This window comes from Bacillus cihuensis, from assembly GCF_000504145.1.
GTDB classification, from domain to species: domain Bacteria; phylum Bacillota; class Bacilli; order Bacillales; family DSM-1321; genus Peribacillus; species Peribacillus huizhouensis.
The window spans coordinates 1,008-58,678 of sequence record NZ_KI632496.1; the positions used below are offsets into that span (position 1 = coordinate 1,008).

Below are 57,671 nucleotides of genomic sequence, written 5' to 3' on the forward strand. Positions count from 1 at the left end.
TTATAAAAAATTATTTGTTGGTTAGTTATATATTCTCCTTGTCAGGGAAGTATATGATTACCACCTATTTTTTTGTCAAAAAGCAAGATTATTGGGCTATAGCCAAGCGGTAAGGCAACGGATTTTGATTCCGTCATGCGAAGGTTCGAATCCTTCTAGCCCAGCCATTTATATAGCATTGTATATAAATTTAAACAAATAAATATAGATTTTCTCAGTATGTCATATTCGAGCCATTAGCTCAGTTGGTAGAGCATCTGACTTTTAATCAGAGGGTCGCAGGTTCGAATCCTGCATGGCTCATTTTAATTGCGGAAGTAGTTCAGTGGTAGAATACAACCTTGCCAAGGTTGGGGTCGCGGGTTCGAATCCCGTCTTCCGCTCTAAAAACTAAAATTTTATATTAAGGGGCCTTAGCTCAGCTGGGAGAGCGCCTGCCTTGCACGCAGGAGGTCAGCGGTTCGATCCCGCTAGGCTCCACCACCTAATTTACATATCACTACATTTACGTCTTAAGCCATATAGCTTAAGACTTTTTTATTTTCTAAAAAACATTGTAAAATTAATTATCCGGCATTAATAGGAAGTAAAATCTCCACTGATTGAACTATTATTTTAAGCAAATCACTTACTTTGTCTCTCTTGATCCAGATTATTTAATTACATTCATTCTTCAATTTTAATCAAAAAATCAGGAATAAGTGCATGGGCACATAGCTTGTATAACCTTAATGAAAGCATCTAAACTAATAACTCGGTGGCCATATTATCCATTTATTTATATCTGGAGATTTAGACGAATAAGTTTTAGATAACCTCTAGACATCAATTACAAGTGTACATCCTTTATATTTCTATTAATGGAATTAATTAAACACATTTTGTTAAAGTTTGTTAAAATAATAGTAATGTTTTAGGGAACCTTTTAGCTTGCGATTCGTATACGTATCGTATAGCCGCATGAGCGGGGGTAAATAAATGGAGTTAATTGTTAAGCAGAGGATACATCAAGTATTAAAAGGCGATCAAAATGCTTTCGGTGAAGTTGTTGAGCTATATAAAGATAAAGTCTTCCAACTTTGCTTTCGAATGTTAGGCAATCGTCACGAAGCTGAAGACATGGCTCAAGAAGCCTTTGTGAGGGCATATGTAAATATACATCGATTTAATATTCAAATGAAGTTCTCGACCTGGATTTACAGGATTGCAACAAATTTATGCATAGATCGGATACGAAAGAAGAAACCTGATTATTTTTTAGATGCGGAAGTTGCGGGTACTGATGGCCTGGACATGTATTCTCAAATTGCAGCTGAAGTTGCATTACCAGAAGAACAGTTAGAATCGCTAGAGCTGCAAGAAACGATTCAAGCTGAAATTCTCAAATTGCCAGAAAAGTATCGATCCGTGATTGTATTGAAGTATATCGAAGAATTATCCTTAAAGGAAATCAGTGAGATCTTAGATTTGCCAATTGGTACGGTAAAAACGAGAATACATAGAGGTCGAGAGGCATTAAGAAAACAAATGCGCCATTTATAAAAGAAGGTGAAGAAAGAATGAAATGTCCTGATGAAGTTTATGAATATATGCACAATTATTTAGATGAAGAAATAAGTGCTGAAGACGAAGAATCTTTGAGAAAACATTTACAGGACTGTGAAGAGTGTCGCACATATTTTCATGAAATGAAGAAAGCAGTAGCGCTAGTACAAAGTACGTCGCATATTAAAGCTCCTGACAATTTTACAGAACGAGTAAAGGCGAGTCTTCCTAAAGAAAAGAAAAATATTAGTGCCAAGCGATGGATGAGGAATCATCCATTGTTAACAGCAGCTTCATTATTTATTATTTTAATGGCAGGATCACTGTTCTCAACATGGAATCAGGATGAAACTTTCTCAGTATCAAAACAAAATAATTTAGTAGTAGACAATGAAACCGTCATTGTACCTGCTGGCGAAGTTGTTAACGGGGATGTAGTCGTCAAAAACGGGGACATTCGTATTGAAGGAGAAGTCAAGGGCAATGTAACAGTTATAAATGGTAAGCAATACATGGCTTCGGCAGGTAATGTTACCGGTCAAATTTACGTAATTGATCAAATGTTTGAATGGCTTTGGTTTAACATAAAAGATACAGGAGAAGCTTTATTTCAGTTGGATGGGGACTAACCAAAAAACAAAAATATGAAGCCCTATTTTTATTGAACTGCCCCGTAAATGTTAGGTGACTAACATTTACGGGGTGTTTTTTTATGGCTAAATACACAGCTGGAGATAAATTAAATGCGGTTTAACGATATTTAAACGGACATGAAAGTTATCGAGAGAAATTGCAGTTTCTTTTCATATAGACCAAATGACTATTTCCAATTGGGTTAAACAATTAGAACCATAATGGTTCAGAAGGATTTATCAAATCCTATACAAGTTATTCTCAACAGTTTAAACTGGATATACTTAATTTTATGAACGAAAAGGGCATGTCCTCTTATGATGTAGTTGCTATTTTTAATATTCCATCTCCTCGATTAGTACGTGGAGAAAGAAATTTGAAAATGGTGGACCGGATGCCCTACTACCAAAGAAAAAGGGGAGTCCCACCGTGAAAAAATAAACAAAGAAAATCGAATCGCAAACACCTGTACCAGTTGAAAGTGCAGTTGAAGCACTACAAGCAAGAATCGCGCATTTAGAAATGGGGAATGCCTATCTAGAAAAGTTGAACGCTTTAGTTCAAATGCAGGAAAAATTACAAAAAAAATCAAAGTGCAAGTAATTTTTGAACTAAAGAATCAGTATAGTATCGTGGATTTAGTTGAAGTCGCTTCCATTCCACGTAGCATGTATTATTATTGAAATACGGTTAATTCAAGCTGATAAATATGTGAAAGTAAAAGTAGCTATCAAAGACATTTATAATGAACATAAAGGCCGTTATGGCTATCGTCGTATGGCTAAAGAGCTACGTAAAAGAGGTTTCCGACATGATCCGAAAACGATAAATTGTTTAGGAATGAAATTGGATTAAAGTGTATGGTAAGTATGAAAAGAATCGCTCTTATAAAGGAGATGCGGGTAAAATCGCCCCAAATTTATTACAATGTAATTTCAACGCAGTGAAAATGAATCAAAAATGGGTAACAGATGTAACTGAATTCCACTTATTTGGGGAGAAACGTTATTTATCACCAGTATTAGATTTATGTAATGGCGAAAATATTGCATATACCGTAATGCGTGGTCCTGTTTACCAACTTAATGGTGATATGTTAGAGCAAGCTTTTACACGCCTTCACCCAGGAGTTGAAATTTTTTCTTCACTCGGAAAGGATGGCATTATCAGATGAAGAAGTATCAAAAATCATTAGAGCAACACAATATTACGCAAAGTATGTCACTGATAATGCGGTCATGGAAAATTTCTTTGGCTTATTAAAATCTGAGCTACTTTATCTGCAAGAGTTTGAAAGTATGGAGCATTTCGAACAAGGGTTGGATGGACTATATCTAATATTACAATCACAAACGAATGAAGGAAAAATTAAAAGACCTAAGTCCGGTAGAATACCGAACTCAGGTCTTGGATGTTGCATAAAATTTTATGTCTAACAGCATTGGGTCAGTTCATTGTATGCAGGGCTTTTTGGCTATGATTTGTATTCAGGAAAATGGCTCAATTAGAACGTATACATTCTTTAGAAGTATTAGAAAATACATGGTATACTAAGTTAGTTACGATGAATGGTTTTAGAGTATCACCGACTGGAGGAAGTAACATGTCATTATCCAACTTTACTTTCCTGGATTATTTCATAAATATTATCGATATTGTCCTTGTATGGTTTGTCATATATAAATTATTAGTTGTTATTAAAGGAACAAAGGCAATTCAACTGCTTAAAGGGATATTTGTCATTGTTGTCGTACACAGTTTAAGTAATTTGCTTGGATTTAATACGCTTGGATGGCTTATGGAGCAAGTCATGGACTGGGGAGTTCTTGCTACCATTATTATTTTTCAACCTGAATTAAGGCGAGCACTTGAGCAGCTGGGCAGAGGGAAATTTTTTTCAAGGAGTATTGTTCAAGAGCAAGAAGAGCAGGACCGTTTAGTAGAGGAAATTGTAAAGGCTACCTCCTACATGGCAAAGCGAAGAATTGGAGCATTGATTTCGATTGAAAAGGATACAGGTTTAACTGACTACATCGAGACAGGCATACCATTAGGATCACATATTTCGTCTGAGTTATTAATTAATGTCTTCATCCCTAATACTCCATTACATGACGGTGCAGTCATACTAAAGGAAAATCAGTTGGCAGCTGCAGCCTGTTATTTGCCGCTATCAGAAAGTCCTTTCATATCAAAGGAACTTGGAACAAGGCATAGGGCGGCAATTGGAATAAGTGAGGTAACAGACTGTATCACAGTGATTGTATCCGAGGAAACCGGTGGAATCTCCATAACAAAAAATGGAGAGCTTTATCGTGAGCTCAGTCTAGAGACATTCAAGGAAATGTTGACAAAGGAGCTTGTTGATGACACGAAGGCAACTTCCTCAGGACGATGGAATTTGAGGGGGAAGAAAAATGGATAAATTCATGAACAGCATATGGTTCACTCGAATTATTGCGTTTGCAATCGCTGCTCTTTTATTTATTTCTGTTAACTTTGTGCCTAATTCGAAACTAGGAAAAGCAGATACATCTACCCCTGGGGAAAATGATACTGAAATAATTAAGGATGTACCGGTAGAAGTATACTATGATCAAAAAAATCTTGTTGTTACTGGAGCACCGGAAACTGTTGATATTACATTAACAGGTGTTAAGCCTGTATTGATGTCTGCAAAAAGTAAACGGGATTTTAAAGTATACATTGACCTTTCAGATCCAGACATAACAATGGGCGATAAAAAAGTGCCAATTAAGATCATGGATTTAAGTGAAAAGTTGAAAGCCAAAATCGATCCTGGATATGTAACTGTGAACGTCCAAGAACGGGTGACAGAAGAGTTTTCAGTAGAACCAGACTATAATCGAGCAAATCTAAAAGATGGCTATACGACAGAGTCTTTAGTTATTAAACCACAAACTGTGAAGATTACAGGGGCAAAGGACACGATTAATCAGATTGCTTATGTGAAAGCAATGCTCGAGTTAAATAAAGATGTAAAAGATACTGTCAATGGACAAGCGACCGTTCGCGCACTGGATCGAGACTTGAATAAGTTAAATGTGATCATTGAGCCTGCTAGTGTACGCTTTACGTTAAAGGTAAATATTTCTTCCAAAACTGTTCCAATTATACTTGTTCAAACTGGTAATGTAAGAAACGATCTTAAGATAAAAAGTGTTACTGCTGATCAGAAGGAAGTTGTACTTTATGGTAAAGCATCAGTGTTGCAAAATATAAAAGAAGTGAAGGTACCCGTTGATGTATCAAATATCGTCGGTGACAAAGAACTTGACTTGCCGATTACTGTCCCCGATAATGTTCAAAGGATTTCTAGAGAAATGGTGAAAGTGAGAATTCAGACAGATCCTGTTGTAAAAGAGGAAAGCCCGCCGAGCAATCAAGAAATGGAACAGCCAAAAGATCAAGAAACTTCTGTACAAATGAAGACGAAGACCATTTCTAATCTTAAAATTCAAGCGATTGGATTGCCAGCTGAGAAGCAATTGGAATTTTTATCACCAACAGATGGTGTTACAAGTATCCTTATAAAAGGACCTGAAGATGAATTGAAAAAGGTGAATGAGTCCAATCTACAGCTTTCGATTAAAGCAGCGGATTTGGAAGAAGGTGAGCATAATTTAGATATTCAAGTCAATGCTCCATCTTCAATAACCTGGGAACTGCAAAACAAACAGGCATCAATATCGATATCGAGTATAAAAAAAGACGAGACATAATGTGATGTATTCCTCTTAGGAATCATTTGAAGAAGGAGCGAATTGTAATGGGAAAATATTTTGGAACGGATGGGGTTAGAGGAGTTGCGAATAGTGAATTAACACCTGAAATGGCATTTAAACTAGGTCGATTTGGAGGATATGTTTTAACTAAGAATACGGAGCGACCTAAAGTATTGATCGGCCGTGATACTCGTATTTCTGGTCATATGCTTGAAGGAGCCTTGGTAGCAGGACTATTATCCATTGGAGCCGAAGTTATGCGTCTTGGAGTTATTTCAACACCAGGTGTTTCTTACTTGACGAAAGCCTTAAGTGCAGAAGCGGGTGTAATGATTTCTGCTTCCCACAATCCGGTAGCTGATAACGGAATTAAATTTTTTGGACCAGATGGTTTTAAACTTTCAGATGATCAAGAGCAAGAGATAGAGGATTTAATTGATTTAGAAACAGATCATCTACCACGTCCTGTAGGTGGAGATTTGGGACATGTAAATGATTACTTTGAAGGCGGTCAGAAATACCTTCAATATTTGAAACAAACGGTTGATGAAGATTTCACAGGGATTCACGTAGCCTTGGATTGCGCACATGGTGCAACCTCTTCACTTGCTGCTCATTTATTTGCCGATTTAGATGCGGATATTTCTACAATGGGTGCTTCACCGAATGGATTAAATATAAATGACGGCGTTGGGTCTACTCATCCAGAAGCCCTTTCGCAATTTTTACTAGAAAAGGGTGCAGACATTGGATTAGCATTTGATGGCGATGGAGACCGTCTGATTGCCATTGATGAAAAAGGAAATATTGTTGACGGCGACCAAATTATGTATATTTGTGCGAAATACTTGCATGAAGAAAATCGATTAAAACACGGTACGGTTGTTTCAACGGTAATGAGTAATCTAGGTTTCTATAAAAAGTTAGATGAAATTGGTATTAAAAGTGTTCAAACCGCTGTTGGCGATCGTTATGTAGTGGAAGAAATGAAGAAAAGCGGCTATAACTTAGGCGGAGAACAGTCTGGCCATATTATTTTCTTAGACTACAATACAACAGGGGATGGCTTGTTGACTGGTGTGCAGCTTGTTAGTATTCTCCAAATGACAAAAAAGCCATTATCTGTGCTTGCTACTGAAATGAAGAAATATCCGCAAACACTAGTAAATGTCCGTGTCACTGATAAGCATGGTGTGACGGAAAACGCTAAAGTTCAGGAGATTATTTCTGAAGTAGAAGCAGAAATGAATGGGAACGGAAGGATTCTGGTCCGCCCATCTGGAACAGAACCATTGGTCCGTGTAATGGCGGAAGCTCCTGATGCCACACAATGTAATCAGTATGTAGACCGCATTGTAGCAGTTGTGAAAGCGGAGATGGGGCTTAAAGAATAAAACAAGTATGCATAAGAGGAACGTTTATTTCTCTTATGCATATTTTTATAAAAGCAAGAGTTTAACAATATGATTGACGGATCCTAATGTTTAGGTTATGATTATCCTGTTTTTACAAGAATGGGGAAATAACCATGGAAGGAGGATTGTGTCAGTACGAACATAAGCGCCAGGACTAAGCTCGGACGATATGGCTTAGTTGACGAGGTGGAGGTTTATCGATATTTCGGCGGATGCCTCCCGGCTAAATGTGTATAGCCGCAAGAATTTCGATTTTAAAACAGCAGGGCAACTTGCTGCACAAAGGATCGGAAATGCACATAAAAAATATTAGAGACAAGGGGGCAAGCATGCCCCCCAGCATTCTTGTTCCCTTGCTGATTTCTGGAGGAACAAATTATGTGCGGAATTGTTGGATATATTGGTAATCAAGATGCAAAGGAAATTTTATTAAAAGGCTTAGAAAAACTTGAATATAGAGGCTATGATTCTGCTGGGATTGCACTCAAAAATAAATCAAGTGTGCAAGTCTTTAAGGAAAAAGGACGGATTGCAGATCTTCGTGGAGTTGTAGATGTAACGGTAGCTGCAAATACAGGGATTGGCCATACACGCTGGGCAACCCATGGTGTACCGAACCATGAGAATGCTCACCCACATCAAAGTACTTCAGGACGATTGACATTGGTTCATAATGGAGTGATCGAAAACTATGCAATCCTAAAACGCGACTATTTGGCTGGAGTAGCGTTTAACAGCGATACTGACACAGAAGTTATCGTTCAGCTCATTGAGAAGTTCGTTAATGAAGGACAGGATGTTGAAGCTGCCTTTATTTCAACCCTTAAGCTTTTAAAAGGATCTTATGCACTTGCATTACTAGATAACCAAAATGACGACACGATTTTCGTTGCAAAAAATAAAAGCCCGTTGCTTATTGGTGTAGGTGATGATTTTAATGTTGTTGCTTCTGATGCTATGGCGATGATTCAAGTAACCGATCAATATGTAGAATTGATGGATAAAGAGGTAGTCATCGTAACAAAGGAAAATATCACAATTAAGAACTTGGAAGGTCTAGAAATGACTCGTTCCCCTTACACGGCAGAACTGGATGCAAGTGATATTGAAAAAGGCACGTATCCTCACTATATGTTGAAAGAAATTGATGAGCAGCCTGCTGTTATGCGTAAAATCATTCAAGCTTATCAGAATGAAGAAGGCAAGCTTACCATTGATTACAATATTGCTGAAGCAGTGAGTGAAGCAGACCGTGTTTATATCGTTGCGTGCGGAACAAGTTATCATGCAGGCTTAATTGGACAACAATTCATAGAAAAAATGGCGAAGATTCCAGTTGAGGTCCATGTTGCTTCTGAATTTGTCTACAATATGCCATTGCTTTCAGAAAAACCGCTATTTATCTTTATCTCACAGAGCGGTGAAACAGCTGATAGTCGTGCCGTACTCGTAGCTATTAAAGAACTTGGACATAAGGCCCTCACGATTACAAACGTTCCTGGCTCGACATTGTCACGTGAAGCTGATTACACATTGCTATTACATGCAGGTCCTGAAATTGCTGTTGCTTCAACGAAAGCTTATACTGCACAAATTGCTGTACTGGCCATTTTAGCTAATGTAACGGCTAAATTCCGTAACCAGCCGGTTGAATTTGATCTTGTAAAAGAACTTGGGATTATCGGAACAGCCATGGAAGCACTTTGTGACTCGAAAGAAGAATTTGAAGCAATCGCTCGTGAATATTTGTCTGTTACACGCAATGCATTTTTTATCGGGCGTTCATTAGATTATTATGTTGGCCTTGAGGGGTCACTGAAACTTAAAGAAATTTCATATATCCAAGCAGAAGGATTTGCAGGCGGCGAATTAAAGCACGGAACCATCGCCTTAATTGAAGATGGAACACCGATTATTGCGCTTGCCACTCAAGAGAGTGTCAATTTGAGCATCCGCGGCAACGTCAAAGAGGTCGTAGCCCGTGGAGCAAATCCATGCATTATTTCAATGAAAGGCTTGGAAGAAGCAGAAGATCGCTTTGTCATCCCTGCTGTTCATGAATTATTAACACCTCTTGTCTCTGTTATACCGCTCCAACTCATTGCCTACTACGCAGCGCTTCACCGCGAATGTGACGTAGATAAACCACGTAACTTAGCGAAAAGCGTTACAGTGGAGTAAGTTTAGGAATATAAGTTAATGTGATTGTGGATGTTAAATAAAGTTATACCGTTTGTACAAAAGTTGCACGGCTACACCCCGTTGGATATGATTATCTAAAGGGGTGTTTTTTATGTCTAAAAGAATGAGAACATCTAAAGTTGATAAGAGGATTAAAGAAGGCCGAGGAATAGGAAATGGTGTGCAGTGACAATAAAGTCGTTCAATATCATCGATCAAACCGATTATTAGGTAATTGCAGCACAATGAGGTTAGTTTACAAACCGATTGTGCATATAGAAAAAGTTAAACCTAAATAATAGTCTGCGGACTTTATCGAAATTGAAGAAGAAGTAAAAAACTATTGCTGAACAAAAGGAAATTTTTAAGGTGCCTAAGTATCCTGTCAAAGATACGGATGTCATTCGAGGTAATTGAGTGACACCAGAAAATATTCAAATGGTTAAAGACTTGGATAAGGCGCTGGCTTATAAACAATTGATTTCCTATGGCGGACTGTTGAAAGAAAGCCATAAGGCATTAAATTTAGAAAATGTGAAGATGGCGATTTAATTCATATTGATGATGATACGGATGAGGTTGCGAATGGTGTAATGGCATGAAAAATTACATCCTATAAAAATAAATTTTATTTGAGGAGAGAACGACATGGAAGTTTTGGCAGAATACGTAGCTCAGATTGATGACCTACAACATCGGGACCGAACGGAAGAAGTTTTGGCTTGGGTAACTAGGCAATTTCCAAATTTAAAGCCCAAAATTGCGTGGAATCAGCCTATGTTTACCGATCATGGCACATTTATTATTGGTTTTAGCATAGCTAAAAAACATTTGGCTGTTGCCCCTGAAAGTGCAGGGATTAATCATTTTTCTGATGAAATTGTGCAGGCTGGCTATGATCACACCAAGCAGTTGGTACGTATCCCGTGGGATAGTCCGGTTGATTTCTCATTACTTGAAAAAATGATCGAGTTTAATATTTTGGATAAGGCAGACTGTTCAACTTTTTGGCGGAAATAAACATATGGATTATTAAGGATGAACTGAACCCCGAATAGGTCCACTAAATGCTGTTAGATTCATTCAAGATAATCCTCACCCTATCGTAGTTGATGATGAATTTGAGGATTTCGAAGAATATGAATCAAGTGAATCAAAGGATTTCTAACAAATCGAGTAGGGGGGAGTGATTTACTCCCGACCTCTCACACCACCGTATGTACGGTTACGTATGCGGCGGTTCCATTTATGTCTGACGTAGTTGTGAATATCTCACACAGGGACTTTTCAACCCTTGTATCTTCTAGTAGGAATTTGTGAGGGTTCTTTGGAGATTTGGACTTTTGGCTATTCTCCAATATTTCTTACGAGAATTACCCCATTCATAGGCCTTTTATAAGCTATTAGAAGTCAACCAAATTGACATCCAATAGCGGATTTCGTATAGTAAGTGGCGAAGATTATGATTGGAGTGAATCGTTTGACTTCAAACTCTGAATTACAAAATTTAGATCTTATAGATTTATTAAGTGAGCGTCATAGTTTGGTCCGAAGAATTTCAGAGAAAGCCTGGAATGATAAAAGTGAGATTTATATTTCAAATTCTGAATGGTATATCATGGCTAGGGTTTATAAAAAGCGACCGACCATTTCGTATGTTACAAAAAATGTAGAAATTTCTCGCCAGGCGATACATAAGTTTATCAAAAATCTTTCTGCAAAAGGATTAGTTGAAATCCTAAATCTGGAAAACAATAAGAAAGAGAAGTGTATCCAGTTAACGGCATTAGGAGAAGAGTGCTACGAAAAAAACGCCGCCCTTAAAGCCCAGCTTGAAAATAAAATTGCAGAAAAAATAGGTAGTGAGCAAGTAACTATTCTTAAAGATCTATTAAAGTTAGATTGGGGAATTTAACAGAGGAAGATAAATGCTGTATTCGTCAAAAATATGGATGTATGTTCTTTAGAACAGTAGACTTTTTTAGAGCTGGATTATATCAAAGTGGAAGTTAAATAGAATAGAAAACAATGGTCCTATAGAATATTTCATTTCAATAGGGCCATTCTATTTTAAAGAATAAAAGATTCTTCCTATTTAATTCCCTTTATCAACCTTATTACCTTTACACTTATTTCTTCAAAAGTAGTGTTCAATGAAATAGCTAATTCTTTAAATAGTATATTTTGTGTAGTGTCCAAAAGTTTACGATCTTGTTCATAAAATTTTCTTTCCTCAAGTTCAACCTCAATTTTTTTTCGCATCAGCGTATTTACAACTTTAGCAATTTCTTTTCGATCACCTGTATTTACTAGATCGAAATATATATCGTGACGAATGTTAGGTTTGTCAATCCATTTTATCCCAGTGTTTTTAAAAGATTCAAGTATTTCATCGGCGTCCTCTTGATGGATTAGTTCAAGCATGACTACCTTATCATTATTAATAGGGGTACTTATTGTTAATTGATGATTATTCTCTATAGGATGTAATACGTAATAAGGTCTTGTAATACCTGAAACTGTTTTTTCGCAAATATCATCAATTTTACAAATGCCATGTGCGGAATAGATGATTAAATCTCCAATATTGAACATTTGTTCCTCCTAGTGTTTATTGTCAACTAAGTTGATAATAGCTCAGTGAAAAAATATTGTCAATTTAGTTGACGTTAATAAAAAATTTTTGATATATTAAACAGACCGGTTGGTATGTGGGGGTGTGCTACGGAAATGGATACAAAATCGCTGATAATCAAAATCGCGACAAATCTTTTTCAGCAGAAAGGATATATAGGTGTAGGAGTAAACGAAATCTTAAAAGCCTGTACTATTACAAAAGGTGCGCACTATCATCATTTTCCGAATGGAAAAGAAGAATTACTCATCGCTTGAAGAACATAGATGAAGCGATTACTACAGATACCGAGGTAATTTTCAACCGATATCTAACCACTCAAGAAGCCACAAAGAAGATGATTGAGAAATTAGTAGCCAACTTTGAGCGAGAAGGTACGATTACTAGTTATACATTTAGCAGCATCGTTAGCGGCGGCACTAAGTGAACCAGTCCTAAATGCTTGTTCGGACCTTTACACAAAGATTCAAGGGATTTATTCGAACAAATTAGTAGCGGATGGGTTTTCGATAGAAACGGCTAATTCAATTGCTTTAATGATGACGGCTTCTATCGAGGGTGGAATCATGCTTTGTTTAACCAATAAAACAAGTGAACCACTAAAAATTATTTCTCAGGGATTACCAAATTTATTAAAGGAGTTTTAATAAGTGAATACACAAGCCAAAACACTTCCGACAACGCAACAACAGATCAAAACAGGCCCGATCATGGCTGCTCTTTTAGTGGCAGGGTTTGTTGGACTTTTTAGTGAAACGGCATTAAACATTGCCTTTACAGAATTAAGTAAAATATTCAGTGCCGATCCCACAACGATTCAGTGGCTAGCAACAGGTTATTTCTTAACATTAGGTATTTTAATACCAGTAACAGGTATTTTGATGCAAAAATTTACAACAAGACAAATGTTTATGACTGCTATATTGTTAGCCCTTATCGGTGCGATTTTAGCAGCAGTAGCACCAACATTTAGTGTTTTATTGGTGGCACGTATTATTCAAGCAGCAGGATTAGCCATTACTTTACCTTTAACGCAAAATGTTATTTTTACCATCTTCCCTCCAAATAAACGTGGTGGCGCTATGGGGCTCATGGGATTAGTTATGTTAGCCGGCCCAGCACTAGGTCCAACAGTAGCAGGACTTATTTTAGATACATTAACATGGCATTGGATTTTCTGGGTTACAGTACCTTTCTTACTGTTTTCACTTATTTTCGGACAAATATATTTAACGAATGTGAATGAAGTACGTAAGGTTTCGATTGACACACTATCTGTTATACTTTCGACGATTGCATTCGGTGGTATTGTATACGGATTTAGTGTATCTGGTGTTCACGGTTGGACAAGTGCAACGGTTTTAGGAACAATTATCATTGGATTGATAGCACTCATTCTTTTTGCGATTCGCCAAACAAAAATGGAGACTCCTACGATGAATCTAAGGGCATTTAAAACTCCACTCTTTGTTCTTGGTGTCATAATGAGTTTTATTACTTTTTTTAATATGATGTCAATGCTGGTCATTTTACCAATGTATATGCAAATGGCTTTATTAATGGCTGCTTTTACAACAGGTCTTATCCTTCTACCAGGTAGCTTACTTAACTGTATATTAGCTCCATCCATTGGTAAATTATTTGACAAATATGGCCCGAAAGCAGTGATTACACCTGGAACGATTTTAGTAGCAATTGGTTATGTATTATATTCACAATTTAGTACAGAAACGGATACATGGATGATTGTGGTAACTCATATTGTTATGATGTTAGGTATAGGGGCAGTGCTTGCTTCAGTTCAAACAAACACGCTAAATTCGCTTCCTAAACGATACTATCCAGATGGAATTGCGATCACTCAAACAATCCAACAAGTAGCTGGCGCTATTGGTATTGCAGTATTGGTATCGGTTTTCTCAGCAAAACAGGGGAGTTACTTAGCAACAACTGCGAATGACTTGCCACAAGCAGCGGCTGTGGGATCATCACTAGTTTTTACAATCGGTTTAATATTAGCTGTGATTAATGTTGTACTGTCTTTCTTCCTAAAAAAGCCCCAGCATTAATCTAAAGACAAAATCTTACATGAATACAACGGATCCTTTATACAAGGTGTAGAATTCCCATTGAATAGAGCTCAAATCATGTTAGAAGGAGATTATGACATATGGCAAATCATTATAAAAGTATTGTAGTAGCTGTAGACGGTTCAAAAGAAGCTGAATACGCATTTCGTAAATCAATCGATGTTGCAAAGCGTAACAAAGGTTCCATATTAAACATCGTAAATGTTGTCGATACTCGGTCATTCGAGACTTATGAACGTGCAAGTGTTGAAAGTGCACAGCATCGATCAGAGGAACTTTTAAATGGCTACAAGGCACAAGCTGAGGCTGAAGATGTTGAAAACGTAAAAGTAGTAATCGAACACGGTTCTCCAAGAATGATCATCACGAAAGAGCTTGCTAGCTTAGTCGAGGCGGATTTAATTATCTGTGGTGCTACGGGGCTGAATGCTGTTGAACGTTTCTTAATTGGTTCTGTATCTGAAGCAATCGTACGTTCAGCTAAATGTGACGTTTTAGTTATCCGTACACCTGAGTGATAGTATGGTCCTTAATTGAATGATTCGGTTATCCAAACATCAAAGAGCGTGTATGATTTTTATAGCAACTAATCTAGAAATGTAACAAATCTACATCCTTTACGAAATGTCAATGAACGATTCGATAATCACTACTATGATATCGGGGGCGATGTTTACATTTTCTCCTACTGAAACAAAGTCAGAGAGAGAAGCAAAAAGAGGACAAGGACGAGGATGGAATGAGGTTAATTTCTCCTCCAGAGCTTACGGATTTCATTGAAACGTCAACAACCATTCAAGACGTTTCAAGGGTTAGGGCTCTGGACGTTTATGACGGAATGGCAAAGTTGGCAATTAAAAAGGTTTGTGAACCGAGAGCAATTGGAAAGATTATTAAATGTGTTGCTGACTTCAACAACGGAATGATCGATATGGATTATGTCTAAAATATACTTTGTCACCATTTGCTTCTTTCTCGGTTTCATTGTGTCATTGTTTGGAATGTATTTCGTTGTTTCATTTGTAGAGGGAGTCATAAAACATGTTATTTATAAGAGGAAAAAACGACGTTGACTAATCAATCTTTTTGTGAAAATGAATCTTTTTAACAAATGGTAAAAACGCATTTTGATAAAATTTTGTTCAAAATGCGTTTTTTCAATTCTATATAGAATTAGCGTTTTCAATATACTTTTCATTAAAACTTTATTCCAAAGCTACAACTTTTTTGAATTCTTTGTACAATATAGATTCTTCAAAGATAATATCGAAAAGTATAATGACTTTTTACAGATTCTCCGATCTCTACTTCAATTGTAGGTCCTGGATAGCTGCTTTCATAGCCCCATACAGTTGTATCATTTAATTCACTATGTAGTGATTGCTTAAATTCCGTCATATTTACTTCATAATAAGTATAAAACTGATCTTTCCATCGAGGTTTTAAAATAGGGGAAATGGGGAGCTCATCTACAAACTTAGAGAGAATCCTACTTCCGCTCCTTAATAACCTGCTGATTAGAATTACCCTCTTTCTAAAGGGTAAAAATAGTACAAGCCCTTTATTCCAGATGTAGGATTTCTAATTTTAAAAAGGATTTCTTATGTTTCAATACCGATAACACTGATTATGCAAAATAGGCAGAAATAGATCAATCAAACTTTACAACAGGTCAAACGATACAAGTTGGTGGTGGTTGGTACACAGTAATAAATGTATTATCACGCATTATAGATGTAATGGAGACATACAAAACGTGCAACAACTATTCTATGTTGTTCTCGCGTTTCTTTCTAATTTCTACATATAAAGTTGCTTTAGGCATCTTCAATTGCTTTTCTAATAACGATGTGACAAGCTGTTATGGACAAGATACTATAACAAGCAAAACAATTTGTTGAGTGCAAAGAACTACAAAGAAAAAACGAGGCATTGTATGGAAAATCGAAATAAAAGGTAGGGAAGGAATTATCGGACTAACAGGTTTAACGTATGGACTCCTAAACATAAGAGAGCCGAGATAGAGGGGACATTATATGATTAGCTGAAGAACTAGGCGGCGAGCACCCGTATCATCCTATTATAGGGGAATTTATATTTACAAAAAGTAATACCTTTTAAAGCATAGAGTTGTTTAAGTTACGTCTATTAGCCTATAATTAAAAGTTCGTAATTGCTTTTCTTACGAAGGTGTAAAAAGGAAATGAAAATAATTCCTATCTATTAGAAGGAACAATTCACGAATGGAGGAAATGAAATAATGTTTGATTTACCAAATTGCCCAAAATGTAATTCTGAATACACGTACGAAGATGGAAGTCTTTTTGTTTGTCCTGAATGTAGTCATGAGTGGACTTTAGAAGTAGAAACTGATAACAGTGAAGATGAAAAGATAATTAAAGATGCAAATGGCAACGTCTTAAATGATGGTGACACTGTAACAGTAATCAAAGATCTTAAAGTAAAAGGAAGTTCATTGGTTGTAAAAATAGGAACAAAAGTAAAAAATATACGTTTAGTTGATGGGGATCATGATATTGATTGCAAAATTGATGGTTTTGGAGAAATGAAATTAAAATCTGAATTTGTTAAAAAAGTTTAAAAGTAACAAGCCGAAATAGTTTCTATACTAATAGGCGTGTTATTGAACACTTCCACTATAAAAACCTCGTTTCTCATTATAGTCACCACATAACATCTAAATAATTGATAATAGGAATGTCCATTAAGCTAGTTTTTAATGGACATTTATTTTTTTTAAAGACTTAAATATGGAATTACCTGTATATAAATACTTCCATCTTCTTTTATTATGTATGGGGCAATTCATTTTTGCTTTTCTGTTATCTGCCTATCTTTGGATGTATCATGACTTACTGTAAAGTTTAAAGTTATAACACCAATAATAATGAGAAGTATTGAAACAACTTTTAGCAGACTAAAGCTTTCATTAAAGAAAAATACGCCGATGAAGGTGATAATCAAGATACCAATACCAGACCAAATTGCATATGCGACTGACACTTCAATGGTCTTTAGTGCTAACGTTAAAAAACTAAGACTACCAATGTAAAAGAAAGCTAATAATATACTTGGCGTTAATTTAGTGAATCCTTCAGACAATTTCATACTGATTGTGCCTGCTACTTCAAGAAAGATGGCTAGGCATAAATAAACCCAAGACAAATTCATTCCTCCTTATTAAGTGTAAATTCGCTCTAGTGTCTGTATTGTGATATTTGAATTATACATGAAAGAAGTACATAACAGTTATCAATAACTACCTGTTGGTTATAAATGTATAAAAATATGTGGGGTGACCGAAGCTGAAAATTTACATACAATAAAAAATTGTTCCACGAGAAACAATTTTTTATTGAAAGGCTCTATTAAACTTTCCTGTTGATTTCCGTTTCAGCCGTTTGCTTTCCGCAGGAGTTTCACGCCTACCGCTCTAATCAACATAGTGCCAAAATCAAAAAGGAGCGTTAACGTAACCTATTGAAAAAAGCCACAACCTTTTGCCCGTCATTCAAATATCTCATTCCATCAGATTTGCTACATTATTTTTTAAAAAAAATGGGTAAGGAGTGCGAATAGTGAGGCCTTATTACTTCAAACATTTGAGTTTCTTTCAAGTCCCTAGACATGATCAGGCAAAGAAATATGGTTACGAAACTCAGGTGAAATGATAGTAATAATTGTTTGTTTTCGACAAAAGAAGCATATGGTAAACTTGAAATATCATAATTTACCAATTTGGATATTTTGGTGAAATCCAGTGAAAGCATGGGCTATGGGGATTTTATTTCTCTTAAGAACGTTTAAGGACATGATGTGGAATGGTAAACGGAACTTGGTTGCCAAAATCTGTAGCGTCTCATGCAAAGCCTACTATGGAAAGGCGATACTTTGTATGGGGTGAACGCTTATCTAATATCGCCCAAGTTTAGTTTATATCATTTCTAATAGTTGGTTTTGCACCTTATTTTCATTCATACAAAAAATAAGGAGCTGGCAGATATGAAATTTGTAGATGCGACCACTATTTTGCCTGAAAAGCTGAATATAGAAATTCAAAAGTATGTTCAAAGAGAATCCATTTATATACCTAAACCAGAAACGACCTATCAAAAATGGGGAACATCTTTTATCTGGTAAGCTAGCTTCTTAGTAATTTTCTACATTGAAAAAAGTAAGCTGAACTTTTAAAGTAAAAAGGGGAATTAGCTGTTATGTTGGGTGTGCAATTTAAGGTTATAAATGAATAGAATGAAATAGGCTCTCTAATATGACGGCTTCGTGGCAGATTTGCCTGTAATATAATAGAGTAACTGGAGTGGTGAAAATGGAACCTTTTATTAAAAGTGATCAGTATAATTTCATTAAAGCGCAATTACAGATTTTAATTAATGGCCACGCGACTGTTAATGACAATGATGTACTTCTTGCATTAAAGTCAATCGTTAAAGAAAAAGTGTTACATTTGTTTAGAGACTTAAGTGAAGAGCAAAGACGGGTACTAGATCCGATCAGTACTATAAAAGATAACGATAAAGCTGAAGAGTTTCTATCACAAGTAAAACCATTTGTCATTCCATTTAAAGAAGTAACAGACAAAACGATTAAAAAATTATTTCCAAAAGCAAAGAAGTTAAAAGTACCAGTACTCGAGAGCATGGATCTAAGAGAGATTTCATATTTAGGATGGAATGATAAGGGGTCTAATAAAAAATACATCGTAGCTCTTCGCGATCATAAACTGGTTGGCTTACAAGGTACATTTAAAAGTATAAATAAAAAAGGCATTTGTTCACTGTGTAATCATCACGAAGAAATAGGAATGTTTCTTTCGGAAGCAAAAGGATTAGCAATTGGCACATTTATTAAAAGAGGGAACTATATATGTGAAAATAGTCAGAAATGTAATCAGAATATCATCACATTAGATAAATTAAATGACTTTATTGAGCGAATTACTCGCTAATATGGTTAGAACAGTCAAAAACCAGTTTCCCTTGTGGATAACTGGTTTTTGACGATTTTTGCAGATGTTTAATCAATAAATGAGAAGGATTGCTAGGTTTATTTGTTTGTCTGATCTTTATGCTCTGAATAGAAAAACTCAACCGGATGAAGCCAATTGACTCGCGCCAGTCGAGCAGCTTCTACTTTATTTTTCTCTTCAAAAGCACTCAAAATTGCTTCATGTTCTTCGATTGAACGTTTCGTAAAAATAATCGATGAATGATAATAAAGTCGAAAAACATGTGACTGAAGCGTGGAAACTAAACTTGAAATATACTCATTGTGCGCGTTTTCTACAATGATATTGTGGAATTGTTCATCCAACTTTAAGGCATTGTCAGAGTCGCCATTTTTAATAGACTGAGCAAATCTTGTATTTATATCACGTAGCAAATGAATCGTTTCTTGATTGATGACAGATGTTGCAAGTTCTGCTGCCAAAGCTTGTAACACTGCTAATGGAGGCAAAATTTTTGAAACATCTTCTTTTTTTAAGGCGGTGACTTGCGTGCCGACTCCGGGATACATTTCGACGAAACCTTGGACGGTTAACAATTGCAAAGCTTCCCTAATAGGAGTTCTACTTACACCTAATGCTTGTGCAAGGTCGGCATCATTCAGTTTTTCTCCTGGAATTAAAGTACCATCAATAATCCATTCCTGTATTTGATTAAATGCACGCTTTTTTGCAGATACACGAGGTTTTATTGAGAAATTAGTAGGTATGGGCATCGTATGACCACCTTTTAATATTGTTGATAATATGATAATGGAATAATGTTGAAGTTGACTCGTGAATTATAGCTAATTTTGAATGCAGGCTGTACATGATTGTAGTATATAAAAAAGAATAGCTAAATTCAATGCATTACCAAAGAACTGAAAATTGCAAATTCTTTGAAATATATTGCGTAAGTATAATTTGTGTGGTATCTTTCGTATATTAAAAAAATAATTTACTTGCTACGAAGGGAGTTTAATATGACTAATAAAATATCATTTTCATTTTTAGTGGCTGTAGGATTTATGTTATTTGCTTTATTCTTTGGGGCTGGGAATCTTATTTTCCCTGTCATGCTCGGTCAATCATCGGGTGTGAATTTTTGGTCAGCTAATGCTGGGTTTGTCGTAACAGGAGTCGGCCTTCCGTTACTAGGCGTTCTGGCATTTGGGATATCGGGTAAAAGTGATTTACAATCATTAGCGAGTCGGGTACATCCAATTTTCGGACTTGTTTTCACGATGGCTCTTTACTTATCCATTGGTCCATTATTCGCGATACCAAGAACGGGTAGTGTTTCATACGAAATCGCCTTGAAACCTTACTTACCTGAAAATGCTGGCTTTTTACCATTACTGATTTTTACAATTTTATTCTTTGGGATAACTTGTTTTTTTTCACTCAATTCGTCGAAAATTGTCGATATAGTAGGAAAAATCTTGACACCTATTTTATTAATTGTTATTGCAATCTTAATTATATTTGGAATCGCTAATCCGATTGGAGAATTCCAAGCTCCAATCGAAGCTTATACAGAGCATGCATTCTTTAAAGGTTTCCAAGAGGGATATTTAACAATGGACACTCTTGCGGCGTTTGTTTTTGGTATCATTATTATTAATGCTATTAAGGAAAAAGGTGTAACATCTAAGAAGCAAACGATGATCGTTTGTACACAAGCTGCATTAATTGCTTCAGCGCTTTTGGCTATTATTTATACTTCTCTTACGTATATTGGGGCATCAAGTGTAGATGGGATTGGACATTTAGAAAATGGTGGAGCCGTTCTGACAGCTGTTTCTACTCACTACTTCGGATCATTCGGAGGTCCAATACTAGGAATAATCGTATTAGGAGCATGTTTAACAACGAGTATCGGACTTATTACGGCATGTTCATCTTACTTCCATAAGTTATTTCCAAACATTTCTTACAAAATGTTCGCCGTTGTATTGTCTATTTTTAGTACGATTTTTGCTAATGTTGGTTTAATGAAGTTAATTAGTATATCTGTTCCTGTTCTTTCAGCGATTTATCCATTAGCAATCGCGTTAATCTTTTTAACTTTCTTACATTCATTCTTTAAAGGAAGACAAGAAGTTTATTTAGGCACGATGCTAATGACTTTTATTATTAGTTTATTCGATGGATTAAAAGCTGCAGGAGTGGAAATTAAAGTAATTAATGAGCTATTTACTGCTATTCTACCAGGCTATGAAGTAGGACTTGGCTGGATCAGTACTGCTATTATCGGCGGAGTATTAGGATATGTTATCAGTTTGTTAAGAAAAAAAATTAATCCTTACTCAGCTCAATTAGATTGATAGGGAAACTAGAAAAAGGAATTGCCAATCTAGATGATTCGCATGACGACCTAATCATTGTCTAATTCGTAAACAAAGGTTATCCCAATAGGGTAAAGACCTCACACTCTATACATCGTTTATCGTGTCACTTACGCGTGATTTAAACGATTTATAGTAGATGTGGGGTCTTTTGACTTTTTTGGTTTTGCAATATTCACTTTAACCCGTATTAAATGGCAGCAAAATCTTTTGGATGTTTCACATAATAAATCCAGATTCTAGAATGGATTATATACCATACAATTTAGTATGGGTTATTTTTGTGGGCAAAAATGACTCCGTTCGTTTCATTGTTTTATACATCCTAACAGAGTGAACTTTCGGGGATCGTTACAGTTACGGCATTTCAGCTATCGAATTCAATGTTTTTCTTTCCTATGGAACCAGTCCTTTTATTCTAGTGACTCTGCTACTCTGGAGGAGTCAGTAAAGTAGCAATTTCCTAGTTTCATCCATACTTGCTTCTTTGATTTAACCTTTACTAAACGTAAACAGTTGCTTATACTATTAATAATTAAAGTACATACGTTTATGAAACATAGTGAAAAAAAGTATACTATAATATATTTATGAGGTGGAGCAAATGCCAAACCTAGAGGATAAATTTTTTAATTGTGAAAAAGAACTGACTCTTTCTGTTATTGGTGGTAAATGGAAAATGTTGATATTGTGGCATTTAGGGAAAGAGGGCACTAAACGCTTTGGTGAACTGAAGGCGCTAATGCCAGGAATTACGCAACGAATGTTAGTGAATCAATTGCGTGAACTAGAGGATCATTTGATTATTCATCGCGAGGTCTATCCTGTTGTTCCTCCAAAAGTAGAATATTCTCTAACTGAGCATGGACGAAGCTTAATGCCGATTCTAGATTCTATGTATGAATGGGGTAAATATTATATAGAAAATGTGTTGGAAACGGGACCTGGAAAAGATAAGTCGATTGAATAGGCATAAGATTATCTCACTAAAACGTCCACGGTCGGCAAATTTATAGAAATGCTTTCAGTGGTTTTATGAAAATTCCTCCTCTTTTAAAAACACCTTATGCAAATGAAAACATACCTTAATATATAATAATACCGCCCGCATTTGTGGGCGGTATTATGTATGTCTAAGAACTAATTCATCTTGATTTACTTTTTAAACTAAATAATTCAGAAAGGTTGAGAAACAATAGAACAAAAGTTCATAGTAATCTTTAGCAGGAATGTGGATATTATTAGCGAATGTAGGTAATGTTGATAGATGGAAATTGCTAATTGGAGGCGAAGAGATGTTTAGTACAATTGAGGATTTCTTGACAAATTGGAAGCATGAAAGTGGATCTACACAAAAAATATTGAATGCGTTAACAGATGAATCATTAGCACAGGAAGTATCGCCTGAAGATCGCACACTTGGAAGGATTGCCTGGCATATCGTAACGACGCTTGATGAAATGATTGGACGTACAGGGCTTGTTTTTAATGCGGCTCGGCATGATGCGCCAGTACCGAAAACGGCGAGTGAAATAACTGAGGCATATCGCACATCAAGCGAAGAGATGGTCGCTTCGATTCGCGAACAATGGAATGACGAAACATTGAACGAAGAGAGAGAAATGTACGGGGAAATGTGGTCCATTAACACGGTGCTTGGATTATTAATTGGTCATCAAGCACATCATCGTGGCCAAATGACTGTACTCATGCGTCAGGCAGGTTTAACTGTTCCTGGTGTATACGGGCCGGCAAGGGAAGAGTGGGCAGCTTTTGGTGGACAAGCACCTGAAGTATAATCGTGTAAACAGAAATTGATTCTTAAAATTGGCTGTTATTAAATATAGCACGTAAAGAACACGTATGGGTTAGCGATGAAAAACCGCTTTTCATACGTGTTTTTATGTGGTGAAATCTAAATTGGATGAGGAATCTAGTGTTGTAACTGAGCGTAAATTGAAATAGGTATTTGGCTTTCCATTTAAATTTTACTAGATTAGTCTGCTCCACCGCCGCTGTCACCGCCACTATCACCATAATAACTTTCACTTGACGAGCTTCCAGTGGAGGGGGAAGATTTCGACCATTTCCATGTACTTTCCGAGTATCTGACTGGCTCTTCATCGTGATAGACCAGGTAAGTGAGGGGCAAGGTTTGAGCATATTCTAGCTCTGGTATTACTAAGCTTGCTATTTTCTGTTTAGGATGCTTGACTTGTAATAAAAGAATACGCGTCATTATTTTTTCAAGTTCGGATTCCGATAGATTAGTAGGCATGCCATCTCTATTGATTGCTTTTCTGAAAACCTGTCATTTCCACTTCAGGCGATGCCTCCTCGGCGCTGTGCGCCTGTGGGGTCTCCTTTTGACTCGCTTTTCTAAGCAGGAGTCTCACGCCTTCCGCTCCAGTCAACATATTGCCAAAATCAACAATGAGCTTTAACATCGCCCTTCTTTTTAAGCATAACTCTTGAAAAACCCCACCACCTATGGCAAAGTAATAAGGTAATGAAGCATAAAACGAATTAAATAATGAAACATGTAGGGGTACCAGTGTTGCTGGTTGAGACCGTATCCAATAGATACATACCCTTGGAACCTGATCTGGTTAAAACCAGCGTAGGGAACATATTTAAACAGGACTTATTTGTTATGATATGCACCCTAGGTATAAACCTACGGTGCTTTTTTGCGTAGCGCTATTCCTTAAACGTTTACATATCTTCCTCCTTGTTTCTTCGTTTTCTGCTTTGTAAAGACATATTTAAAGGAGGAATTGTGATGAAGAAATGGCTTGTATTACTATGTACGGTACTGATTCTTGCTGCTTGCGGGAATAGTCAGGACAATGGTTCAAAGGGAAATAATCAGGAGAAATTAAAGAAAGTCACTCTTGTTTTAGATTGGACGCCGAATACAAATCATACTGGTTTGTATGTCGCGAAGGAAAATGGGTATTTTGAAGAAGAGGGGTTGGATGTTGAAATCATAATGCCAGGTGAAGCGGGTGCTGACCAGCTTGTTGCTGCGGGGAAAGCAGACTTCGGAATAGGCTACCAGGAAGCTTTGACAGAAGCACGTGTGCAAGGAGTGCCATTAGTCTCTCTTGCTGCCATTATCCAACATAATACGTCTGGATTTGCTTCTCCAGTTGATAAAAAAATTACTTCACCGAAAGATTATGAAGGAAAGACGTATGGCGGTTGGGGAGCACCTGTAGAGAAGGCGGTACTTTCTTCTTTGATGAAACAGGAAAGTGGAGATGTGGAAAAAGTCGATTTTGTAAATATGGGAGATACGGACTTTTTTACAGCGGTGAAACGAGATATTGATTTTGCATGGATATACTATGGTTGGACAGGTATAGAAGCCGAGTTGCGTGGCGAGAAATTGAATATGCAATATGTGACAGACTACTCGAAAAAGCTAGATTACTATACACCCGTGCTCACAACTAGTGAGAATTTGATAAAAGAAGATCCCAAAACGGTTCGTTCTTTTGTAGCAGCAGTGTCCAAAGGATATCAATATGCGATTGAACATCCAGAAAAAGCAGCTGATATTTTAATTAAAGAAGTTCCTGATCTAGACTCGGAATTAGTAAAAGCTAGTCAAAAATGGTTATCACCCAAATATCAAGATGACGCTTCGAAATGGGGCGTTCAAGATCAAAAGGTTTGGGAAGACTATGCAAATTGGATGTATGAGAACGGTTTGCTTGAAAGTAAACTAGAGGCGAAGCGAGCGTTTACCAATGAATTTTTACCGAATTAAGGAGGAGAGCAACATGAGTGACTCATTAGTAAGCATTCAAATTATCCCGAAAACGAAAAATGGCGAAGATGTTATTCCTTACGTCGATGAAGCGATCGCTATTATTCATAACTCGGGTATTAAATATGAAGTGCACCCGCTTGAAACAACGATGGAAGGTAATTTGACAGAGATCTTTTCGGTTATCGAGAAAATGAATCAACGAATGATTGAGATTGGTAGCAGTAATGTGATATCCCAAGTGAAAATCCTTTATCAACCGAGCGGTGCATCTATGGAGAAACTGACAGAGAAATATCGCCCATGAACATTTGGCATAAGGGATGGCGACCAGTTTTGGTCCTCATCCTTTTGTTCGTCGTTTGGGAAGTGTCCTGTCGTCTTTTCGAAATACCGAGGTGGCTCCTACCTTCTCCCTCACAGATCGTATTAGAAGGTGCTGAAGGATGGTCGAATTATTATCACCACTTAACAGCGACAATCGGACTTACAATCTTGGGATTTTTAATTGGAGCAAGTGTAGGTATTGCAGTTGCTGTTGGGCTACATCTACTTCCTAGGCTCAGAGAAGCGGTTTATCCAATCATCATTCTCTCACAAAACGTTCCGATCATTGTGTTGGCTCCATTGCTCGTTATTTGGTTCGGCTTTGGTATCTTACCTAAGATCATTGTCATTACGCTTGTTTGTTTTTTTCCGATCACAGTGGCTACTTTGGATGGATTTAAGCAGACGAGCTCAGAGCTTTCGCATTATATGAAAATGGCAGGAGCTTCGAAGGGACAAATCTTTTGGAAGCTGGAATGGCCTTATGCGCTACCGTCTATCTTCTCAGGTTTGAAGATATCTGCTACATACAGTGTGATGGGGGCTGTTATTTCCGAATGGCTCGGGGCTAAAGAAGGAATAGGTGTCTATATGACCTTAGCATCGTCATCCTTTCGAACGGATCGCGTCTTTGTTGCGATCTTTTTGATCATGATATTGAGCTTGGTATTCTTTACTTTGATTGTATCGTTGGAACGGATGATTGTGAAGTGGAAGCCGAAAGGAGATGGCAAGGGGCGTGACTAAACTTTTAATCGAGAACATATCGAAATCATTTGGTGAAAATCAAGTACTGGATCAATTGTCTCTTCGTGTAAAAGAAGCGGAGTTTGTGTCGATATTAGGTCCTTCTGGGAGTGGGAAAAGCACTTTATTCCAATTAATTGGTGGTTTGTATTCACCTGATTCTGGAGCAATTAGCTTGGATGGCAAACGTATTAACGGTAAAACTGGTTCGATAAGTTACACACCTCAAAGTCCATCGCTGTTGCCTTGGCGAACAGTCCTCGGTAATATCCTACTTGGTGGTGAAATAGTGGGAGAGACTGATCACGCACTTGCATTACAAATGATTGATAAAGCGGGCCTGAAAGGATATGAGAATGCTTATCCTTATGAGCTTTCTGGAGGAATGAAGCAGAGAGTTGCATTTATTCGCAGTCTCTTAAGCCCGCAATCACTGATTTGTTTAGATGAACCTTTTTCAGCACTAGATGAATTCACGCGACTCGAAATGCAAAACTGGCTCCTATCTGTTTGGGAAGAAGATAAGCGAGCTATAATGCTTGTTACCCATAATATTGAAGAAGCTCTTTATTTATCTGATCGGATTATTGTGTTATCAGAGAAGCCTACCCATGTGAAAAAAGAGTTTGTCGTTCCGTTTCCAAGACCAAGGCAAGCATCGATTTTGTTAAGCGAGGAATTTTTAAATTGGAAAAAAAAGATATACAATGAATTGCGGGTGATTATGTGATACATTCTATCATCGACGCTCATATTCATTTTGATCAATATTCAGAAAGTGCCCGGTCAACCATTTTAAAAGATTTGCAAGCATACAAAGTAGAAGCACTTATTTCCGTATCAACGAATCTCGCTTCTTCTCAAAGAAATTTAGCCTTAGCAGAGATGGATCAACGAATAAAGCCTGCTTTTGGCTTTCATCCAGAACAAGAGCTGCCGGGTGATTGGGAATTGAGTCAAATATGTTCATTTTTGGATGAACACAAAAATCAAATGGTAGCTGTAGGTGAAGTGGGCTTACCTTACTACTTGCGGATTGAGCATCCAGACATACAAGTCGAGCCTTACATTGAAATATTAGATGTGTTTGTAAAACAAGCTTCAAAGCTGAATAAACCAATTATTCTTCATGCAGTATACGATGACGCTCCTGTCGTTTGCGACCTTTTAGAGAAACACTCGGTGACGAAGGCACATTTCCATTGGTTTAAAGGAGACGCAAAAACGATTCAGCGTATGATTCAAAATGGCTATTATATTTCAGTCACTCCGGATTGTTTGTATGAAACGGAAATTCAACAATTGATAAAAGAGTATTCTTTAGATAAGCTGATGGTGGAAACGGATGGACCATGGCCATTCGAAGGATCATTTAAAAATACGATGACTCATCCTAAAATGATTCATCGTAGCATTCAATTAATAGCGGAAATAAAGAAGGTACCGGTAGAGAAGGTATACGTAGATATATATGGAAATACAAAAACATTTTATGGGCTGTAATAATGTTTGAATAGTTATCCAGTAACAGACATCCTTGTCAAAAATATTTATTTTATTGGTTTGCAATCGTTGCCAAATCCTGTTACTATTAAGAGGAATTATTTTTGTTCGGTACTGTAGGAATCTAAAAGTGAGAACTTTTTGACTCGATTGTCACTTTGAGCAAGGATAGTAATACAATGTGTGATGAACGCACTAGGAGGCAACAACAATGGAACAAGGTAAAGTTAAATGGTTTAACGCAGAAAAAGGTTTTGGATTCATCGAACGCGAAAACGGAGACGATGTATTCGTACATTTCTCAGCTATTCAAACTGAAGGTTTCAAAACTCTTGACGAAGGTCAAGAAGTAACTTTTGAAGTTGAACAAGGACAACGTGGACCACAAGCTTCTAACGTACAAAAAGCTTAATTGATACATGCAAAAGGCAGACTCTACTTAGGAGTCTGTCTTTTTTTGGCGTATAAGTTCATTTATTATAAAGAAAGTATTAGAGTTTGTGAATTAAATAGTAATAATTACGATTTACAAATATAAAAAGATGCGTTATGATTAAGAAAAATGGACTCATAAAACTTGAGGTAGCTAATAATGAATGAGATTCTAATGGAATTTTTACTAAGGGATATTGTTTCGCATTTACCGGATGAAAAGCGTGAGATTTATCAATATATAGTCAATGAAGAAGACCAATTGGCACAGCAAGCGGAGAACGCTGAACATCTTCTGCAGCTATTTGTGAAACATGCACCACATCGAACTGCAGCCAAACACTTTCGTTTGGAATATGGTCAAATGATTAAGCTTATGCATGAAATAGAAAGAGAAATAAATGAGAAGTTGGAAGAAAGATGTGCGAAGGTGAAATGGATCGACATGACGGACAAAATCAAACACCTCAACTCCTTAAAACACCCCGTATTTACTTATTTGCTAATCACTTGAATTACACAAAAATATAAGCTATTTCACAAGGCTTAACCTGGTGGGATAGCTTTTTTATGTATCATCACAAACGGGAAATGGGGTCTGACCCCACTATGAAAGTATGAAATCCCTTGGTATATGTGGGTTGATGGCTAGTGGATTTAATCCGGGAAATAGGGTCTGACCCCAGGGGGAGTTTGAAGGAGTATCAATCTTCCTATGAGTTCCATTAGGTAATTTCGTGATTTTTTGATACAATGGTGAGTAGCGTTTTGTTTTTTGGAGGTATATATATGGGAAAATTAAATAGAAATGCACCGTGTGAATGTGGCAGCGGGAAAAAATATAAGAAATGCTGCGGCAGAAAAGTTGATGAAAATCCAACAGCTGTTCATTATGAAGAAGCAACACTAATTCAGAAGGAGTTAATGGATTTTACAGAAAAGAATTATAAAGCTGAAATCAATCAGCTTTTGCTTGATAATCCACTTCCGGCAACTGTAAGTGAAGAGGTTCAAGAAATTTATCAATTTAATGTAAATATTTGGGGTACTTTCACACAGCCGGTCGTGAACGGCAATACAATCTATGATACATTTATGGAACAAGAAGGGTCTCGTATTGTAAGGGAGAAAACGAGAGAGGTAGTAGAGTCTTGGAAAGGTACGGCTCCTGTATTATTTTCAATTAAGGAGTTAACTAGTGAAACAATAACTTTAGAAGATATCGTGACAAAACAAACTACCACGCTTCCGTATACTCCATATGCAAGTCAGGAATTAGGAATTGGCGAAATCATTCTTGGGTATCTAGTTGATATGGGAACGAGAAGTGATTTCTTTGGTCAGTTTATAAGCTTTGAACCAAGATTCACAGACAGCATTTTAACAACTATAAAACAACAATTAGAAGAATACAAGAATGCGGGTGGAAAAGCAGAAGAATTCATGGCTCGAAAATTCTTGCAAATCTTCCATAGTCTCGCGGCTATCACAGAAGGTATTGAGTTACCAAAAACTGAAACAAATGAGCGAGTATGGTACAATGAGAAAGAAAGAGAAACAGCAGAAATGGTGCAACGAGGAATGAATGAAGAGGGCTACCCGCAATCACTAATAGAAAGTGTTCAAACGTTGTGGAACACCTATTGTACGGAGCATTCTCCATCCATTCGAAAACCAGAAGCCTTTGCTGCAGCACTGGAGTATTCAGTGAAACTGCTCTCAAAAGGGGAGTTCAGTCCTTCGCAGACTAAGCTTGCTAAGAAATATGGGGTAGGCGCTTCTACTTTATCAAATCGTTATAAAGAAATAGAAGCAACGGTTGGAGAAAAAATAGAAATATAAACAAATAGGCTGCCATTTTGGTGGCCTATTTTAATAATAGTATCTAACGAAAATAACCCTTGTGGTTTAAATATCTTCAGACTTTAAGGAAAGGTATTAGCTTTCAAGAGGTTGGAGCTCCATTTTCAATGGTCAAGGTAATATATGGGTATGTAAAAATTGCTAGGTGTGTAGTTTGGACCGATTACGTTCTTTATAAAGGAGGAGAGTTTTTTGAGTAAAATATCTATAGAGAATCCATGTCCGTGTGGAAGTGAGAAAATATATAAAAATTGTTGCGGACAGAATGTAATAGAGTTTCCAACGATTTCGATTAGTGAAGAAACAGACATGTTCCAAAAGGAGTTATTTCAATATACTCTTGAAAAGTATGAGACTGATATTCTAAATCTTGCCTTTCAATATCCATTATTTGATTTTATGGATGTTGAAGAGGAACCAATTCTTGTCGAAACACATGATATCTATATGCAACACATGTTTACATGGGCAGTGTTTAACTTACCGATTGCTAAAGGACAGACGATTTTCGAAGAATTTTATCGAAAAAAATCCTCTAAAATAATCAGAAAGAGAACGAAAAACCTAATCCATTCATGGCGTGGGGCAACACCAAATCTATACCTGGTAAAGACCATCCATTCGGATAGCGTCGTGATAGAAGAAATACTTAGTAGGGGTGAGTATGAACTGCCACTGGAGTTTGAAAAAGAAATGGTGGAGGAAAATAGTTTACTACTTGGTATGTTGTTAGATATGGGCGCTGGCATGCGCTTTTGGGGCGAACCTATCAAATTCCCTGTAGCTGGGACGGAAGTATTAGTAAAGGAATTTCAGGATGAATTGGAAGAGCATCTTGAAGATGACGGAGGATATGAAGACTTTTACCAAATTGATTTTCCGTATATCCTTGAAAGGCTGCTTCTAAGAATGGTAGGGGATATTGAATTGCCAGACATAACACAGTTTGAATGGAGTTCAGAAAAAGAGCTGAAAGTTGCGCTTCTTATTCAGGAACATATGAGAGAGGACGATTGCTCCATAGATATGATCATGACTGCTGTTGTAATTTGGAAGTCGTATTGTGAGAAAGAGTCACCTTCTATTCATAAACCTGAAGTGTACGCTGCATCAATTGACTACCTGGTACAATCTGCTTTACTGGGTATAGTAGCTCCGACACAAAAGGAAATTGCTGATAAGTATGATATAAGTGCAGCTACCGTTTCCAAACTGTATAAAAAAATTGGCGAAATCCTCTATGAAGAATTGGAAAGTCTCGTGAGAACTGAAGTAATGGATTATGAATATTAATGGGAAATAAGGATGTCTCTAAAAAGGACCTGACCTTACCCTCTAAACACCATTTATAGTGTTAAATTACGTTAAACGGTGGCAACTACGGAGAAAATGAAGATTTGGGCTGAATTTAGATTCAGTTGTAATGTGAAATTTTATTAGATGAATTGCTCCGTTACTTTAGTGATGTTGTCTAAGTTAAGCAGGAAGCGTCAGACCTGTTATAAAAAACAAATTGCCAATCAAACATTCATATGGTAAAATTTCCATAACTTAAATGAAACGGAGGGGTTTACAGTGAAGTTTGTCAGACTACGTTCAACACTTTTGTGTCGCTAACTGAATAGTGCTCAAAAACTTCTGTCTGTGTGCAGAGTGAACGGGATAAGTCTGCCTAATTAACGAAAACCCTATAATGAATCAATGAGGGAGGGCTGAATGAACGCTCTCTTTTTTGTATGAAGGACATGGGGGTGAGGCACCACAACTTTCTACTATAGACAGTCTACTTTGCAGATATACGTACTTTATTTGAAAGTACTTCAAAATCCGGCTCCGCACCGCCCCCATTGTGATTAGGCGAGTGTAGCGTGCTACAGGATGTATCCTTCGTGGCGAATGTTGGTGTTTTAACACCATATTCGTATTGTCTATACTAAAGAGAGTGCTGTGTCCTTAACGTCACCTTTTTCGTTTACTCAAACACAGGTAATAGGTCTGTGTTTTTTTAGCATATTCAAACTGCGGTGCAGCAAAAGTACTTACAAAACTTAAGGGGGAATATGCAAATGGAAGAATTGCAACAAAAAGCGGTATTAGTCGGAGTAAATATTAATAACCATCGGGACTTTGCCTACTCTATGGAAGAGCTTGCAAATCTAGCCGAAGCTTGTGGTGTAGAGGTCGTTGGAGAGATGACTCAAAATTTACAAAGAGTGAATTCATCTCATTATATTGGTAGTGGTAAGGTAGAGGAAGTAAAGACTCTTGTAGAATATTGTGATGGTAATCTGGTTATTTTTAATGATGAACTATCTCCATCACAAATTCGAAATTTAGAACGTGATTTAGACTGTAAGGTGATTGATCGTACGATATTAATCCTGGATATCTTTGCGGATCGGGCGAAGACGAGAGAGGCGCAATTACAAGTGGAAGTGGCGGAACTGCAATATATGCTGCCACGCTTGATAGGTCTCAGGGAGTCATTGGGACGTCAAAGTGGTGGTGTCGGTACGAAGAACAGAGGGGTCGGGGAGAAAAAACTCGAGCTTGATCGTCGAAGAATCGAAGAAAAGATTAATGTGTTGAATAAAGAATTAGAAACGCTCGTGGCGCATAGGAAAACACAGCGGAAGCAAAGAAAGAAAAATGCAATACCTGTTGTTTCTCTTGTTGGGTATACAAATGCTGGGAAGTCGACAATAATGAATGCTCTTGTCGAAAAATTTCATACATCTGCTTTAAAGCAGGTTTTTGAAAAAGATATGCTGTTTGCGACATTAGAGACGTCTGTCCGAAACATCCCGCTCCCAGATAAGAAAGAATTTCTGTTAACAGATACAGTAGGATTTGTTTCAAAGCTGCCGCATCATCTTGTTAAAGCATTCCGGTCAACGCTTGAGGAAGTGGCTGAAGCTGATTTGCTCATTCATGTCGTCGATTTTTCTAATGCGAATTATGAACAGCTTATTGAAATTACAAATGAAACACTTAAAGCAATTGGGATTGAAAATATCCCAACCGTTTATGCGTATAATAAGGCAGATCTAACAGAAATGGAGATTCCACAAGTTCGTACTGATTCTGTTTATTTGTCAGCAAAACAGAGAATTGGCGTGGATGAATTGATTGGAAAGATTCGTGAAAACATCTTCACAGATTATGTTCGCTGTGAATTGCTAATCCCGTATGATCAAGGTCAGATCATTTCTTATTTTAATGAACATGCGCAAATCCTCGAAACTGAATATGAAGAAGAAGGTACGAAAATCAAAGTTGAGTGTAAACATAGTGATTGTGATAAATATCGGACGTTTGTGTTGAAAGACTCATGATAGTAAGCGAGTAGGTGATACGGGTTTATCTGCTCAAAATTATGAGATTGAAGGCCGGAAGGGTTATGCAGGGGTCAAAAAGAAGAGAAAAGTAAAATAGGGAATGTAAATCATTTTCTATAAAACGGGTTAGCTCCAATGCTAACCCGTTTTATTTTGCAATTATTGTTTTGATGAGCATTCTGTACACTTAACCACATAGGATTCTGCTTGTTCATCGATATGATGACCGCAATCCGGACATTGTTTCGGCGGTAAGTTTCTGAAGAATTCCATAGGTTTTTTTGTTTGCATGTGTAGTTCCTCCCTTTTTATAATACAGTTTCAAATTATTGTTACTTGTTATAATACAGTATATACCCGTTAGTGAAAAATGTATAGATAATTTACAGAAAAATATAATAATTTTTCATGTTAATATTTCCCGTTTTCCCTAAATGAATTGCAGAACAAAATGGATGGATATAAGAAGAAGGAGCGAAAGCAGAAGGGAACTAAAGTAAGCAGGTACGATAAAACAGTTGATTGAGGAAACAGATATTCAATTTGAAGGGTATCAAACCTTCGTGTCATTAAAAAATGGAAAATTTGTCACTGTTTTAGAAGAAGGGTTAAGCTTGGTAGAAGAAGAGTTGGCGATTGATGTGCAAGATCATTTCGATGAATACAAAGAAATGAGACCGTTAAAAATCAACTGCGCAGAGCGTTGGATGGTATAGGTGCTTTGCGCAAGTTTAAGGATGTACTTATCGGTTTAAATCTGGAAGAGGAATAGTATTCTTATAAAGAAGCTTGCTATAGAGTCTTAGGAATTAGTTGGTGTGAAAATCAGGGAATATATCGAATAATTATTTGAAAAAGCATTTAAGCAAATTTGATGAGAAGTAGGAAACGACTGGGATTATTTCCAATCGTTTTTTGACGATTCTGTAGTTTTATTGGTATAATACTTTGTTGTAAGAGTAAAGTGCCTAAAAGGATCACCTTTTATATCTTGCAAATATAAATGGATAGGTGGTAATAAGAATGATAGAAAGTAAACCGTATAGAGTATTGTTGTACTATTATTATGTCACGATTGAGAACCCTGAGGAATTTGCAGCTGCACATCTAGCTTGGTGTAAAGAGCACGAGCTAAAAGGTCGTATTTTGGTTGCGAATGAAGGAATTAATGGGACTGTATCAGGTACAATTGAACAAACTGATGAGTATATCAACATGATGGAAAGCGATCCCTTATTTGAAGGTATCGTATTTAAAATAGATGAAGCAGACGGACACGCATTTAAGAAAATGCACGTTAGACCACGAAATGAGCTTGTAACGCTTCGTTTGGAAGATGATATTAATCCACTTGAGCTTACTGGTCGATATTTAAGTCCAAAGGAATTTTATGAAGGACTTAAAGATGAAAATACTATTGTTCTAGATGCAAGAAATGATTATGAATACGAGTTAGGACATTTTAGAAATGCCATTAAACCAGATATTAAATCCTTCCGTGAGCTTCCGCAATGGGTACGCGATAACAAAGAAATGTTTGAAGGAAAAAAAGTATTAACTTATTGCACCGGCGGTATCCGCTGTGAGAAATTCTCTGGCTGGCTTGTAAGAGAAGGATTTGAAGATGTAGGTCAGCTTCATGGTGGTATCGCCACTTACGGAAAAGACCCTGAAGTGCAAGGCGAGCTTTGGGATGGACAAATGTATGTATTCGATGAGCGAATTTCTGTTCCAATCAACCAAAAGGAACATGTCATTGTTGGCCGCGATTATTTCACTGGTGAGCCATGTGAACGTTATATTAATTGTGCAAACCCTGAGTGTAATAAACAAATCCTCGCGTCAGAGGAAAATGAACACAAATATATGCGAAGCTGTTCACACGAGTGCCGCGTGCATCCACGTAACCTTTACGTAAAGCAACACAATCTAACGGATGAAGAATGGGCTGAAAGAGCTAGTCAGCTTACTGAAGAGATGGCTACAAAATAAAGAATATAATAAGAAATGAGGGTCTGACCTCGCACTCTAAATCAGTATGTCGTGTTTCAAACACGTATCTTATACTGAATTTAGTTATTGCGGGGGCAGACCCTGTTTTTTGGGGGGACACCTCCGTTTTTGTTATGCTAAAACAGAATACGGCTAATGTTCAGGCTGGACAAAACGAAACTCTCTATAAACCACTTAGGCCTTGATTCCCTCTGTCTGTTCGCCTAGCTTGCCTGATAAATCATTGAGCACTTTCCCAATCTCATATGTTTCTTTATATTGGTTCAGTTGTTCTTGGAAGCTTGATAGCATTTGTTCGGCGCTAGCACTTGTCTGTTGCGATAGTGCTACGTATCTTTCGGATGATTGTTCTACTTCAGGTAAGGAACCTTGCAAGTTTTTTAGAATGGATTCTATGAACCGAAGCTTAACGTTCACCTCATCAACATGTAAACTCCATAAGTCAATTGAGTCTTTACTTTTTGATGCTACTTGAACATTTTTATTGACGATCTGATGAATATCTTCAAATTCACGATGTGTCTGGCTTGTTATCTCTTCCATTTGCCCCATTGTTGTAGCAATTTCTTCTGCTGCTTTGAATGATTCGTTAGCAAGCTTTCTGACTTCTGTTGCAACAACAGAGAACCCTTTACCAGCATCCCCTGCTCTTGCTGCTTCGATTGTTGCATTTAAAGCAAGAAGTTTCGTCTGTTCAGCCACGGTCTGTATCAGTGAGACGATGGATGTGACAGAGACTGAATGAGTTTTCAGTGTGTTCATTGTCTGTGTGATGTTTTTAAACTCCCTTTGAAATAAACCGAGTTCACGTACTAGTTGATCCATATGGTTTGTCCCACTTAGAGAAGAAGCCTCCATCGTTTTTGATATGTCAAAAATATGTTGCATTTCCTGAAATGTTTGGTAAATGTCCGTCTTCATTTTGTCAAAAGCAACCATAGATAATTCAGAACTAACAGCTGTTTCATCCGCGGCAGTTTTAACCGTTTCTATTTCATTAATCAATTCCTGATTCCGGACCAGCACAATATTAGAGGAAGTTTGCAGCTTGGCACCGGTTGTATGTAATTGATGGGTTGTAGAGCTTATGTTTTGTAGCATGTTTTTCACAGTAAGTAATAATGATTCGAAACTCTTAACAAGAGATGTTACTTCGCTTGAGCTCCTTGGAATATTCTTCAATGATATATCAAAATTACCTTCACGGGCTTCTTTCATAAGTCCGCGAAGATTTTCTAAAGGTCTAGTCAATTGATTAACGAGTACGATGACAAGAAGAGCAGTAATAAGTACACAAGCAATCGTAACGGTGAGAATAGAAAAAGCCATTTCATGGATCTTAGTTAAATATACTTGTTGTGGAAGAGCGATGACAAAAGCCCCTTTTACTTCTTGAATATGTTGAAAAGCAAATGTATAGGTAATACCGTCAATATCTTTATGTAAAATGCCATTCCCTTTTTTTAAGATTTCTGTTTGTAGAGAATCAGGAATCTTTATTGCCGTTTTTTCACTGACTGAGAAAGGGATGGTTTCTTTCCCTTTGATAAGGAAGTAATCACTATGGAGACCATCTTGACTCATATCTGCATTCTGACTTTTAATAAAGCCATCAATTTTCTTGTTAAAATTCTGTTCGTCCCCTACATGGAGATACATGAGGTTTTGTGCCATCTGGTAAAAAAGCATAACTTCTCTTTCTAGACGTTGTTCGACAGCGGTCATTGTCGCATCTTTTGATTTTACATAAGACATATAACTAATGATGCCGGACGTGAAAATTAAGATAAATATTATAAATAGTAAGAGCTTGGTCTTTAAGGACCAGTTTTCATGAAAACTAAATAACTTTCTCATCATCCACCCCTTCTTTCTAGGTCTAATTATCCATGAATAGTGTTAAATATTTGTGAAGATTAAGTAAATTGTTTGTGTGAATGAAAAACAGTTATTTGAAAAAATAAATTAAATCAAGCATTTTGATAAATAGAAAAAATTTTTTATGGTAAATTAATGATAAAAAAACATATAGAAAAGGTGGTTTAATGGAGTTATTTCTAATAGTTTTACTTTTGTTGTTCACCATTGGACTATCTAATATGATTAATCACTTTATTCCATTTATTCCGGTACCACTTATTCAAATCGCTTTAGGCGGGATATTGGCTATATTGCCTATGGGTTTACACGTGCCAATGGAGCCGGAATTGTTTTTTGTCCTGTTTATTGCTCCGTTGTTATTTAATGATGGAAAAAATGTACCTCGTTCAGCACTATGGAAACTTAGAGTTCCCATTTTATTATTAGCGTTAGGGCTGGTCTTGGTAACCGTTCTTATAATCGGTTATTTAATTCATTGGTTGATTCCATCTATCCCTTTACCTGCTGCTTTTGCACTTGCAGCAATTCTTTCACCTACAGATGTAGTCGCTGTAGGTGCTATGGCGAGTCGCGTTAAGTTACCGAAAGTTATTATGCATACTCTTGAGGGAGAAGGGTTAATGAATGATGCATCAGGTCTTGTGGCGTTTAAGTTTGCTGTAGCAGCTACGGTAACTGGTTATTTTTCTTTAGTGGAGGCATCGTTAAGCTTTATTATTATTGCTTTAGGGGGCCTTATCGGGGGTGGGCTCATTGCCTTTATGATTATTAGACTACGAGTCATAATCCGCCGATTAGGTATGGAAGATGTGACCATCCATATGCTCATTCAGATTTTAACTCCATTTGTGATTTATTTAAGCGTAGAACATTTTCACTTTTCAGGAATATTAGGTGTTGTAGCTGGTGGAATTGTTCATGCAATTGATCGAGATCATGAGCAGTCACCGACAATTAAGCTGCAAATTGTTTCAAATAGTACATGGTCTGTCATTTTATTTATTTTGAATGGTCTTGTTTTTGTTTTACTTGGTTTTCAGGTGCCAGGTGTAGCGAATTCTATTTTTCAAAATGCTGCCTTTAATAATAAGGAAGTGATCGGTTATATCATCATCATTAGTATTTCCTTATTTGCTCTCCGTTTCGCTTGGGTATTGATGGCGTGGTGGACTGGTTGGAAAGTAAAGAAGGAGATGGTAAAGCCGTCATTTAAAGCTATTGGGATGATAACTGTTTCTGGTGTCAGAGGAGCTGTTACATTGGCGGGGGCCTTTACCATCCCATTTGCGTTAGAAGATGGCAGTCCATTTCCAGAACGTTCATTAATTATTTTTATTGCAGCTGGAGTCATTTTGGCGACACTGTTAGTTACAAGCATTTTCTTACCGATTATTGCTCGGTCAAAAGAGGAGTATACAGGTGAGAATAAAGCAGAAACAGAAAAACGTGCTTTGATTCATTCCCATTTGGCGGCAATAAAAGCAGTCGAATCTTCTATTACAAATGAAAACCGAGATGTTGCCGTAAGAATTATTTCTAAATATAACCTTAGGCTTAACCAAGCTTATGCAGCTGGAAGCCAAAAGAATCAATCTGAAATGAGAGAGAGAGAAAATAAAATTCGATTGATAGGAATAGAGGCAGAAGAGAAGGAAATCGAGAATCTTGTAAATTCTGAGCTAGTAGATGGGGAAACTGTATACTTGTATTTGGAGCATATTCAAAGGATGAAAATGGCAGTGACAAATCGAATGAAATATCGCCGGTTGATTTTCTCACTATTTATAAAAAAACTGTTATTAATGATTAGCTGTCTATTTTCAATTAGAAAAAGAGAATTAATCGAGCAAAGAAATGAGCATCTTCATAAATTCATCACATTGAAAGTGAAGACAGCTAAAGCGGCAATTAGAGAGATTAAGGAAAAAACAAGTCCAGAAGATAGGGGGATTTCTTTAATTGTGATCGCGGAATATAGTTCACTAATTTCAAGATTTAGACGGGAGACTAAAGTAAGCGAAAGGTATAAACAAATAAATTTCGAACGAGATTTACAATATATCGCTATCCAAGCTGAGCGTGATGACATTCAGGACATGTTTGAAGAAGGAACAATCAGTTTTGAAATTGCGCAAAAAATTCGCCAGTATATTAATATTAGGGAAGCGAGTACAGTAGAAGAAAGCAATTACGGTCCCTGATGCAATAAAAAAGTTTAAACAAAACACTGATTTAGACAGATAGGGAGGGAGTAGATCTGATGCTTGAAAATCAGGATGTTTCACTACGGCTATATGAATCTAAATATAAAGCGGAATTAGCCCAATTTCATTTAACGGTAGAGCAGAAAAAATTTACAGCTCTTCCTATTGAGGCATTGAAGATATGTACCGAAGATCCAAATAGAAGACCGATCATGGTCTTTTCGGGGGAAGTGCCAGTTGGTTTTTTTGTTCTCCATACTGGTGAAGGGATTCAAGATTTTTCTGAAAATCCACGAACTATTTTATTGCGAGCTTTTTGTATAAATCATCGTTATCAAGGTAAAAAGTATGCATCCAGGGCAATGGCTGTTTTACCCTATTTTGTCCGACAACAATTCTCGGATAAAGAAGAAATTGTTCTTGCAGTTAATGAGGACAATGAGCCAGCAAAAGCTTTGTATGTAAAATCAGGCTTCCGTGATACAGGTGCTGAAAAAAACGGGAGAAGCGGACAGATGCATATATATAGCTATAAATTGTCATAAAATTTCATTCTCGACTATTGTAAGATATTGAAGTGGAACATTTTTTTGTTAAGTCTATAAATACTAATTAAAGAACCCTTATGGTACACTTTAAGAAGTATAATTTGGATCGTGATTGAGGTGTACATACGTTGAAAACAGTCGTTGTGATAGGCGGAGGCATTACAGGAGTATCTGCTCTTTATGAATTGCAAAAGTGGAAAAAGAAGACAGCATCGAATGTTAGACTCATATTGGCGGAAGCAAATGAGGAGCTGGGGGGGAAAATTCGTTCGGTACATGATGGTGATTTCATTATGGAATCGGGCGCTGATTCTATCGTGGCGCGTAAAGGGTATATTGGACCGTTAATTGAAGAGTTAGGAATACAAGAAGAAGTCGTATACAATGCGACAGGACGATCCTTCATTCATAATGAAGGAGAATTAAAACTTATTCCAGAAGAAGCTGTATTTGGCATTCCAACGAGCATCGAGTCATTGGCGAAAACTACATTAGTGTCAGCTGAAGGGAAAGTTGCGGCATTGAAGGATTTCTACACAAAGAATGAAGCATTCACGGCACATGATTCCATCGGTGACTTTCTGGAATGCTTTCTTGGGAAAGAATTAGTAGAAAAACAAATTGCTCCCGTGCTTTCTGGTGTATATTCAGGAAAGCTTGCCGACTTGACTATTGCTTCAACCCTACCATATTTATTAGATTACAAGAATGAATATGGCAGCATAATAAAAGGGCTTTCAGAAAATAAAAAAGCCTTCCAAGGAAATGGCGATAAGAAATTTCTTTCTTTTAAAAGTGGACTGTCTACATTGCTAGATCGTATGGAAGAACAGATGGAAGATGTTGAAATACGTAAAGGGACAGAAGTAAAGGCTGTAACAAAAACAGGGAGTACATACACGGTCACTTTTGTAAACGGAGAAAGCATTATCGCTGATTATATCATTTTAAGCATTCCTTACAATGCTGCACAAAAACTATTAGAGAATCCTGCACTTCAAAAGGAATTTGACCAATTAAAAAATAGTTCGCTTATTAGCGTCTATGTGGGCTTCGATTTGGCGGATAGTGAGCTTCCAAAGGATGGAACAGGATTTATTACTGCAGGAACTAGTGCATTAACTTGTAATGCCTGTACGTGGACAAGTAGAAAATGGGAACATACATCTAAGAAGAATCTTTTACTAATCCGGCTTTTTTATAAAAGTACAAACCCTGCTTTTGCTACGTTACAAACTGCAACTGAAGAAGAGTTGCTTAAGGTTGCATTAAGAGATATTGAGGTAAGTCTGGGTATTTCAGGTATTCCTGTGACAAGTGAAGTGACTAATTGGAGCAATATGATGCCTAATTATCACATTCATCATCGGAAAGTTGTACAGCGATTAGAAGAGAAGCTTGAGCAAGACTTTCCTGGGATTCGGCTAGCTGGTTGTTCCTATTACGGAGTGGGTATTCCTGATTGCATTGGAAATGGTGAGGCGACAGCAAAATGGGTAATCGAGCAATTATGAACAGAGGTCTGACTCGTTACACGTGAGTCAGATCCTTTTTAATTTGGGTAGTCAATAAAAATAAGTTGTTTAAATAATCTTTAATAGTTGTATATTATTATATTTGGTTTTTCTTGTTGTCTCAGTTAGAGATAAGAGTATGGGTGTGGTACATTATTTGTAAAAGATAATCATGTTGAAGACTAACATAGGAGGCAACGAACATCTATGGGACATCGACTCCAAGAAGCAGAACACTTTATTCGAACTAGTTATGGGGAATTGCATAAAAGTGAAGAAGAAATTTATGCCCGTTTAGAAGAAGTGACTGGTCATCTTCAGAAACGAGACAAGTATGAACATACGCTTGAAGAGCTTGAACATGGAGCTAAAATGGCGTGGCGGAATAGTAATAAATGTATTGGACGTCTGTTTTGGGAAACGATGCAGGTAATGGATAAACGTGATTTACAATCAATAGAAGAGATAGTAGAAGCGCTGTTCGAACATATATCGTTTGCAACAAACGGCGGTAAAATACGGCCGTCCATTACTGTTTTTCATCCTGACCGAGTTCGGATATGGAATCATCAATTAATTCGATACGCAGGCTATGAAACAGAAAATGGAGTTATCGGAGATCTAGATTCGTTGCGATTCACACAAGTTTGTGAGGAGTTGGGATGGAGGGGTTGCGGTGGCTGGTTTGATCTTTTACCTCTCGTTATACAAGTAGATGGTGGAAAGCCTCGATGGTTTGAAATCCCTTCTAATCTTGTGAAGGAAGTTCCTTTGCGTCATCCTGATTTTGAATGGTTTAGAGATTTAGAACTCAAATGGTATGCCGTTCCGATTATTTCGAATATGAGTCTTGAAATCGGTGGAATCACTTATCAAGCTGCACCATTTAATGGTTGGTATATGGGTACAGAAATCGGAGCGAGAAACTTGGCAGATGAGGATCGATATAATATGCTTCCTATAATAGCAGAACATATGGGGCTAGATATCCGTAAGAATTCATCGCTTTGGAAAGACCGGGCTCTAATCGAGCTTAATCAGGCAGTTCTTTATTCTTTTAAAGAGGATGGGGTAAGTATTGTCGATCACCATACAGCTGCTCAGCAATTTAAGATGTTTGAGAAAAAGGAAAAGGCTGCTGATCGTCCTGTAACCGGTAATTGGACGTGGCTTATTCCACCAGTTTCTCCAGCCACCACTCATATATTCCATAATCCTTATAAAAATCAGATCATTAAACCAAATTACTTTTATCAAAAGCTTCCCTATAAATGATACATACTTGAACCTCGTGGGACTTGCTCACGAGGTTTTTTGCTGTTTTGATTCAATTAGTAACAAGGATCTTTTCCCGCATTTAAAGTCGGTAAAACACCACACTGATTGAAGTTATACTTTTTTAGAGCAAAGTGTATTGGTACAAGACGACAATATGTGAATCTCATGTAGTATTTTGATGAAATTTATTTCTTAGGAAATATTTATGTCGACTGAAGTATTATTTGATTTTAAAAATGATGTTGAAGATTGTCCTGATTCCTGTATAATAATTGTGGTCAAAAGTAAACTAGAAGTTTATATATAGAATACTTTTATGTTTTGAAGTTTAGTAAAACTAAACTTACAGTCGAGTCAGTGAAAGTAAGAAATACGATCCTTTGTTTAAAAAGATGGCGACGATGAGCCCTTGGAGGAACTATGCAAATTGGAAAAAAGATTAAGAATTTACGTTTGAAAAAAGGGTTGACACAAGAGGAGTTAGGCGAAAGAACAGATTTAAGTAAGGGTTATATATCTCAACTGGAGCGTGACTTGAGTTCACCTTCTATTGAAACGTTTTTCAATATAATTGAGGTGCTTGGATGTTCCCCAAAGCAATTCTTCGATGATGAAGAGCGTGTTCAAAAAGTTGTCTATGATGAAAATTCGCAGACCTTTTACGCAGAAGAAGAGAAAGGCTATCAGATTAGATGGCTCGTACCGGAATCAAACGAAAAGGAAATGGAACCAATCTATCTATCATTTAAGGAAAAAGGGGAGTTCAAGAAGTTTGAACCATCTCTTTCAGAAACGTTTGGGTATGTAGTAAGCGGAAGAATCATTGTTTATTTAGGAAACCGTATATATATGGCTAAGGCGGGGGAATCAATTTATTTTCATGCTTCTGAAGATCACCAATTGGTTAATGATAATGATGGTCCTACAGAATTGCTTCTAGTTGTTACAAATTCCTATCTGTGAGCATTCAGCTATTTGGTGAAAAGGATCACACATAAAGATATTGAGGAGGAGAATACTTTGACAAATGAGTCAATCATTCGTTTCGAACGAGTAACTAAACAATATGATGCAGATCCAGCTGTGTTGAATGATGTTAGTTTTGAAATCGAACGAGGCAAATTTTATACGCTACTAGGACCTTCTGGTTGCGGAAAAACAACCATTCTACGTTTAATAGCTGGCTTTACAGAGGCTACGCAAGGAAAGATTTATTTTAATGGGAAAATTATTAACCGAGTACCAGCTAATAAACGGCAAGTAAATACAGTTTTTCAGGACTATGCGTTATTTCCTCATTTGAATGTTTTTGAAAATGTTGCATTTGGATTACGTATAAAGAAAATGAAGAATAGTGAAGTTACTGCAAAGGTTCGAGAAGCATTAAGCTTTGTCAACCTTGACGGCTATGAAACAAGAGAGATCTCAGAAATGTCAGGTGGACAGCGTCAGCGTGTGGCGATTGCCAGAGCAATTGTAAACGAGCCTGAAGTAATCTTGTTAGATGAACCTTTGTCTGCGCTTGATCTAAAGCTGAGAACGGAAATGCAATATGAATTACGAGAATTACAACAAAGGCTTGGAATTACTTTTATCTTTGTTACGCATGATCAGGAAGAAGCGCTTGCTATGTCAGATGAGATTTTTGTTTTGAATAACGGAAAAATTCAACAAAGCGGGACGCCTACAGATATTTACGATGAGCCAATCAGCCGTTTTGTCGCGGATTTCATTGGGGAATCGAATATTGTCGAAGGAAAAATGATTCGTGATCATTTAGTCGAGTTTACTGGTAAAGAGTTTGAATGTGTCGATGGTGGATTTAATGAAAATGAGCCAGTTGAGATTGTGATTCGACCAGAAGACTTGGAAATTACTGATGTGAACCGAGGGAAATTAAAAGTGCGCGTGGACTCTCAGTTATTCCGTGGCGTTCATTATGAAATTAGCAGTTATGATACAGAAGGAAATGAGTGGTTAGTTCATTCTACAAAGAAAGCAACTGTTGGTGATCAAATTGGTCTATACTTTGATCCAGAGGCTATTCATGTTATGCGCTTTGGCGAATCGGAAGAAGAGTTTGATAAACGTTTAGAAGCTTACAATGATGGAGCTCAAGATGGAAAATAAAGCGAAGTTTAATATATATTCCATTCCGTATTTTCTGTGGATTGTCTGTTTTGTCATTGCGCCAATTTTACTCGTTCTTTATTATTCCTTATTCGATATAGATGGGAATTTTTCATTCGTTAATTATCAGAATTTCTTTACGCCTGTTTACCTAATGATGACAGTGAATTCTTTTTGGTATGCATTTTTAATTACCTTCTTTTCATTGCTTGTTGCCTATCCGACCGCTTATTTGTTAACAAAGACGAAGCACAAGCAGTTGTGGCTTTTGCTGATTATCGTTCCTTCGTGGATCAATCTGCTGTTGAAAGCTTATGCGTTTATCGGTATATTCGGCACATATGGGGCAGCAAATAAATTTTTGGAAGGAATCGGAATTGGTTCTCGGCAAATTCTTTTCACGGATTTTAGTTTTATTTTCGTGTCCGTTTATATTTTTATACCATTCATGATCTTACCGATCTTCAATGCGTTAAATAAATTGAATCCGACGTTAATAGCCGCGGCTAATGATTTAGGAGCATCTGGATGGGTAACGTTCCGCCGTGTTATTTTTCCGTTAACATTAGATGGCGTGAAATCAGGCTGTCAGGTTGTTTTCATTCCAGCCTTATCACTGTTCATGCTGACACGTTTAATTTCTGGTAACCGTGTGATTACACTAGGTACAGCGATTGAACAGCATTTCCTTGTCATCCAAGATTGGGGAATGGGCTCGACTATTGCGGTCTTTTTAATTATTTTTATGTTCCTGATCATGGCATTGACAGGTGCAAGGAAAAGAGGTGTATAAGGTGAAGAAGAAATTGTCACCTGTATCTTCGCTATTTTTAGTGCTTATCTTTTTTATCTTGTATGCACCAATTTTCTTTCTTATCTTTTACTCATTTAACAGCGGCGGTACTATGTTTAACTTTGAAAGCTTTACGCTGGATTGGTATCGAGAATTATTTGATGATACACGCCTTTTAATTATTGTTTTGAATACACTTGTAATTGCTTTATTATCTGCGCTAATCTCGACGATTATTGGCGTAATAGGTGCTTTGTTTATTCATTCGGTAAAGAGAAGACAAACGAAAAACACCATTTTATCATTGAATAGTGTGCTCATCGTCAGCCCCGATGTAATTATCGGTGCATCGTTTTTGATCTTATTTACGATGGCTGGAATTAAGCTTGGTTTTTATTCCGTATTGTTAGCACATATCGCATTTAGTGTACCAATCGTTGTCTTGATGGTTCTGCCGAAGCTAATGGAAATGAGCCCCACCTATATTGATGCGGCACGTGATCTTGGAGCAAGCAACTTAGGTGTGCTTACAAAAGTGATCTTACCTTATATTACACCAGGCATATTTGCTGGTTTTTTCATGGCGCTGACATACTCTCTTGATGATTTTGCAGTTACATTCTTTGTGACAGGAAATGGGTTTTCAACATTATCGGTTGAAATTTACTCATTAGCGCGTAGAGGAGTATCATTGAATATTAATGCTCTATCGTCCTTACTATTCCTATTCACCATTCTATTAGTCATTGGTTATTACTTCATCACAAAGCGTAGTATGAAGTCTGGCGGAATGGGGGTTCACAAATGAAGCAATTAGTCCGTACATTTTTGACAATTATTCTTGTTTCTATTGTACTCCTTTCTATCACGAATCGATTGAATCAATCACAAGGTTTTTCCGGAAGCAATACGTTGACGGTTTATAACTGGGGAGACTATATTGATACGGATTTAATTAATCGGTTTGAAAAAGAAACAGGCATAAAGGTCATTTATGAGACATTTGACTCGAATGAAGCGATGATGACAAAAATTGAACAAGGTGGAACGACGTATGATGTTGCGGTTCCATCAGAATATATGATTGATAAAATGATTAAGGAAAACTTATTAATTCCACTAGACCATTCAAAGCTGCCGAATCTGAAAAATATCGATGAACGGTTTCTAAACTTACCATTTGATCCGGATAATTTATATTCTATTCCGTATTTTTGGGGAACAGTGGGTATTGTCTATAATCCGGAAATGTTGGGTGGAATGGAGATAACAAGTTGGAATGATTTGTGGGATCGAAAACTAAGAAACGAAATTCTATTGATTGATGGTGCGCGAGAAGTAATCGGAATGGGGCTTAATAGTTTACATTATTCATTAAATGATACAAATCCAAAGCATTTACAAGAAGCGAAGGCAAAGCTTGATACATTAACTCCAAACATCAAGGCGATTGTCGGTGATGAAAATAAATTGCTTCTCGCTAACCAAGAAGCGGCCATTGGGATTACTTGGTCAGGAGATGCTTCTGAAATAATGTCTGAAAACGAAGATCTTGACTATGTCGTACCAAGCGAAGGGTCTAATTTATGGTTTGATAATATGGTTATTCCAAAAACAGCAAAAAATATTGATGGAGCCCATGCCTTCATTAACTTCATGCTAGATGCGAAAGTTGCTGCACAAAACACGGAGTATGTAAGCTACTCAACTCCTAATAAAGCAGCACTTGAATTTATGCCTGAAGAAATGGTAAACGATGAACGCTTTTATCCAGCACCAGAACTAACGGATAAGCTAGAAGTGTATGAGAATCTTGGGAAAAGAAATTTGGCTACCTATAATGAACTTTTCCTAGAGTTTAAAATGCACCGGAAATAATAAGCAAGGGGCTGCTTCGAACAGGGTCTAACTCACACTCCATAGATGGACTATCGTGTGACAAAGGTTAAATTGAAACGTTACTGATGTTGTGAGGTTTATTCCATTGGTTTGAGGCAGCTATTATTCATTTTCACACTTATTTAAAGACTCGTTCATAGTTTCGTCACACTTTCTCGATATGATGAATGAACAAGAACAAATCAAAGAATCGAACGTACTAATGATAAGGGAGAGCGATGATGAAGGATTTCTTTAAAAATACAAAAACGTACATATGGGGTGCAGCAATTCTAGTAATTGTTGCTGCAGCCGTACTTATTGCCTCTTTTTCAAGCAGTGAAGCTGTAGCAGAAGTGGATGGGAATAAAATTAGTAAGGATGAGTTATACGATGCCCTTGTCACTCAATATGGAGCGACTGCTTTGGACACATTGATCACGAATAAATTGGTTGACCTTGAAGCGGATAAAGAAAATGTTAAAATCACCGATAAGGAAATTCAAACAGAGCTTGATACGATGATGGAATCTTATGGTGGCAAAGATGCGTTCGAAGCCCAGCTTGCAAGTAGTGGCTTGAAAACCGCGGATATTGAGGAAGATATTCGTTCATATTTAAAGACTGTAAAACTATTAGAACCTAGAATCAAGATTACAGACGATGAAATGAAGGAGTATTTTGAAGCCAATAAAGATCAATACGCGCAAGCTGAACAAGTAGAAGCAAGTCATATTTTAGTGAAGGATGAAGCGACAGCTAAAGAAGTAGCTAAGAAACTAGCTGATGGAGGCGACTTTGCTAAATTAGCAAAAGAATATTCTACGGACACCGCTAATGCTTCCAATGGAGGGAAGTTGGGTTATTTCGGAAAAGGGGAAATGGCTCCAGAGTTTGAAAGTGCAGCTTTCTCACTCAAGGTAAATGAAATCAGTGATCCAGTTAAAACGGATTTTGGCTATCACATCATTCAAGTAACTGGAAAAAAAGCAGCGAAAGCAGCGAACTTTGAAGATAGCAAAAAGGATATCAAAGAAGCTCTAAAAACGGAAAAACTATCTGCAGAATTCCCGACCTGGCTAGCAGAGCAGAAAAAAGATCACAAGATTACTAATTCCTTAGTTCCTGAGAAATAATAATCCATTCAAAATCTAAAGAGGGTTTCTCAAAGGGTCTGATCTCACACTCTATACATTGTTTATCGTGTCAATGACACGTCATATAACAATATTTAGTAGGTGTGGGCTCTGACTTTTCATTTGGGACACCCTCTTTTTAATAATTTCAAGGTTTTGCTCTTAGTTGTGGCTATTTAGAATTGGTTCTAGGCTCTGGTGATGCCTCCTTTAATTGACTACCTGCTTCAGCGACTTTGGAACCAATATCCGCTAATTCCTCTTTGGCTTCCATTACTGTTGACACGGCGTCGGTTGAAATATCTTTAACCTCACTTACTTTGCTGAACACATCTTCATTAATCATTGAATTAAGGGCTTGAGCATCACTGATTGCCTCTTTTAGTACTTCGGATGCTGACTTAAAACGGTTAATCATATCATCTTTTACTTCACTCGGGTTTTCTTTCACTTGGGTAATCATGTCCAAGGATGAGTCTTTAATATCCATTGCTGTTTCTTTTACTTTGCTCCTTGTTGATGAATTTAAGAGCATGAGAGCTCCACCTATAATTCCTCCGACAATTATTCCTTTCACCAGTTTGCTATTATTTTGATCATCTGATGTTTGAACCATGTTTAATTCCTCCTAGCATTAATGTGATTAGCTTGTTGGTATTTTCCCGATAAGCTCGTTTGCTAAACTACATCATTTAGGTTTACAGTGGTTGATCAGGGTCTTAATGCGAATTCTTAAGGGGAAAATGGAAATAAAGTATAAAGTGCAACTTCAATCAGTGGGGGTTTTACTGCCTATTAATACAGGATAAAAATAGAAAAACCTCCTAGGCAATCATCAGTGCCAAGGAGGTTTTTTATCAAACAAGAACTATTTCAGGTCGTCTACTGCTAACGATTTCTTCAACCTCAGATCCTTCAAGCGTTTCTTTCTTTAATAATGTTTCAACAAGTTCTTCGTACTGTTCACGGTTATTATTGATAAGTTTTTCGGTTGCTTGAATCGCCTCGTTAAACAATTCCTGCATTTTTTTCTCTTTTTCACCTTTATTGAAGGTAAGAGTGAAGCCTTCTTGTAGCATCCCTGTTTCGACCATTTGTTCAAGCAGATGTTTTGCTTGTTTGACATCGCCGCTTACGCCGATGCTATGTTCACCTAAAAACATCCGTTCTGAAACACCGCCAGCAAGGATCATTTTGACTTGATCGAATAATTCACTTGTTGTAGCTAAATGCAGTTCTTTTTGAATGGGTGCAACATAACCTAGAGCATCACCACGAGGGATAATAGTTGCTTTGCGAACAGAACCCGGTTTCGTAATCGCTGCTACAAGTGCATGTCCGCTTTCGTGTATAGCAACACGCCTTTTTGTATCAGGATCATTTAATGAACGTGAAGTGCTGCCTAATATTGTACGATCAATGGCATAATCAAGATCGCTTTTCTCAATAAACGCTTGCCCGTTACGTAATGCTCGTCTTGAGGCGGTATCGAATAGAGAGCTTAAATCTGCTCCGGAAAATCCTGAAGTGCTTTCAGCTAATGTATCAAGGGAAAGCTGCACATCTTCCGATAGTTGTTTACCTTTGGAATGGATTTCAATAATTTCTTTCCGGCCTTTCGTATCTGGCAACGGCACTTGAAATGAAAAATCAATCCGACCAGGGCGAAGGAAGGCTTCATCTAGCATATCCTTTCGGTTTGTAGCCGAAATAAACAAAATCCCATCGTTCGAATGCCCACCATCAAGCTGGACGAGCAGTTCGGTCAGTGTTTTTTCTCCTTCTTCACCGCCGTGCTCTTTTCGTTTAGCAGCAAGAGCATCTACTTCATCGATAAAAATAACCGCTGGTGTTTGCTTTCTTGCATTTTGGAATAAACTCCGGACACGAGAGGCTCCGACACCAACAAACATTTCATTAAAGGCGGAACCGCTTGTAGAAAAGAAGTTGGCGCCCATTTCTTTAGCAATTGCTTGAGCAAGCAATGTTTTGCCGGTCCCAGGAGGCCCATATAATAGAATTCCTTTTGGAGCGGTGATTCCGAGTTTCTCTGAACGCTCAGGTTCTTTTAAAATGGCAAGTGTCTGAAGAATTTCTTCTTTGATTTCGGTCTGTAATCCACCGATATCATCAAGGGTAATGGCTGGAAGTGGTTTTGCTGAAGAAACACTATTCTTCCTTTTTCCGATTCCAATGCCACCTTTTGTTTTTCTTTGTATAATAATGGCGGTTACCGCTAATGCTGCGACTATTCCACCTAATAACCATAGACTAAATGGGCTAGTTGATGAGAAAGAATACTGAACATTATATGTTTCGACAAGTTTGTTTACTAATGTGCTATTGGGTGGTATGTGAGAAACATAACTTCCGTCTGGCGTAATCAATGTCAAAGTACCATTCTGATTTTCCTTTAACGTGACTAAATCACCATTCTGAGCTGCAATCTTATCTTCGACTGAAGAAAAAGGGATTTCTGTCTTCTGTGTCGGATTAACAACATACAATAAAACACCGGAAATGATCACAAGTAATGCCACGAAGATTGGCGTGAATTTAGAAACAAATGTAGAGTTTGAGTTCAATTTCTTATCTCCCCTTTACTATGAAACTAGTATAGTGAACTACTCTCTATTATAAATGGTTCTTTTGTACTATTTGAAGTGTAAAATAATGGAAATTATGATATTGTGGCTTAATTTCCCATCGTTTCTTCGTTGTTAGACAGTATGAAGACTGACATGGTAAAGTGAATAGAGAATAGGTATGAAACATGTCTCAAACAATAAAAGAGGAATGGTTACGTATGAATAAATTTAAGAGTGATTATATTATTACGATGGACGATATTGTGAAAGAGGGCGATCCGATACTACAGCAGAAAACGGAAGAAGTCAAACTGCCCCTTTCGGAAGAAGACAAAGAAACATTGGAGAGTATGATGCAGTTTCTAAAGAATAGTCAGGATCCTGTGATAGCAAAAAAATATCAATTGCGTGCTGGCGTAGGTTTGTCTGGGAATCAAATCGGCTTGAATAAACGGATGTTCGTCATGTACTTTACAGACGAAAAAGGAACTTTATATGAACATGCACTTGTTAATCCGAAAATTATCAGTCATTCAGCAACAATGATATACTTGCCACAAAGTGAAGGCTGCCTGTCTGTTGACCGTGAAATAAGTGGCTATGTGCCAAGATATGAGCGAGTTAGAGTAAAAGCAACGGATTTAACTGGAAAGGAAATCGAGCTTCGCCTGAAAGGGTTCCCGGCTATCGTTTTCCAGCATGAATTCGACCATTTGAACGGTATCATGTTCTATGACAGAATTAATGAAAAAAACCCATTTAAACTTCCTGATAATGTAGAGATCAAGAGTTTATGATTTAACATATAGTTAGGGTTAAGCTTCTAACACGGTCAAAGCATAATGGTCTGCCCCCACACTAGATGGACATTTCTATTGTGGCATGTATGAAGTTGGGGGCAGATCATTAGTTATTAAGTATTACACGTTTTAATCTTGCTCTTTTTGTGTAGTTTTAACACGTGTGTTTCCCATAAAGAAAACAGTAATAACTGCTATACTAATTGGAATAAGCGCCAGCATAAAAGTTAAAGTAATCGAATCCGACATAGATTGGACGATCTTCTTAAGAACAAAGTCTGGGATAAGAGCACGAGCCTCTGATTGGAACAGCTCTCGCGAATCTTTAAGTTTGCCAAACGCCCCTTCACCACCAGCTCCCATTCCTTTAAATGAATCTGCTATATTGCTCGTAAACGCATGGTTTTGTATAGCTCCGAAAATAGTAATACCTAATGTCATTCCAAATGAACGCAAAAATGAATTTGTTGAGGTAGCGGAACCTCGAAAACGCGGCTCTAGATCGTGAATAGATGCTGTTGGTAGTAAAGAAAATGAAAAACCAACTCCAATTCCAACAATTGTCATATAAAGAGTGAGTAATCCTCTGCTTGTTTCAGGTGTTAATGTTCCGAGCAAGAACATGCCGATAAAATAAGCGACAACTGAAATAATCATCAGCTTACGGAAGCTTGCCTTTGTTTGAAAAATCCCGCCGCATGCACTTCCAGCTACAGAACCGAGCATCATTGGCATGAGGATAAGCCCTGCATTCGTGGCTGACCCACCATAGACAGCCTGAACAAAGATTGGAATATAGACGGTTAAAATAATAAACGATGCCCCATAAAGAATCGCTAAAAGTTGCGAAGTCGCAAATAAGCGTTTTTTGAACATCCAGAAAGATATGATTGGTTCTTGCGCTCTTTTTTCGAAAAAGAAAAATAATAGAAAGAATACGGCAAAGCTAGTAAATAAACCGATAATCTGGACTGAATCCCAGCTATATTTACCACCACCTAATTCAAGTGCGAACATGAGGCTAATTACGGCGATGATAAGTGTTGCAGCTCCACCCCAATCAATTTTTTGTTCTCGAATTTGTGGAGATTCTTTATAATAACGTAGTATGAAAAATAAGGATATTAATCCAATGGGTACATTTACATAAAATACCCAATGCCAGCTTACATATTCGGTAATATAAGCGCCTAATAAAGGCCCTATTACACTCGATGCCCCAAATACAGCTCCGAGCAACCCGGTCATTTTTCCACGTTTTTCAGGTGGGAAAATATCGAATACAATCGTAAAGGCAATAGGCATTAGTGCCCCACCGCCAATCCCTTGTATCGCCCTAAAAATACTTAATTGAACCATGCTTTGGGCAATTCCGCATAATGCAGATCCTAGTAGGAAAACAATAAGACCAAAAATGAAAAAACGTTTACGACCATACATATCGGAAAGTTTACCGAAGATCGGCATCCCAGCCATTGTAGCAACCATATAGGCGGATGTAACCCAGACAAACTTATCAAAGTCGCCTAAATCTGAAACGATGGTTCCCATGGCTGTAGCGACAATTGTATTGTCCATTGCTGCCATGAAAATAGCTAATAGTAAACCAGCAACAATAAGGTTTTGATTTTTATTCTGTTGAATACCATCCATCAATTAAATCCCCCTTTTTTTATGGACCCAGTGATTATATCACTTGAAAAATTTTATAAAAATGATTATCTTGATAATCGAGATAAAACCAAGTTTAGTGGGAGGTGCCTGTCCATGTCAAGGGATAAACTTCAAAAACAAGAGACGTTAGACTGCTTATTGAAAAGCCTGCATAAGTACGGGATGAGAACCGTCTTATTTCAACAAAATATGGCACAGAAGATGGGGGTTGTCCACACAGATTTAAAGACTGCAGAGATACTAAATGAAACAGGCCCCATTACTGCTGGTGAGCTGTCGAGAATTACCGGTCTTAGCTCCGGGTCAGTTACGGCTCTTATTGATCGGCTTGAAAAAACAGGCTATGTAATGAGAGAAAAAGATGAGGAAGATCGCAGGAAAGTCGTGATCACTCCAATTCAGGAACGACAAAAACAAATAAAGGCTCATTTCGAATCGTTAGCAGAAGCGACCAAAGAAGCTTGCTTGACATATACTGAAGAAGAATTAGTTGTTATTCTTGGCTTTGTTGAAAAAGTAATAAGGATTATGGATCACGAAAACGAAAAACTAATGGCGGAGAGAGAAGAGAATAATTGAGTTCTTGGTATATTTAATTTATAATTATTATAAACTAATATTGATTATTACATGAAAAGTAGTATACTATAAGTTAAGTGAGTAAAAGAGGAGGACGAATCATGGCGGTAAAAATTTGTAACACATGTGGAGCACCTATAAAAAAATTAAAACATTCTGCTTTATGCCAATGTGGTCCTAAGATTCTTATTGGACTCCAAGCTTCTAAAACAAATAAATAAAATTATACATTTCAACCGATTATTCTGACTTAAGAAGAGTCGGTTTTTTATTTTTACGAATATTTATGTGTTTCAGTGAAAAATATTTTTCTTAGGGTCATTCATTTTGTAAAATAGAAATATGTTTGAGTAATTAAATCAAACAAATCCATAATGTGATAGTAAGGGGGTAACTATGTTGGGAACGGGAGACTAAGAATAAGTGAGCTAGCACAATTAGCGAATGTGACAAAGTGCACATTCGACTATTATACAAATCTCGGATTGTTAAAACCTGAACGTTCTCTTTTAATTACCACTATTACAAATATGGTGAACTTGGATTGTCACGTATAGAAAATGGCAATATTCCATTGGATAAGATCAAAATGATACATTCCAAGAATTTCAGACCATTATCAGCATGAAAATAAAAAGTTCGTAAAAAAATAAAGTATCGCAAAAAAAGTAAGTCATTCATGCAAACATTGCTGCTTTTACTTTTGTAATGTTCAGTGGGTTAAGAAATCGAGATTATGTGTAAATTATATATATAAATAGAGACACTATACAGGAGGTGCCTGGGATTCAATCGTATTCAAGTATCTCCTTATTTTGATTCAAGCAAGACATTAGGATCATAAATAAGGATTGTATACCGATTACCCATCCACATTGGAGATTACCATAAAATTGATAGCCGTAGCATTACTAATCGCTTTAACTGCCTTTTTCGTTGCTTCTGAATTTGCGATTGTCAAAGTGAGAAGTTCTCGTATTAACCAATTAATAGAAGAAGGACATAAAAATGCACTTGCAGCGAAGAAAGTAACGTCTCATCTTGATGAGTATTTATCTGCTTGTCAATTAGGAATTACTGTAACAGCCCTTGGGCTTGGTTGGCTAGGTGAACCAACGGTCGAGGCGATATTACATCCTTTATTTGAAAAATTGCATGTTGCTGAACCAGCAATAAGCATTTTGTCATTTGCCATTGCATTCGCTTCAGTAACTTACTTGCATGTTGTTGTAGGAGAATTGGCTCCGAAAACAGTTGCTATTCAGAAAGCTGAGCAAGTTACCCTTGCATTTGCTAAACCTTTAATTTGGTTCTACCGTATTATGTATCCATTTATTTGGGTTCTTAATGGTTCCTCTCGTCTGCTCGTCGGTATGTTCGGAATGCAGCCTGCGTCTGAGAATGAATTAGCCCATTCTGAAGAGGAGTTACGCTTAATCTTATCTGAGAGTTACAAAAGCGGTGAAATTAATCAATCGGAATATAAATATGTGAATAAAATCTTTGAATTTGATAATCGAATTGCCAATGAAATCATGGTGCCAAGAACGGAAATGGTAACGATTGAACAAGGAACTTCGCTTCTTGATGTCATTGAAGTAATCCAAGAAGAACAATTTACACGATACCCAGTAACAGATGGAGATAAAGATAATATTGTTGGCATGGTAAATATTAAACGGCTTTATACAGCTACAATAACGGAAGACAATGTGGCAGATTTAAATGTTGATGAATTTATTACTCCAGTTATTCGGGTACTTGAGACAATACCCATTCATGATTTACTGCTTAAAATGCAAAAAGAACGGATTCATATGGCGATACTGTCAGATGAATATGGTGGAACAGCAGGTTTGGTGACGGTTGAGGATATCTTAGAAGAAATTGTCGGTGATATCCGTGATGAATTTGATCAGGATGAACGACCTAATATCCAAAAAATCACAGAAGGGCATTATGTTTTTGATGCCAAAACATTAATAGGTGATGTCAACTCTACATTAGGAATCCATCTGCCTGAAATGGACATAGACACGATTGGCGGTTGGATTTTAACTGGTAAATATGATGTGTCAGTAGGAGATAAAATAGAATTCGAGGACTATGAATTCACTGTGAAAGAGATGGATGGACATCATGTTTTATATATAGAAGTCAAGAAGGCAAGCTCTTCTTTAGTTAAATAAAAGAATAGATTTAAAAAAAGCCAAAGATTTGATTGAACAGATAATCTTTGGCTTTCTCTATCTAGGGATTAAAGAGAGAGTAATTTTCTATAGTGGTAGAATAATTAATATGAATTAATAGAGTCATATTCCTTTTGGCGAGTTCGATTAATCGTTCAAGAGTTAGATTTTATAAATAAAATCAAGAGGGCAGGGGATAGGGTGAGTTTTAAAAAGAAGCAATTTGTAGTATTTGGTGTAATTATCCTTTTTTTAGCCGCTATGCTAATGGGTATTGTATTTATGGTGAACAGTGTAAAAAGCAATATAACGGAAATCGTTGACGATCGGTATGTTAAAGTAAGTGCTGCAATGGAAATTCGTCAATTATTTTCACGTAGCGATCGGGAAATTCTTTATGCTGTCAATGATTCTATTACTAAAGAAGAAGCTAGGGATAGTTTGGAGATAATTAAAAATAATCAAGACGAAATTAATTTGAAGATTGCTGAATTATCGCAAATTGTAAATAGAAGTAATGGATCGCAGGTGATTAAACAGGTTGAAGCGAATTATGGTTCCTACTCGATAACGGAAACAGAAATTATTTATGCGCTTGAACAAGGTAAATCTGCATCTGATATAAATACCCTGATGGCCCAGCAAAGAGATAAAAGGTTGAAGGTAACTAGTTCTATAGAGGAATTTAAAGATTATCAAGAAGGATTGATGAATGAGGCGCTGAAAGAAGCGTATGAAACTTATGATGCAATTATACAATTTATTATTTTCTCTGTAGGTCTAGTGATTATTTTCATTACGATTGCGATGATTTGGATGATTCGAAGTACGACCAAGAATCTGAGATCTATCACGAGTATTA

Annotated in this window: 54 protein-coding genes, 4 tRNA genes, 4 pseudogenes and 1 riboswitch (1 of these 63 only partly in view); of the genes and pseudogenes, 52 read left to right on the plus strand and 10 right to left on the minus strand. The window is 37.0% G+C overall.

Going from position 1 to position 57,671, the window contains the following annotated elements; genetic code table 11:
- The first annotated feature begins 92 nt into the window (after positions 1-92).
- The 14 genes and pseudogenes from V179_RS0117785 to V179_RS0117855 all read left to right on the plus strand — a co-directional run bounded on the left by V179_RS0117785 (position 93) and on the right by V179_RS0117855 (position 11,435).
- A tRNA-Gln gene (locus V179_RS0117785) sits at positions 93-167 on the plus strand.
- A 63-nt stretch (positions 168-230) separates the two neighbouring features.
- A tRNA-Lys gene (locus V179_RS0117790) sits at positions 231-303 on the plus strand.
- Between the two features lie 8 nt (positions 304-311).
- Positions 312-383 (plus strand) — tRNA-Gly (locus V179_RS0117795).
- A 24-nt stretch (positions 384-407) separates the two neighbouring features.
- Positions 408-483 (plus strand) — tRNA-Ala (locus V179_RS0117800).
- Between the two features lie 495 nt (positions 484-978).
- A complete protein-coding gene (gene sigW / locus V179_RS0117805) occupies positions 979-1,542 on the plus strand; it encodes an RNA polymerase sigma factor SigW (RefSeq protein ID WP_028392656.1) in 564 nt (187 codons plus the stop codon).
- Positions 1,543-1,559: 17 nt separating this feature from the next.
- Positions 1,560-2,174 carry an anti-sigma factor family protein gene (locus V179_RS0117810; protein ID WP_028392657.1) on the plus strand — a complete coding sequence of 205 codons (615 nt, stop codon included), beginning with the start codon at positions 1,560-1,562 and terminating at the stop codon, positions 2,172-2,174.
- Between the two features lie 83 nt (positions 2,175-2,257).
- A pseudogene (locus V179_RS30180) lies at positions 2,258-3,600 on the plus strand (IS3 family transposase).
- Between the two features lie 181 nt (positions 3,601-3,781).
- A complete protein-coding gene (cdaA, locus tag V179_RS0117825) occupies positions 3,782-4,603 on the plus strand; it encodes a diadenylate cyclase CdaA (protein ID WP_028392659.1) in 822 nt (273 codons plus the stop codon).
- Positions 4,596-5,921, plus strand: coding sequence for a CdaR family protein (locus tag V179_RS0117830; protein WP_028392660.1), 1,326 nt, complete (start codon positions 4,596-4,598; stop codon positions 5,919-5,921). The genes cdaA and V179_RS0117830 overlap by 8 nt, the downstream gene beginning before the upstream one ends.
- 47 nt (positions 5,922-5,968) lie before the next feature.
- Positions 5,969-7,318 (plus strand): phosphoglucosamine mutase, encoded by a 1,350-nt coding sequence (glmM, locus tag V179_RS0117835; RefSeq protein WP_028392661.1) that lies wholly within the window; start codon positions 5,969-5,971, stop codon positions 7,316-7,318.
- Positions 7,319-7,717: 399 nt separating this feature from the next.
- Positions 7,718-9,520, plus strand: coding sequence for a glutamine--fructose-6-phosphate transaminase (isomerizing) (glmS, locus tag V179_RS0117840; protein WP_028392662.1), 1,803 nt, complete (start codon positions 7,718-7,720; stop codon positions 9,518-9,520).
- Between the two features lie 417 nt (positions 9,521-9,937).
- Positions 9,938-10,072: a hypothetical protein gene (locus tag V179_RS32075; RefSeq protein ID WP_268745209.1), complete on the plus strand. Its 135-nt coding sequence runs from the start codon at positions 9,938-9,940 to the stop codon at positions 10,070-10,072.
- Between the two features lie 96 nt (positions 10,073-10,168).
- Entirely contained in the window at positions 10,169-10,540 is a 372-nt protein-coding gene (locus V179_RS0117850) for an iron chaperone (protein WP_028392663.1), read from the plus strand.
- A gap of 442 nt (positions 10,541-10,982) precedes the next feature.
- The gene (locus V179_RS0117855; protein WP_034301946.1) at positions 10,983-11,435 is read left to right on the plus strand and encodes a MarR family winged helix-turn-helix transcriptional regulator; all 453 of its coding nucleotides are present in this window, start codon (positions 10,983-10,985) and stop codon (positions 11,433-11,435) included.
- Between the two features lie 176 nt (positions 11,436-11,611).
- On the opposite strand, the gene V179_RS0117860 is transcribed toward V179_RS0117855, so the two are convergent.
- Positions 11,612-12,115, minus strand: a complete 504-nt coding sequence (locus tag V179_RS0117860; RefSeq protein ID WP_028392665.1) for a CarD family transcriptional regulator — start codon at positions 12,113-12,115, stop codon at positions 11,612-11,614.
- Positions 12,116-12,250: 135 nt separating this feature from the next.
- On the opposite strand from V179_RS0117860, the gene V179_RS31790 reads away from it, so the two are divergent.
- The 5 genes from V179_RS31790 (at position 12,251) to V179_RS0117880 (ending at position 15,191) form a co-directional block, all read left to right on the plus strand.
- Positions 12,251-12,412 carry a TetR/AcrR family transcriptional regulator gene (locus tag V179_RS31790; RefSeq protein WP_235179150.1) on the plus strand — a complete coding sequence of 54 codons (162 nt, stop codon included), beginning with the start codon at positions 12,251-12,253 and terminating at the stop codon, positions 12,410-12,412.
- Between the two features lie 105 nt (positions 12,413-12,517).
- Positions 12,518-12,802, plus strand: coding sequence for an LmrA/YxaF family transcription factor (locus V179_RS31795; protein ID WP_235179152.1), 285 nt, complete (start codon positions 12,518-12,520; stop codon positions 12,800-12,802).
- 63 nt (positions 12,803-12,865) lie between these two features.
- Positions 12,866-14,224 (plus strand): DHA2 family efflux MFS transporter permease subunit, encoded by a 1,359-nt coding sequence (locus V179_RS0117870; RefSeq protein WP_084552433.1) that lies wholly within the window; start codon positions 12,866-12,868, stop codon positions 14,222-14,224.
- Positions 14,225-14,325: 101 nt separating this feature from the next.
- Positions 14,326-14,763: a universal stress protein gene (locus V179_RS0117875; RefSeq protein ID WP_028392667.1), complete on the plus strand. Its 438-nt coding sequence runs from the start codon at positions 14,326-14,328 to the stop codon at positions 14,761-14,763.
- Between the two features lie 221 nt (positions 14,764-14,984).
- A complete protein-coding gene (locus V179_RS0117880) occupies positions 14,985-15,191 on the plus strand; it encodes a hypothetical protein (protein ID WP_028392668.1) in 207 nt (68 codons plus the stop codon).
- 341 nt (positions 15,192-15,532) lie between these two features.
- Here the strand turns inward: V179_RS0117880 and V179_RS32240 are convergent.
- Positions 15,533-15,733 (minus strand): annotated as a pseudogene (locus tag V179_RS32240) (multicopper oxidase family protein); the annotation flags it as partial.
- Between the two features lie 772 nt (positions 15,734-16,505).
- Between V179_RS32240 and V179_RS0117890 the strand changes: the two are divergent.
- Entirely contained in the window at positions 16,506-16,847 is a 342-nt protein-coding gene (locus tag V179_RS0117890) for a zinc ribbon domain-containing protein YjdM (protein ID WP_028392669.1), read from the plus strand.
- Positions 16,848-17,071: 224 nt separating this feature from the next.
- On the opposite strand, the gene V179_RS0117895 is transcribed toward V179_RS0117890, so the two are convergent.
- Positions 17,072-17,431, minus strand: a complete 360-nt coding sequence (locus tag V179_RS0117895) for a DMT family transporter (protein WP_028392670.1) — start codon at positions 17,429-17,431, stop codon at positions 17,072-17,074.
- 837 nt (positions 17,432-18,268) lie between these two features.
- Between V179_RS0117895 and V179_RS31360 the strand changes: the two are divergent.
- Together V179_RS31360 and V179_RS0117905 are read left to right on the plus strand one after the other, a co-directional pair.
- Positions 18,269-18,391: pseudogene (locus tag V179_RS31360) on the plus strand (hypothetical protein); the annotation flags it as partial.
- A gap of 202 nt (positions 18,392-18,593) precedes the next feature.
- Positions 18,594-19,232, plus strand: a complete 639-nt coding sequence (locus tag V179_RS0117905; RefSeq protein WP_028392671.1) for a FusB/FusC family EF-G-binding protein — start codon at positions 18,594-18,596, stop codon at positions 19,230-19,232.
- 98 nt (positions 19,233-19,330) lie between these two features.
- Here the strand turns inward: V179_RS0117905 and V179_RS0117910 are convergent, their stop codons facing one another.
- Positions 19,331-20,005: a GntR family transcriptional regulator gene (locus V179_RS0117910; RefSeq protein ID WP_028392672.1), complete on the minus strand. Its 675-nt coding sequence runs from the start codon at positions 20,003-20,005 to the stop codon at positions 19,331-19,333.
- A 249-nt stretch (positions 20,006-20,254) separates the two neighbouring features.
- On the opposite strand from V179_RS0117910, the gene brnQ reads away from it, so the two are divergent.
- The 3 genes from brnQ to V179_RS0117925 all read left to right on the plus strand — a co-directional run bounded on the left by brnQ (position 20,255) and on the right by V179_RS0117925 (position 23,418).
- Positions 20,255-21,598 carry a branched-chain amino acid transport system II carrier protein gene (gene brnQ / locus V179_RS0117915; RefSeq protein WP_028392673.1) on the plus strand — a complete coding sequence of 448 codons (1,344 nt, stop codon included), beginning with the start codon at positions 20,255-20,257 and terminating at the stop codon, positions 21,596-21,598.
- Positions 21,599-22,223: 625 nt separating this feature from the next.
- Positions 22,224-22,589, plus strand: coding sequence for a winged helix-turn-helix transcriptional regulator (locus tag V179_RS0117920; RefSeq protein ID WP_028392674.1), 366 nt, complete (start codon positions 22,224-22,226; stop codon positions 22,587-22,589).
- A 325-nt stretch (positions 22,590-22,914) separates the two neighbouring features.
- Positions 22,915-23,418 carry a DinB family protein gene (locus V179_RS0117925; protein ID WP_028392675.1) on the plus strand — a complete coding sequence of 168 codons (504 nt, stop codon included), beginning with the start codon at positions 22,915-22,917 and terminating at the stop codon, positions 23,416-23,418.
- A gap of 197 nt (positions 23,419-23,615) precedes the next feature.
- Here the strand turns inward: V179_RS0117925 and V179_RS0117930 are convergent, their stop codons facing one another.
- A complete protein-coding gene (locus V179_RS0117930; RefSeq protein ID WP_152534782.1) occupies positions 23,616-23,858 on the minus strand; it encodes a hypothetical protein in 243 nt (80 codons plus the stop codon).
- A gap of 295 nt (positions 23,859-24,153) precedes the next feature.
- Positions 24,154-24,263, plus strand: a riboswitch (TPP riboswitch).
- Between the two features lie 138 nt (positions 24,264-24,401).
- Between V179_RS0117930 and V179_RS0117940 the strand changes: the two genes are divergently transcribed.
- The 10 genes from V179_RS0117940 (at position 24,402) to hflX (ending at position 33,601) form a co-directional block, all read left to right on the plus strand.
- Positions 24,402-25,394 (plus strand): ABC transporter substrate-binding protein, encoded by a 993-nt coding sequence (locus V179_RS0117940; protein WP_028392677.1) that lies wholly within the window; start codon positions 24,402-24,404, stop codon positions 25,392-25,394.
- Between the two features lie 13 nt (positions 25,395-25,407).
- Positions 25,408-25,701 (plus strand): thiamine-binding protein, encoded by a 294-nt coding sequence (locus tag V179_RS0117945; protein WP_028392678.1) that lies wholly within the window; start codon positions 25,408-25,410, stop codon positions 25,699-25,701.
- A complete protein-coding gene (locus tag V179_RS0117950) occupies positions 25,698-26,468 on the plus strand; it encodes an ABC transporter permease (protein ID WP_028392679.1) in 771 nt (256 codons plus the stop codon). The genes V179_RS0117945 and V179_RS0117950 overlap by 4 nt, the downstream gene beginning before the upstream one ends.
- Positions 26,461-27,198, plus strand: a complete 738-nt coding sequence (locus tag V179_RS0117955; protein WP_028392680.1) for an ABC transporter ATP-binding protein — start codon at positions 26,461-26,463, stop codon at positions 27,196-27,198. Before V179_RS0117950 ends, V179_RS0117955 begins: the two co-directional genes overlap by 8 nt.
- Entirely contained in the window at positions 27,195-27,971 is a 777-nt protein-coding gene (locus V179_RS0117960; protein ID WP_028392681.1) for a TatD family hydrolase, read from the plus strand. The genes V179_RS0117955 and V179_RS0117960 overlap by 4 nt, the downstream gene beginning before the upstream one ends.
- A 211-nt stretch (positions 27,972-28,182) precedes the next feature.
- Positions 28,183-28,383, plus strand: coding sequence for a cold-shock protein (locus V179_RS0117965; protein WP_028392682.1), 201 nt, complete (start codon positions 28,183-28,185; stop codon positions 28,381-28,383).
- Positions 28,384-28,563: 180 nt separating this feature from the next.
- The gene (locus V179_RS28290) at positions 28,564-28,917 is read left to right on the plus strand and encodes a hypothetical protein (protein WP_034301954.1); all 354 of its coding nucleotides are present in this window, start codon (positions 28,564-28,566) and stop codon (positions 28,915-28,917) included.
- A 275-nt stretch (positions 28,918-29,192) separates the two neighbouring features.
- Positions 29,193-30,245 (plus strand): SEC-C metal-binding domain-containing protein, encoded by a 1,053-nt coding sequence (locus V179_RS0117975; RefSeq protein WP_028392683.1) that lies wholly within the window; start codon positions 29,193-29,195, stop codon positions 30,243-30,245.
- Positions 30,246-30,458: 213 nt separating this feature from the next.
- Positions 30,459-31,559, plus strand: a complete 1,101-nt coding sequence (locus V179_RS30795; protein ID WP_028392684.1) for a YecA family protein — start codon at positions 30,459-30,461, stop codon at positions 31,557-31,559.
- Positions 31,560-32,332: 773 nt separating this feature from the next.
- On the plus strand, positions 32,333-33,601 hold the full coding sequence (gene hflX / locus V179_RS0117985; RefSeq protein ID WP_028392685.1) for a GTPase HflX: 1,269 nt from the start codon (positions 32,333-32,335) through the stop codon (positions 33,599-33,601).
- A 162-nt stretch (positions 33,602-33,763) separates the two neighbouring features.
- Here hflX and yhfH read toward each other — a convergent pair whose 3' ends face one another.
- Positions 33,764-33,895 carry a protein YhfH gene (gene yhfH, locus V179_RS30195; RefSeq protein WP_084552431.1) on the minus strand — a complete coding sequence of 44 codons (132 nt, stop codon included), beginning with the start codon at positions 33,893-33,895 and terminating at the stop codon, positions 33,764-33,766.
- A 227-nt stretch (positions 33,896-34,122) separates the two neighbouring features.
- Between yhfH and V179_RS0117995 the strand changes: the two genes are divergently transcribed.
- Both V179_RS0117995 and trhO read left to right on the plus strand, forming a co-directional pair.
- Entirely contained in the window at positions 34,123-34,320 is a 198-nt protein-coding gene (locus V179_RS0117995) for a hypothetical protein (RefSeq protein ID WP_028392686.1), read from the plus strand.
- A 307-nt stretch (positions 34,321-34,627) separates the two neighbouring features.
- On the plus strand, positions 34,628-35,596 hold the full coding sequence (gene trhO, locus V179_RS0118000) for an oxygen-dependent tRNA uridine(34) hydroxylase TrhO (RefSeq protein ID WP_028392687.1): 969 nt from the start codon (positions 34,628-34,630) through the stop codon (positions 35,594-35,596).
- A 195-nt stretch (positions 35,597-35,791) separates the two neighbouring features.
- Here trhO and V179_RS0118005 read toward each other — a convergent pair whose 3' ends face one another.
- Entirely contained in the window at positions 35,792-37,474 is a 1,683-nt protein-coding gene (locus V179_RS0118005; protein ID WP_028392688.1) for a methyl-accepting chemotaxis protein, read from the minus strand.
- A gap of 188 nt (positions 37,475-37,662) precedes the next feature.
- On the opposite strand from V179_RS0118005, the gene V179_RS0118010 reads away from it, so the two are divergent.
- The 10 genes from V179_RS0118010 (at position 37,663) to V179_RS0118055 (ending at position 48,979) form a co-directional block, all read left to right on the plus strand.
- Positions 37,663-39,699 (plus strand): Na+/H+ antiporter, encoded by a 2,037-nt coding sequence (locus V179_RS0118010; RefSeq protein WP_028392689.1) that lies wholly within the window; start codon positions 37,663-37,665, stop codon positions 39,697-39,699.
- A 59-nt stretch (positions 39,700-39,758) separates the two neighbouring features.
- Complete coding sequence (locus V179_RS0118015) at positions 39,759-40,247, plus strand: GNAT family N-acetyltransferase (RefSeq protein ID WP_028392690.1); 489 nt, start codon at positions 39,759-39,761, stop codon at positions 40,245-40,247.
- A gap of 131 nt (positions 40,248-40,378) precedes the next feature.
- Complete coding sequence (locus V179_RS0118020) at positions 40,379-41,764, plus strand: protoporphyrinogen oxidase (protein WP_028392691.1); 1,386 nt, start codon at positions 40,379-40,381, stop codon at positions 41,762-41,764.
- 207 nt (positions 41,765-41,971) lie between these two features.
- Positions 41,972-43,039, plus strand: coding sequence for a nitric oxide synthase oxygenase (locus V179_RS0118025; RefSeq protein ID WP_028392692.1), 1,068 nt, complete (start codon positions 41,972-41,974; stop codon positions 43,037-43,039).
- A gap of 423 nt (positions 43,040-43,462) precedes the next feature.
- Positions 43,463-44,005 carry a helix-turn-helix domain-containing protein gene (locus V179_RS0118030; protein WP_028392693.1) on the plus strand — a complete coding sequence of 181 codons (543 nt, stop codon included), beginning with the start codon at positions 43,463-43,465 and terminating at the stop codon, positions 44,003-44,005.
- A gap of 57 nt (positions 44,006-44,062) precedes the next feature.
- Positions 44,063-45,172, plus strand: coding sequence for an ABC transporter ATP-binding protein (locus tag V179_RS0118035; protein WP_028392694.1), 1,110 nt, complete (start codon positions 44,063-44,065; stop codon positions 45,170-45,172).
- On the plus strand, positions 45,162-45,965 hold the full coding sequence (locus V179_RS0118040) for an ABC transporter permease (protein WP_028392695.1): 804 nt from the start codon (positions 45,162-45,164) through the stop codon (positions 45,963-45,965). Before V179_RS0118035 ends, V179_RS0118040 begins: the two co-directional genes overlap by 11 nt.
- A gap of 1 nt (position 45,966) precedes the next feature.
- Positions 45,967-46,773 (plus strand): ABC transporter permease, encoded by an 807-nt coding sequence (locus V179_RS0118045; protein ID WP_028392696.1) that lies wholly within the window; start codon positions 45,967-45,969, stop codon positions 46,771-46,773.
- Complete coding sequence (locus V179_RS0118050) at positions 46,770-47,843, plus strand: ABC transporter substrate-binding protein (protein ID WP_028392697.1); 1,074 nt, start codon at positions 46,770-46,772, stop codon at positions 47,841-47,843. Before V179_RS0118045 ends, V179_RS0118050 begins: the two co-directional genes overlap by 4 nt.
- A gap of 242 nt (positions 47,844-48,085) precedes the next feature.
- Positions 48,086-48,979, plus strand: a complete 894-nt coding sequence (locus V179_RS0118055) for a peptidylprolyl isomerase (protein WP_051405038.1) — start codon at positions 48,086-48,088, stop codon at positions 48,977-48,979.
- 172 nt (positions 48,980-49,151) lie between these two features.
- Here the strand turns inward: V179_RS0118055 and V179_RS0118060 are convergent, their stop codons facing one another.
- Positions 49,152-49,595: a hypothetical protein gene (locus V179_RS0118060; protein ID WP_028392699.1), complete on the minus strand. Its 444-nt coding sequence runs from the start codon at positions 49,593-49,595 to the stop codon at positions 49,152-49,154.
- 241 nt (positions 49,596-49,836) lie between these two features.
- Positions 49,837-51,564, minus strand: a complete 1,728-nt coding sequence (locus V179_RS0118065; RefSeq protein WP_028392700.1) for an AAA family ATPase — start codon at positions 51,562-51,564, stop codon at positions 49,837-49,839.
- A gap of 221 nt (positions 51,565-51,785) precedes the next feature.
- Between V179_RS0118065 and def the strand changes: the two genes are divergently transcribed.
- On the plus strand, positions 51,786-52,364 hold the full coding sequence (def, locus tag V179_RS0118070; RefSeq protein WP_028392701.1) for a peptide deformylase: 579 nt from the start codon (positions 51,786-51,788) through the stop codon (positions 52,362-52,364).
- A gap of 132 nt (positions 52,365-52,496) precedes the next feature.
- Here the strand turns inward: def and V179_RS0118075 are convergent, their stop codons facing one another.
- On the minus strand, positions 52,497-54,020 hold the full coding sequence (locus V179_RS0118075; protein ID WP_034301959.1) for an MDR family MFS transporter: 1,524 nt from the start codon (positions 54,018-54,020) through the stop codon (positions 52,497-52,499).
- Positions 54,021-54,134: 114 nt separating this feature from the next.
- Between V179_RS0118075 and V179_RS0118080 the strand changes: the two genes are divergently transcribed.
- The 4 genes and pseudogenes from V179_RS0118080 to V179_RS0118095 form a co-directional block, all read left to right on the plus strand.
- A complete protein-coding gene (locus V179_RS0118080; RefSeq protein WP_028392703.1) occupies positions 54,135-54,620 on the plus strand; it encodes a MarR family winged helix-turn-helix transcriptional regulator in 486 nt (161 codons plus the stop codon).
- 419 nt (positions 54,621-55,039) lie between these two features.
- A pseudogene (locus tag V179_RS31800) lies at positions 55,040-55,179 on the plus strand (MerR family transcriptional regulator); the annotation flags it as partial.
- A 316-nt stretch (positions 55,180-55,495) separates the two neighbouring features.
- Complete coding sequence (locus V179_RS0118090) at positions 55,496-56,809, plus strand: hemolysin family protein (RefSeq protein ID WP_028392704.1); 1,314 nt, start codon at positions 55,496-55,498, stop codon at positions 56,807-56,809.
- A gap of 201 nt (positions 56,810-57,010) precedes the next feature.
- Positions 57,011-57,671, plus strand: the beginning of a protein-coding gene (locus V179_RS0118095) for a response regulator (protein WP_028392705.1). 2,150 nt of this gene lie beyond the right edge of the window; 661 of the gene's 2,811 nt are visible here — the first part of the coding sequence; it begins with the start codon at positions 57,011-57,013; its stop codon lies off the right edge, out of view.

Bases quoted from the DNA above. Each gene is read 5' to 3' on its own strand.
- trhO (WP_028392687.1), top strand. From the start codon at position 34,628: ATGATAGAAAGTAAACCGTATAGAGTATTGTTGTACTATTATTATGTC.
- V179_RS0118025 (WP_028392692.1), top strand. From the start codon at position 41,972: ATGGGACATCGACTCCAAGAAGCAGAACACTTTATTCGAACTAGTTAT.
- V179_RS28290 (WP_034301954.1), top strand. From the start codon at position 28,564: ATGAATGAGATTCTAATGGAATTTTTACTAAGGGATATTGTTTCGCAT.
- V179_RS0117860 (WP_028392665.1), bottom strand. From the start codon at position 12,115: ATGTTCAATATTGGAGATTTAATCATCTATTCCGCACATGGCATTTGT.
- V179_RS0117875 (WP_028392667.1), top strand. From the start codon at position 14,326: ATGGCAAATCATTATAAAAGTATTGTAGTAGCTGTAGACGGTTCAAAA.
- yhfH (WP_084552431.1), bottom strand. From the start codon at position 33,895: ATGCAAACAAAAAAACCTATGGAATTCTTCAGAAACTTACCGCCGAAA.
- V179_RS0117945 (WP_028392678.1), top strand. From the start codon at position 25,408: ATGAGTGACTCATTAGTAAGCATTCAAATTATCCCGAAAACGAAAAAT.
- V179_RS0117910 (WP_028392672.1), bottom strand. From the start codon at position 20,005: ATGCCCATACCTACTAATTTCTCAATAAAACCTCGTGTATCTGCAAAA.
- V179_RS0118060 (WP_028392699.1), bottom strand. From the start codon at position 49,595: ATGGTTCAAACATCAGATGATCAAAATAATAGCAAACTGGTGAAAGGA.
- V179_RS0118080 (WP_028392703.1), top strand. From the start codon at position 54,135: ATGTCAAGGGATAAACTTCAAAAACAAGAGACGTTAGACTGCTTATTG.
- V179_RS0118005 (WP_028392688.1), bottom strand. From the start codon at position 37,474: ATGAGAAAGTTATTTAGTTTTCATGAAAACTGGTCCTTAAAGACCAAG.
- V179_RS0117920 (WP_028392674.1), top strand. From the start codon at position 22,224: ATGCCAAACCTAGAGGATAAATTTTTTAATTGTGAAAAAGAACTGACT.
- V179_RS0118030 (WP_028392693.1), top strand. From the start codon at position 43,463: ATGCAAATTGGAAAAAAGATTAAGAATTTACGTTTGAAAAAAGGGTTG.
- V179_RS0117855 (WP_034301946.1), top strand. From the start codon at position 10,983: ATGATTGGAGTGAATCGTTTGACTTCAAACTCTGAATTACAAAATTTA.
- V179_RS31790 (WP_235179150.1), top strand. From the start codon at position 12,251: ATGGATACAAAATCGCTGATAATCAAAATCGCGACAAATCTTTTTCAG.
- V179_RS0118040 (WP_028392695.1), top strand. From the start codon at position 45,162: ATGGAAAATAAAGCGAAGTTTAATATATATTCCATTCCGTATTTTCTG.
- V179_RS0117890 (WP_028392669.1), top strand. From the start codon at position 16,506: ATGTTTGATTTACCAAATTGCCCAAAATGTAATTCTGAATACACGTAC.
- hflX (WP_028392685.1), top strand. From the start codon at position 32,333: ATGGAAGAATTGCAACAAAAAGCGGTATTAGTCGGAGTAAATATTAAT.
- V179_RS0117940 (WP_028392677.1), top strand. From the start codon at position 24,402: ATGAAGAAATGGCTTGTATTACTATGTACGGTACTGATTCTTGCTGCT.
- V179_RS0117880 (WP_028392668.1), top strand. From the start codon at position 14,985: ATGAGGTTAATTTCTCCTCCAGAGCTTACGGATTTCATTGAAACGTCA.
- brnQ (WP_028392673.1), top strand. From the start codon at position 20,255: ATGACTAATAAAATATCATTTTCATTTTTAGTGGCTGTAGGATTTATG.
- V179_RS0117925 (WP_028392675.1), top strand. From the start codon at position 22,915: ATGTTTAGTACAATTGAGGATTTCTTGACAAATTGGAAGCATGAAAGT.
- V179_RS0117830 (WP_028392660.1), top strand. From the start codon at position 4,596: ATGGATAAATTCATGAACAGCATATGGTTCACTCGAATTATTGCGTTT.
- V179_RS0118050 (WP_028392697.1), top strand. From the start codon at position 46,770: ATGAAGCAATTAGTCCGTACATTTTTGACAATTATTCTTGTTTCTATT.
- V179_RS0118015 (WP_028392690.1), top strand. From the start codon at position 39,759: ATGCTTGAAAATCAGGATGTTTCACTACGGCTATATGAATCTAAATAT.
- glmS (WP_028392662.1), top strand. From the start codon at position 7,718: ATGTGCGGAATTGTTGGATATATTGGTAATCAAGATGCAAAGGAAATT.
- V179_RS0118075 (WP_034301959.1), bottom strand. From the start codon at position 54,020: ATGGATGGTATTCAACAGAATAAAAATCAAAACCTTATTGTTGCTGGT.
- V179_RS0117850 (WP_028392663.1), top strand. From the start codon at position 10,169: ATGGAAGTTTTGGCAGAATACGTAGCTCAGATTGATGACCTACAACAT.
- glmM (WP_028392661.1), top strand. From the start codon at position 5,969: ATGGGAAAATATTTTGGAACGGATGGGGTTAGAGGAGTTGCGAATAGT.
- V179_RS0117870 (WP_084552433.1), top strand. From the start codon at position 12,866: ATGGCTGCTCTTTTAGTGGCAGGGTTTGTTGGACTTTTTAGTGAAACG.
- def (WP_028392701.1), top strand. From the start codon at position 51,786: ATGAATAAATTTAAGAGTGATTATATTATTACGATGGACGATATTGTG.
- V179_RS0117975 (WP_028392683.1), top strand. From the start codon at position 29,193: ATGGGAAAATTAAATAGAAATGCACCGTGTGAATGTGGCAGCGGGAAA.
- V179_RS0117930 (WP_152534782.1), bottom strand. From the start codon at position 23,858: ATGACGCGTATTCTTTTATTACAAGTCAAGCATCCTAAACAGAAAATA.
- V179_RS0118010 (WP_028392689.1), top strand. From the start codon at position 37,663: ATGGAGTTATTTCTAATAGTTTTACTTTTGTTGTTCACCATTGGACTA.
- sigW (WP_028392656.1), top strand. From the start codon at position 979: ATGGAGTTAATTGTTAAGCAGAGGATACATCAAGTATTAAAAGGCGAT.
- V179_RS0117810 (WP_028392657.1), top strand. From the start codon at position 1,560: ATGAAATGTCCTGATGAAGTTTATGAATATATGCACAATTATTTAGAT.
- V179_RS0117905 (WP_028392671.1), top strand. From the start codon at position 18,594: ATGGAACCTTTTATTAAAAGTGATCAGTATAATTTCATTAAAGCGCAA.
- V179_RS0117950 (WP_028392679.1), top strand. From the start codon at position 25,698: ATGAACATTTGGCATAAGGGATGGCGACCAGTTTTGGTCCTCATCCTT.
- cdaA (WP_028392659.1), top strand. From the start codon at position 3,782: ATGTCATTATCCAACTTTACTTTCCTGGATTATTTCATAAATATTATC.
- V179_RS0118055 (WP_051405038.1), top strand. From the start codon at position 48,086: ATGAAGGATTTCTTTAAAAATACAAAAACGTACATATGGGGTGCAGCA.
- V179_RS0117965 (WP_028392682.1), top strand. From the start codon at position 28,183: ATGGAACAAGGTAAAGTTAAATGGTTTAACGCAGAAAAAGGTTTTGGA.